Genomic DNA, 57,671 nt, shown 5'->3' with positions numbered 1-57,671 from the left:
TACCATCTGTGATTTGCTGTCCAGCGTCCACGTCTTGGTAAGGTCGGTCTCCATGCGTACAAACTGCGAGTACACATTTTTGAACAACGTCTTACCTTCCTTGTTCCAACTGTTTCCCTGTGCCACCACATCATAGAGTGCCGTGACGTTGCCCGATTCCTCGAGTGTCAGTTCCCAGCGGATGGGGTTCAGTTTGTTGCGTGGTGAGGTGTAGCTATACGTATAGCGCATCTTCGGAATGAAATAGTCTTCCATCGAGATGGCAATATACGGGTTCTTGACAATGATATCCTCAAAGGTGCTGGTGTGCGAGTTCATATACTGATATTTCAGTGTGATAGGCGAGAACTCATGACTACTGCTCTCCGACGATTGCCAGCGATAGGTCCATTCACCCGATGCGATGTGCATCTTGTAGTAATTTGGTCGTCTGACGACGTCCGTCGAAATCTTGGCGATGGTCCATGGCGTAGAATAGAAGCGCGGCTTCAGGTTGTTCCTGTTTCTGGCCTTCTCGCGTCTTCTCCTCATGACGTTACGCTCGCTATAGAAAGGCAGGATGATGCGTGGAAACTCAATGGATGCGTCGGCACCGTATTGATAGGAACTCATGTTCTCCTCCGTATTACTTGTCTGCCATTCATAGCTGCCGTGTATGTTAACGTCTAACTTCTCGCCTCCACGGAAAGCGTTCCTGCGAGTCACACCCATCCTTACCTCAGGTCCCATTCGCCCGATAGTACGGTTAATCACGTTGGTCTCGATATAGAAATCGTAGGGTTTGTCGAATGTACAGTTCAGTAGCAGGTCCAGTGTGTCGCGGTCACGCGGCGTAAACTGGAAGTCTGTACTGCTGAACACCCCCGTGGCGTTAATCTTCTGCATCGACTCCTGATAGTTGTCATAGCTGAAAGCCGTGCGTGGACGCAGTTTCATGTTGCGCAGAATGACGCCTGGTCGGATGGGGGAGTGCTTGCCGTTATAGCGCACCTTCAGGAAGTTTCTGCCCGTACTGTCCGTCAGTTCCTCCCTGAACGACCGTCTCATCTGCATGGTCACGTTGCCGATATACCAGGGACGAAGAGCCTCTTCTGGCAGCGAGTCGGCCAGTTGTAGTCTTAGTTTAGCCCTGTTCTGAACATCAAACGTGTCGGCCAGATACGATGCATAGCCCGATTGGTAATAGAAATAGCCATTGTTGCGGAACAGTTGTGTCAGCCGGCTACGCTCAGCATCCAAGGTGCTCACGTTGAAAGGCACCCCCTCCTTGATGCTAGCCTCCTTCTTGGTCGAGTCGATAAGCGCTTGCATCTGTGCTGGGAAGTTCACGTAGCTCATGGTGTCGATGGTAAACAGCGTATCCAAGTTCACCGTATAGCCAATCTTCATCTTCTTTGGGTTCTTTTGCGGCACCTCTTCGTAGGTCACGCTGCCATGCAGGTAACCGTTCTTCCTGAGTACCGACTGTGCCACTGAGGCACGCAGGGCAGGGTTCACCTGACTCATCAGTACGGGTGCCTTGCCGAACGACTTGTTCAGCCATTTCTTGAACTTGCCACTCGACCCCTGTGCATAGTTCCATATCCACAGACCATAAGGGAATGGCGTGCGATAATAGCTGCTGCCAAACAGCGCACCATTTGGGGCAGTGGCCAAAGCCGCTTCCAACTCCTCTTGTGTGGCAACAAAGTGGTCGTTCTTCTCGTAGTTCTGATAGTCAATCTTTGTCAGTCCGATGAACAGTTTGTCGTCATCGGGCACCAACTTCGTGGTCGAGCAGGCAGCCGTCAGCAGCACACCCGCCATCAGAACGAGATATTTAGCGTATCGTGTCATTACTTACTGTTTTTGTTGAGTCGCGACGCATGTTGAGCGTTCTGTTCATCGGCATCGTGCGCTCCGTGTCGTTTTTCAGTTTAAACACCTGCCACCAATGGTCCAGCTTGCGCTTCCATATAAAGCCGCCGCCATATTCACTGGTATAGCCTTCCAGCCAGTCGTACACGTTCTGGTTGTAGAACAGTTTCACGTATTGGTTCGACGTCGGACTCAGTCGATATTCCATGGCCACATTGTCGAAGAACGACTGCTTTTGGCCTTGCATCTCGTTGCCCGATGACACCTTACCACCAATCTGCACCTTCATGCGGTTGTTCCAGAAACGCTTTGCAAACTTAAACGAGTAGTCAGTGTGCGACTGTCCAGTGGCGTCAGTATTGTTGTCCAGTCCGATGCTCAGGTCCACCGATCTCAGGGCATTACCTGTGATGTTGTTGATCTCACTCTCCAGAAAGGCACTCAAGGCATTATTCATCAGCGACGAGCTGTTGTTACCCTCGGCCATATACATGCCTGTGGTCAGCATCGTCACAGCCAGTTTTCCACGCTGCTCCACAGACATGGCGTTCAACTCGCTATTCACAGTATAGTCCTCAGGTGCCGAGATGATGAACTGTAGTCCCATGTCCTGCAGTGTGCGTGTGATGGCCACACCACAGTCGAACGCCACGCTCCTGGTAGGCTCGCCTTCACGTCCTATAGACGCTGTATGGTGTTCTGTTGCCGTGATGTTCAGCGTGGGGTTCATCACATCGCCCGTAAACTCCACATAACTTCCCTCCTGAATATTAAAAGTCTTCAAAGGAATCACTGGCAGCGAGTATTTCATCTGTCCACTTGTCAGTGTGTAGCGTCCCGTCATGAGGATGCCATCCGTGTTATTGTATTTCATGCGGAGGTCGCCACCGCCAAACAGTTCCACGTAGTTCGACTGATCCACGTTGAGGCCACACTTCACATGTGCTCCCTGGTCAATGCTGATGCGGAGGTCCATGTCCAGACCCTCTGGCTGTGGACGTTGTACCACCGTCTGGGTTGTGTCGTTAAAGTCAGTGAACTTCACCAGCTCGTCCATCTGATTGTCTGTCGACAGAGGCGAATCCAACAACAGGTAAGTCAGGTCTGTATTGCCCAGCACATCCAGTCGGCCACGCATCTTGAGGCGGTCCACAGGTCCTTGCATCGAAGCGAAGAAGTTGACGAACGCCTTACCAAAGGCAATCGAGTTGGCCGTCTGCTTCGAGTTGATCAGTTGGAAATCCTGTGCCCTCATCCTCATGTTCATCGTCATGTTGTCCAGGTCGTGGAAGTCAATCTCACCCATGATGTTCAGTGGGTTGTCGTTGTAGGCATACATGGTGAAGTTCTCCAGTAGCAACTTCGACTGTTGGATACGCACAGGGTCGTTGTCGAAACGCAGACGCACGCCATAAGGCTGACTGAACAGGTAGGCCGACTCTAGATACACCTCGCCGTTCACGTTCGGACTGCTCAGCGAACCCTCGATGCTCATCTCACCCTCGGCCACACCTTCCAAGCCAATCAGTTGGTCAGGAATAAAACCATTTATCAGGTTCAGCGGGGCCTGTGTCAGCGTGAGTGTCGCCGTCAGGTATTCATGGCCGTCCGTCACCTTTTTGTTCTTATAACTACCACTCAGCATGGCAATCTCCTTGCCGTCCTGCATCAGTGTTCCCTCCACAGCATGCGTTTCGTCCTCGCGCTGCAGGTAAACAAACTCCGTACTGATGTTACCCATGCGGCATCCCTCGTACGTCATGTTTCTCACCTCCATGTCGCTGGCCACGGAAATCTGCTTGTTCTCGTTCATCGTCAGGTGATAGTCGCCGTTCAGCAAACCTGTGATATGTGGCACATAAGGAATAGCCGTGGTGAGTTGGTCCAGGTCGAACTTGTTAAGACTGATGGTCAGGTCCTGCAGCATGGCAGAGTTCTGCTCCTCCGAGTACACCCTGACACCCGTACCGTCGTCGGCCAGCAGACTCACATCTGCCTGCAGTTTCAGGTCGTTCCTCAGGAAAAGGAAGTTGTCCTTGTTCAGTGCGAATTCACGATAACCGATGGTGGGGCGTTCTGGCAACAGGTGGAAACGCAGTCCGTCCTGCTCCATCTCAACCTTGGCACCCAGTCGCAGACCCATGCGCTGGTCGCGGTCAAAGAATCGCAGACCCATGCTCATGCCGTGCTCCTGGAAGAGTCCGTCTATCAGGGCCGTAAACACAAACTGCGGATTCCTGCGGTTGTTGGCCACCCGTCCTTGGAACGTCAGTCCGTGGTTGGGCTTGTCTATTAGTGTCACGAAGATCGAGTCGATACGTGTGGAGTCGGCGTTGAGGCCCAAAAGATGTGCCTCGCCGTTGAGACCCTTCTCAGGCGATGTCGTGATATTAATTAAGAGGTCTTTAAAGTCGATATTGGCAGCCGCTTTCAGGAAGTTGGCCATGGGGTTGCCCTGCTGACTGCTCACATAGAGGCGAGCCACAGGCAGCAACTCCTTAAACACATCCGTGTTGATCACGCGTTTATGCATCTGCGTGTTGATACTGTCGCCCAGCGCAGCCAGCTGATCCGCCAGTGGCATATAGCCACCGCTGACATCCATCTTGATAATCAGTGTGCCACTCTGTGCACGGACGTAGGTCGTATCAGGGTTAGCTCGCAACAGCAGTCCCACTTTCTCAGGGTGATAGGTATGTAGCGAGTCGCGCAGATAGATATGTTCCATCAGTCCGCTCAGGTAGTGCGTATCGTCCATGTTACTGCTCATCTCCACGTCGCCAGACAGTCCTATGGTCAGAGGATGCTCAGTAACATCCAGTGCAAAAAGGTCCAGATGTGCCAGTTGTGTCGATATGGTCGACTTCAGCATGTCGCGCTTGCCCTCCTTACCCAGAGTGGCATCCAGGTTGATGGTGCCTTCTATGATCTTGTTGCAAGCCATGATGTCTGCCATGGCATGTCCGTTCTTCAGGTTGGCCTGCAGTCGGATGTCGTCCATGTTCTTCCTGTTATATACCAGGTGACGGATGTTGGCATCAGCATTCAGCCATGCGCCTGGCTTGAAGAAGTCCGTGCCAGTGCCTTTCACAGCGAAGTCGGCATCGAGTATGCCTAGTCCTATGCCAGGCAGGAACTGTCCCAGGTTCAGACTGCTGATGTCGCCCTTGGCATCGTAGGCCATCTGTCGCTGGTCGAAGTTGGCCGTCAGTGTGGCGCGTGCTTGTCCCAGCGTGGCCACAAGGTCGGTTGCGTAGAGAGAGCCGTTGACGCTGGCTGTTCCGTTGATGGCCAGTCCAGAGGGAATCGAGAAGGCGTCCTGAGGCACGTCGAACGTGCGCAGCAGTGGCTTCACGTCGTACGACTTCGCCCTGAGTTGCAGTTGCGCCAGCAGGTGATCCATGTCCATCACGTTCTTCACCATGCCGCTGCCAGCTGCCTCAAAGAGGGTGGGCCATGTCAGCTGGTCGATGTCGAACTGTGCCTGCTGCAGGTTGCCCTGTATCTGTCCTTCCAGTATCAGTGGCCATTCCGGCAGGTGTTGTGTGTCAATGCCGTCATAGAAGAACGCCATATCCTGCTTACCCATCTGTGCGTCCAACTTGATGTCCATGTGTCCAGGGTTCACGTCGTCGGCCACGTTGAAGTCCACGTCGGCCTTACCCGTGATGCTCGTGTATGGCGTGCGCAGTGTGAGCCATGGCATTCGGATGCCCGTGCCGTCAATGGTCACAGGTGCTTTCATCTCTGTCACGTCCAGTCCGCACACCTCGTGCAGGGCGGCATGTGCTATGTTCAACTTCGTGATGGTGTCTGTGTAGAGGATCGAGTCGATGGCCACGTCAATGCTGCTTATATCCATGTGACTGTAGTCCATCAGGTTGGGGTGGAGCATGTTGCGCGTGTATGGCTCGAAGGGCAGGTCGAACATCAGTCGTCCTTGCTGCCATTTGAATGCCCCCACCTCGTAGCGGTTCTTGGCCAGGTTGATGCGGCCGTCCTTGGCCAGCATGCTTGCTGCCTCTACGCCAATGAGCATAGAGTCGCCTGGCATATGTATGTTTACTTTCGAATGTTCAATGTTGATGGCATCAAACTTGATGCGCCAGGGCGTGGGCCCTGTCTCTGTGGTGTCCACCTCGGCCGTATCGCTCAGCAGCACCGTTATGTCGGCATCAGCCAGCGTGGCCTCACTTAGGTTCACATCACCTGTGGCCAGGTTGATGAGGCTGGGGTTCATTTGCAGAAGTCCCATCCAGCCTTTCACCTGCACATCAGGAATCATGCTCAGTGTGTTGATGTGCGCCTGCTGTATCTCCAAAATGTCGACAGCCACGCGCCCTTCAAAGAGTGGCAGCAGCTGTACGTCGACCACGGTGCTGCCAATATTTGCTATTGTGTCGTTTTCCTGTTTCACCAGTACCCCGTCAAGACTCAGGTCTAGTGGAAAACTCAGACTCACACCCTCAATACTGATGTCCATTCCCATCTGCTCAGAGGCAATCTCTGTGGCCTCCTTCACCAGCCAGCGCTGTACGGGGGGCACATAGATGATAAACGGCAGTGCGAGGATGGCTACTACCGTTACGACCAGGAAAGTGGTTAGGCGTTTGAGTCTTTTCTTCACGTTCTAATGATTCTGTGCAATGGCCTGCCACAACGTGTCGTGGGGCAGGGGAGCCTCAATGATTATTGTTTCATGACTCACAGGGTGCTCGAACTCCACACGGTGACTCTGCAGCGAGATGCTGCCGTCAGGGTTCGAGCGCTTGGCGCCATATTTCAGGTCGCCCTTGATGGGGCAGCCCATGGTCGAGAGCTGACAGCGAATCTGATGATGGCGACCTGTCATCAGCTGTACCTCCACCAGTGTGTAGTTGTCCGTCCTGCCAATCACCTTGTATTTCAGAATGGCCTTCTTGGCGTTGGGGCGCTCTCTGTCGTAAGCATAACTCTTGTTCTGCTTCTCGTTGCGCACCAGCCAGTGTTCCAAAGTGCCTTCAGGCTCCTTCGGAAAGTTCTGCACCAGTGCCCAATAGGTCTTGTGCACCTTCCCCTCGGCAAACATCTTGTTCAGTCGGGTCAGGGCCTTCGAAGTGCGTGCAAAGACCACCAGTCCGCTCACGGGTCGATCTAGTCTGTGCACCACGCCGAGAAACACCTCGCCAGGCTTCTGGTATTTCTCCTTGATGTAGTCTTTCACCAAATCAGAGAGGGGGCGATCGCCAGTCTTGTCTCCCTGCACGATCTCCCCACTCTGTTTGTTGACTATAATAATATGGTTGTCCTCGTAAACGACTTCCATACTTCTTACATCTTACTTCTTGTTTCTTACATGTTCATACCACCGTCAACCTGGATAACCTGACCGCTTACATAGCTTGACAGATCAGAAGCCAGGAAGGTAGCTACATTGGCAATATCCTCAACCTGTCCACCACGGCGGAGGGGAATCTTCTGCTTCCACTCGTTGCGAACATCCTCAGGCAGGGCAGCGGTCATGGCTGTCTCGATGAAGCCAGGGGCGATGGCGTTGGCGCGAATGCCCTTGGGACCCATCTCCTGAGCGATTGACTTAGCCAGGGCAATCAAACCAGCCTTTGAGGCAGCGTAGTTAGCCTGACCAGCATTACCATGAACACCAACAACAGAAGCCATGTTGATGATTGAACCACCACGCTGACGCATCATCACGGGCACACAAGCGTGGATGAAGTTGAATGCACTCTTCAGGTTAACGGCAATCACAGCGTCCCACTGCTGCTCAGTCATGCGCAGCATCAGTCCGTCCTTGGTGATACCAGCGTTGTTCACCAGAATATCGATAGAACCAAACTCTTCCTTGACAGCCTTCACAACCTCCTCGGTCTGAGCAAAGTCGGCAGCGTTCGAAGCGTAGCTCTTAGCCTTTACGCCCAGAGCGGCAATCTCTTTCTCTGTCTCCTCGTTTACCTGCAGGTCGGTGAATGCGATGTTACAGCCCTCCTGGGCATACTTCAGTGCGATAGCCTTTCCGATACCGCGTGCAGCACCAGTAATCAGCGCTGTCTTACCTTCTAATAATCCCATTTTTTAATGTTTATTATAATAATGTTATTGCTTAATCTTCTTTCCCAGAGCGCCATACACAAACTTGGCCACCTGAGGCTTCGTGGCCTCTTCGGTCATGCCGTGTGCGATGCGTCCATATATATAAGGTACTTCCAGTCCCTTGATACAATAGTGGGTGATGTCGGCCACCAGGTCCACATTGTCAATGTCGAACTCGCCATCCTCCTTGCCCTCGGCAAACACCTTGCGGAACAGCTCCACCTCGGCATCGTCGAAGTGACGGCGCACCTTCTCCACCATCCAGATGTTGCGGAAGAACTCGGCACGCAGGTTACCGTTGCGCACCACCGTCTCGCGAATCATGCTCAGGTGGGTGTAGATCAGTTCGATGACCTTTTCCTGTGGACTGATTTTGCGGGTGGCCACCTCGTCGAGCTTGTCGCTCAGGCGTTCCAACTCGGTTTCGATGACGGCATAATAGATGTCCTCCTTCGATTTGAAGTAGGTGTACAATGTGCGACGCCCCTTGCCTGAGGCCTGGGCAATGTCGTTCATCGTGGTGTTCTCGAGTCCGTTCTTGGCAAACAACTGACGGGCCACGTCCACAAGCAGTTGTCGCGTCTTAGATATTGACATCTCTCTCTTTCTCCTTTCTGAGTTGTTCTTTTTACCATTGCACACAATGGCTATCTTGTGCAAAAGTACGTCATTTATTTGAAATAGCCAAGCTTTTTGCCTGAAAAAGTGGAAAAATGCAAAAAAGTCGCATCAAAATTTGGATATCTCAGAAAATAGTCGTACCTTTGCACCCGCAAAACAGGAAAGGCCTGTTTAATCATGGTTAATATCGCGGAGTGGAGCAGTTGGTAGCTCGCCAGGCTCATAACCTGGAGGTCGCATGTTCGAGTCCTGCCTCCGCAACTCAGAAGCCCGATTTCTATCGGGCTTTTTTCGTTTTAGCAGCCTTACATAGGCTGCTTTTTTTGTGAGTATACGATAAAAAAGAGACTGTGTCGCGTTTGGCACAGTCTCTTTTCTTTGTTTACATGTGATATTTACTGCCAGGCAGCCATTCTATATCGTTGTTGTGTATCTGTTTGATTTCCATCCAATCCATTGGGATATAAAAACTCTGATTTCTTGCATTCAGGAAGAGAATCTTGAGGCTTTGGTCCCCGTAACCACCCACCTGCAGGCGGAAGAGTCCTGCTCTCATTGCTGCATGACCGGCACCTTCTGTGTTGTTGATGTTAAGTCCCATAATGTTCGTTATGTAACGATCGCTGTCTTCCTTGTCGAATCTATCATAGAAGGTATATTCCAGATAGGGGGCATAATGCGTTTTCACAAAATCCGTCAATGCGTTGCACAGGTCGTTCACCAGTTTCATTTTTTCCTCGCCCTTGACAGGAATCTCATAAAGGGTGCCTTCTTGCAGGGCTGTTTTCTCACCTTTCTTCTGCCAGTCAAAGCAAATGATGTTTCCGTTGAAGCGCTCACCATTTTCATTTAGGTATTTCACAGGAATCTCCTTCACACCCTTGACGCTTGAGATGAGGTTCAGTACCAGTTGTTGTACATCCTCCTTGTGGGCCAATTGTTTGAGGGGCGTCTTTTCTTCTTTGTGATATGTGAACATTTCCCAGACATCTTCATTCTTTTTCTGGAAATTATAAGTTATGAACTCAGGATAATATCTGTAATTAGTACTAAATTCCTTTCCTTTCATATCGTCTGGCAGCGAGTCGGACAGAGCCTTGGTGGCCAGAACAAACTCGATGGTATCTTTACCATTGATATGAGTTTCGTATTCATAATACTTGGCTGCCTTTGGACGGTATTTCTCCTGCAGGTGTTTGATGCCCTTATTAAAGTAGTTCCGGATGGCCATTTCTCGTTCTCTCACGCTATCATTTTCAAAGTTTTTGGTGTGATAACGTCCCCAATAGCGGTAATAACTAGTGGTGGTGGAATCGCTGTTCATTGTGTGTTCAAAGAAACTATCCATGCTGTCAAGCCTTTCAACAAACTCCTCGATGGTCTCTGGCAGGGGCAGTTCCTCTGCTTCTGTTGTGGTATTGTTGTTGTTTTGGCAGGCGCACAAGGTCAGGAGCATTGTGGCCCATATCATGATTTTCTTCATTCTGTTTCTAATGTGTTTAATTGATTTTTGTATTCAGCCATAAGCTGTTCGCCTTTACCTCTCATCTCGCGCTCCAACGATTCGAACGATATCTGTTCGCAGCTTGTCCTCACATAGGCCATCTGTCTCTCCATCTCATATCGTTTCTTGGCTTGTTGGGCTTGAAGCGCTTCGCTTTTTTGAGTCTCAGGCGGGGTGAACAGTAACCACATGAAGCCTGCCACACATGCTGCAGCCACCCAGGGCCATAGTCTGATGGTGCGATGCGGACGAACCTCCTCGCGTGCTTTCGCCATCACGTTCTGTTTCAGTGACTCTGATGCCTTGAACTCGCATTGCGGTTTCAGCATCTGCTCGATATCTTCTATGTAATCTATGTTCATCGTTGTTCTCCTTTCTTGTTTATCATTTGCTGTAGGTGCTGGACGGCGTAACGATAGCGTGACTTTGCTGTAGCTTCGGGGATATCCTGCAATTCTGCTATTTGTTTGAACGTCAGGTCGTCATAACATTTCAGACGTACGATCTCCGATTGTTCCCTGGGCAAGGTTTCCAGCAGTCGGTTCACCCTCATGTATTCCTCGTGAATCTGTCGGTCGCTGTCGTTGATAGCCACCTCTTGAACTTTGTCGAGCATCACTACCTTGGGTGCTTTCTTTCGGAAGTAATCCGTACAGGCATTGCTGATGGCACGGATGATATACTGCTCCATGTTGTCCACCCGTGTTTTTTCTTTCAGTCGGCGGAAGACGCCCAGCAGCACCTCTTGAACCAGATCCTCCGCATCTTCTCTGATGCCGATGCGCATATAGGCAAAACGGAACAGCCAGTCTTGTCGCTCTGTGACAATCCGCTCTAGTTCTGTGACTATGTGTTCCGTTTCTTCGTTCATCGTTTTTTTGAGGTTTTTACTTATAAAGACGCAAAGGTAAGAAAAAAGATTTAAATGAGACCGAAAAAATTTTTCATTTGCCCTATAAGTGCTTGAGGAGAATAGTATGAGAACTTAATTTTTTTTGTCAGAAGAGTGGTTTTTATAATGCTTTTTCGTACCTTTGCACCCAGAGAATTTATGGCAGTATATCAATTAGACGATAACCTTTGGTTCCCAGACCCTCACTTGGGCGAGGAAGACGGACTGGTGGCTGTGGGGGGTGACCTCTCAGTTGACCGTCTGTTGTTGGCCTATAGCAATGGTTTCTTTCCCTGGTATTCGTATCGCGATCAGGAAGAGCCTTTGTGGTTCTGTCCGCTGCAGCGCTTCGTCATCTTTCCTGACGAGGTGCATGTGAGTCACTCCATGCGCCAGTTGATGCGCCAGGATCGTTATCATGTCACCTTTGACAAGGATTTCGATGGCGTTATCCGTGGTTGCGCCACTGCCCAAAACCGTGACGGTGAAGATGGCGCCTGGCTGGGTCCTCACATCATTGAGGCCTATACTGAACTACATCGGCAGGGTTTTGCCTTAAGTGTGGAGGTGTGGGAGAAAACGGCCGACAACGATATGGCGCGACTGGTGGGTGGACTCTATGGTGTGCAACTGGGCAGGGCGTTCTTTGGCGAGAGCATGTTCTCGCTGGTGCCCAGCGCCTCGAAGTTGGCCTTGATCCACATGGCCCAAACCTTTCATCAAGTGGGTGGAACTCTCATTGACTGTCAGCTTGAGACACCCCACTTGCGTTCTATGGGTGGACGCTATATTCCCTACGACGACTATCTGAAGATTATCAGAACAATATAATATATATAATAAGGTATAATAACTAAAAGCCTTAGCAATTTTTTTGCAATTAGGGGTATTTGATTGGATCGCTTGTGGGTCTTATAGACAAACAACGAGACCAAAACAGAGGTATGGACTACAACAAACAAGCGTTTGAACACCTGTTCAAGGACAACTATCCACACATGTATCGCATGGCCTTCTCGCTGGTTGAGAATGCTGACGATGCCAAAGATGCTGTGCACCAGGTGTTTACACTTATCTGGAAAAACAAACCCCAGATAAGCAGTGAGAGCATCCGAGGCTATCTGCTGGCGGCCACCCGCAATCAATGTCTGCATCTGCTGAAGCAGCGACAGTTGCAGCGACGCATGGAACTGGAGATGCAGCACAGGATGGCCCAGAGCGAGGAGGCTGAACATGATGAGCTGATGCAGCAGCTTCAGCAAGTGATCGACAGTAACCTGACGGAGCAGGACAGGCGTGTCTTGCAATTGCATTACGACGACGAGATGACTTACCAGGAGACGGCCACGGTGCTGGGCATCAGTGCGTCGACTGTCAACAAGCACATCACGCAGTCGCTGGCCAAGATTAGACGAACCCTTAAAATTGCTAAGTAACATGAAAACAGAAGATATCGATAAGAAGATTGGAATGCCCGATGTCAACGACGAGTGGGCAAAGTTCGAGAGCGAGGTCATCAACAAGGAGAAGGTCGCTCCCCAGAAAAACCGTCGCACCTTGTATGCCTGGCTGGGTGGCATGGGTATTGCTGCCTCGCTGCTGCTCTTCTTTGTGCTCAGCATGAAGGACGAGTTGGCCGAGGAGCCTCTGCTCACGGCTCAGGCAAAGATTGAGAAAAATGTTGTTGAGAGTACGATGGTAGAAAGTGCCGTTGAGGAACCGACAGCAAAAAGTCCCATCGCTACTGCAATAGCTGAGAAGGCCTACGAACAGAACAGCGATCTTGACAGAGTGACGGGCATCGATGATGGTCGTGATGAGGTGGTTCAACCCCTTGACACAACCCGTCGAATTGAGATGCGCGAGTATGAAGGGCTTGGCTATACAAGTATTGATGAAGCCCTGCAGGGACGCATTGTAGGTCTGGACATCGTTAAGAATGCAGGCAATCTGGGAGCAGGCAATAGGGTGCGCCTTCGTGGAACGGGAGCAACGTCTTCTTCTGATGGTGACGACTCTCCACTCATTGTGTTGAATGGCAAAATACTTCATTTGAAACTTGATGATGAGGTCTGGATGCATGCCACTAAGGATGAATTCCAGAAGATACTCCATTTGGATAATCAGACCGTCGAGTCTATCCGTGTGCTAAAGGATGCTGCAGCTACTGCCGTCTATGGTAGTCAGGGCTGGAATGGTGTGCTTGAGATTACCACAAAACCTATAAAGACCCTTCCCGACAGTCTCATTGCCAAGGTGAAGGCCTACGAAAAAAAGAGCGATCCAAAGATTCTGGTAGGTCGTGATCAATTAGAGCAAACAACGTATGTTGTGCCAACCTCGCGCATTGCCCCAATCATCAAACAAAAGCGTGCGAAGAAGCAGCAGGTGAACAGCATCACGTTTAAGGTGGACGAGAACCTGAAGGCTTTGGAGAAAACGGTGGTGGCACATTATGATGGACGGTTGGCGGCTCAGTATCTGCTTGGTCAGGATGGCGTCAAGGTGGACGACCAGCATGTGGTGGCCATGAGCTTTGCCGATGCCCAGAACTTGCGAATAATAGTGAAGGATGCTTTCTTCCAGTGCATGGTGAAGGCCTATGCCGAGCACAAAAGCGTCACACTGTCGCCCGATATGATGTGGCTGCTGATTAGTCAGGGCTTCGCCCGTTATGTGAATGCCCACAGCGAGGAGCTTCGCTCGCAATTGGTTTATCATGAGGGAAAGCAGGACCTGGCGGTTGAGACGAAGGACGACCTGCTGTCGTCTGAGGCCGACTGGGGCAAACTGATGAACAACTTCTCGAAGGAGATTGAACGCCATACGAAGGGCGAGGTGGCTCAGGTCCTCGCGGCCGACTTCTCAACGACGACGCCTGTGGAGCGTATCGCCTCGCAGATCACGCTGATGGAGAGCATGAAGTCGTACTTCGATTATCTGGCTGTCCGACTGGGTTGTGGCATCCCCAGCGTCACCCTGCAGGGCACGCCCGACGACTGGCGTGCTGTGCTCAGCAAGACGCAGAAATTGGGACAATATGGACTTAGCGAATGGACGCAGAGTCTGGAGCCCATCCTCAACGAGTTTATCAAGACGGCCGAGGGAAAACCTAATCAGAGGTTCTGGCAGGAGATGGTGAAGAAGCAGCGGGTGGACGGGCTTGCAACTGTTCGTCCTTGCTCTGGAGACAGACCCACTATGCTCGATGGCTGGATACTGAAGTTCTTCCCCACGGAGTATGGCAATACGCTCGACATGGTGCCCCACACCAAGAGCATGCCTGCTGAGTTTGTGCGTGTCGACTTTAAGTATCGCATCATCGAACCCCTCAGTGGTGCCATCATGAGTGAGACACCCATGGAACTGATGTCTGGTTTCATCGGTGCTTTGGACGACGAGAAGGCTAACATGCTCATCCCTCAGATAGGCTGGTTGGTGCGTGTAAAGGGGGAAACGACGAAGTAAAGCCCACCATCCAAACATCTTTTTCTTTGGTACAAAACAGCGGTAACGTGACTACCAAACTTTGGTATCCACGCTACCACTGTTTGGTACGCTCACTACCACCCTTTGGTAGCCTGGCTACCAACGCTTGGTAGTGTGGCTACCAAGGCTTGGTACTGACGCTACCAAGCGTTGGTACTGTGCGTACCAAATTTTGGTATTGAGTTGGTACTGTGAGTACCAGAGGGCTTGGTACTGTGAGTACCAACCCCATGGTACCAGGGGTTTCGCGCATTTTGGGGGGTAAAAAGGCAGGTGAAACTTGACTCTGTTTTGTGTTGCTTTTTTTGTGCTTGTCACAAAATTTCTACGCATATTATTTGTCAGTGTCCAGATTTCTAATTATCTTTGCAGCGGTTTATTCAACCAAGAACAATTTGACAACGTTAAAAGTCTTTTATATATGGTTTTTAAATGTAGTTTTCTGTTGGGGTTGTTGTTACTTACCCCGTGTAACAAAATTAGTTCTCAAGTTCTATTGACGAAAGACGCCATAGGATTTGAGGAAGGTGATTTCACTAGAAACAAATTGGATTATTTTAATCCAGGTGATGGTGGTCAAAACTGTTTATGGAATTTCTCTGATTTGGAAATCTCTCGTTCTTCACATTCAGTAATCCAACGAACAGACAGTTTGGAGCGAATGGTGATGATAGATGACAAGCAGATGACCTATTATATGATGAGAGGGGACAGCCTAATGGAGATTGGCAACGAGAATCCTCTAAAGGAGACCTATTACTATAAACCTCTTTGCAGCATGATTTATCCGATGACTTATGAGGATTCTTTCTCAAAGGACTTTGAAGGCTATGGCATCTACTGCGGAAATCATTTCTTCAAGGAAGTGGGCGTTTGTAACGTGATAGTGGATGGTCAAGGTGATATAGTGCTGTCAGAGACAGACACCCTGAAGAATGCCTTGCGTGTGTATAAACTCAAGTCCTATTCCATTGCGATGGATGTGGATCCCTCAAAGATAGATTCTGCACAGTTGAAGCAGGTGATAGAGGAGAAATATGAATGGTATGTAAGAGGGTATAATAAGCCTATATTGGAGTCAGTAACTAGTACCAGTTATGCAAATCTCTCTCCAATAGGAACGACACATTATGCCTACTGTTGTCTTCCAGATAATCAGTCGTTCAATGAGGATAATCTGTCCTCTGAAGATGATAACGGTAATGACGGACAAAACACCTCGAACATTCCTAAAGATATTATTCATTACACGGTGACAGTAGAGGGAGGTGTCGTAAACATAGAATACAGTCTGGATGCCAAAGCGAACGTCACTATGCTGATATCAAACCCGCTGGGTGTGATTTACTCCAACAAGAGGTTTACACAGGATGCCGGCACAGGTTATCATGCTGATTTTAATATCGCAGGTTTACGTCCAGGAGTATATGTGCTTTACATCAATGTAAACGGCAAAGTTTATCATGAGACCATAAGAAAGTAACCAGAATAAAACTAGACAAATATCCAAACAACAATGAAGAAGAGAAATATTATGTTTTCAAATCTTATGAGATTTGCTCTACTCATCCTATGTACCTTAATCAATGTTCCCATGTGGGGCCAAGTTAGGGAAGTCAAGAACGCGCCATCGCCTGAAGTCGCAAATTTAGGTACCTTTGGCAGCATACCTGTAGGTCACTATACGGGAACACCAGAGATAACAGTGCCCTTATATACCATGAAGGTTGGCAAGCTGTCTCTGCCTATCCAGGCATCATATCATCTGGCGAATGTTAAGCCCCACACACCTCCCACTTCTTTAGGAATCGGATGGGCTCTCTCCGCAGGAGGTTATATAGCAAGGAGAGTAATCGGTGTACAGGATGAAAAAGTTTCTGGGTGGGGTGGTAGGACGGTCCAAGCAGGTTTTTATTTTAATCATAATAAGATTAAGGAAATTGAAAATAGTACAGACAAGTCAGGTAAACTCCAAGAATATACACATTTAAGAGAGCTGGAAAAGGAAGGTTGGTATGAGTTGTCTGCAGATGAATTCTCTTTTAGTTTTAATGGCTGTCAGGGAACTTTTTTTATGGACATGGATGGTCAATGGAGAGTTGTATCTGATAACAATATCATTGTAGAGTTTGATGAAAAGAGCGGTTTCATCACAAATGACTCTTTGCCCAAAAGATTTCCCTATCTAAGTGCATCGAAATTTGATATGAATGAGAAGTTCTTTAATAAATTCACATTAATAACCCCAGATGGTACGAGATATGAGTTTGGCGGTGGCAATGCAACGGAATACAGCGCTTTCTATTATAATCAGAATCCACGTCAAGGGGATCTTATTGCGACATGTTGGAGACTTTCCAGGATAACAACTGTTGATAAAAAAGTTATCAACTTCGAATATGCGTCTGATTCCTATATGTGTGATATTCATTATGCCCCGCAGTTGATATCTGAATGGACAAGTAGATTTTATCCTTATCCACCATGCCGACGTACAGAAGAAAACTATGGGAAATACGGATACTCAGGTTTCCTCACGATGCCAGCACGTTTGATAAAAATATCCAGTGATAATGAATCCATATCATTTAACTATAATCGTGATGAAAGTTATGGAGATTTGTTTCTTTCAACTACACAGTGTCTGTATTGGGACAAAGAAAAAGAGGACGACGATTATATTCGTCATCAATATGGAAATTATTTAACTTATGAAGATCTTGATGATAATCGTTTTTTCTTTTATATGGGCATAGAGAAACGCGAGAAAGAGAAGGAAAATAGAGAGGCAATTGCAAAGAAATTGACGCAGGATTATTTATCTGCTATGGAAATTGTTCGTCCAGATGGAAATAATATGAAGGTTAATTTTTACTATATTACGGAATGCAAAAGGAAGCTACTTTCAAATATTCAATTCTCTTCTGAAGGTTTTACTGAATACATCGAGTCCCCAATAGGCGACATTATTGTTCCGGTCAATTCTGAGAGTTCTATAAGACAAATTCCAAATCAGGCCGTCATTAACGGCATAATAACTGATGCACAAGAATCTGTCATTAGTAGCAAAAGGGAATATCAATATAAATTTGAATATAATTTGGGCAACCAACCAGAGGAAAAGTGGCCCAATAGAAGTCCTCTGACTTTTACAGACTCATGGGGCTATTTCTCAAGAAATGGCTATAATTCCAAAGATAAAAGAGAATGGTCTGCAACATATGATTATATAGAAAGTGATTATAAGATAAGAGAACCGTCAGAATTTGACACCGAGATATTTACTCTTAAGAGTATAGGATACCCAACAGGAGGAAAAACGGAACTGCAATATGAATTAAACCATTTTTCTAAAGTGTTTGATATCCGGACGTGTTCTCTGAAGGACTCTCTTGGTACGGCAGGAGGCCTTCGTGTGAGAAGGTTAATGAATTTTGATTCCTCTGATTCTCTTTTATATACAAAAGAATATGTGTACCTGAATGCAAATGGAGAATGCAGCGGTATTTCAAAAGGAAATCCTTGCTACTATGATCGGTTTTATTTTGACTTAGACACTACTGCATTCCTTGATTTTTATTCATTTGATGATATGAATCCGTATCCCTTGAATTTCAATACGCCTGATGTCGGATATTCAACAGTCTTTGAATATCTGAAAGATGGTAACAGTAATCTTTTGACACGTACGAAATATCAGTATACCAATTATGACATAGACGCCAACAATAAAACCCATATGGACTCTCCAGCTGATTATACTGCCTACGTATACGACAACTATGCAAGTGCGTTTTTTACGAGTTTGGCCTTTGAACGAGGAAAACTCGTTTTGAAAGAGGTGATGGACGCTAATGGTGTGGTTCTTGAAAGAAATACGTATGATTATGTTAGAACAGAAGGAGAACCATTTTCTACAGTATCCCAAACTTGGCATTACGATTATTTTGTAGAAGACTTATTTGCTTTTTCATATCTATACAAAACCTATGCAAATAAATACTTGATGTCCGTAAATAAGCGACAGGAGAAAATGAATAATGGTATGTATAATACGGAGACACGTTATGAGTATGCTGACTTCGGTTTGCCGACTAGAAAGACTTTTATTAATAATTTAGGAGAAAAACACATAACAGACTACTGGTATAGTAATGAATCGTACAGGGCGACTTCTTATGTACCGCATCCATGGATGAAGGATAAGAATATAATTCTTCCTGTTGAAATTATTGAGACATTGCCGAACAATAACTTTTATCATATTGAGAATGTCTACGATTCCACCAGTATTGGTGTTCCGTATATTTCTCAGAAAAAAACAAGATGTATCTCACAGGATTCCTATTATGGACAAAATACTCACGTGAATTATACGGTAGAAAAAGCGGATAAATTTGGCAATCCTATTATTTGGGATGAAAATGGTGTAAAAACAATTATGATATGGTCTAATATGGGCCAGAACTTAGTGGCAACCATACAGAATGCAAGCTATAATGAGGTCAAAAATGCTTTGGGAATAGCCCCCGAAAAGCTGTCGGAATCAAAAAATCCTCCGTCTACGCTAGGTTCACTTCGAACGAAACTCAGCAGTGCATTGATATATATCTACGAATATGACAAGCGCATGAACCTTGTTAGAAAGACTGACCCTAATGGATTAGTACATAGGTATCTCTATGACCCATTGAATAGGCTTACAGCCGAATTTAGAGTTGTAAATGGTAAAAATGAACTTGTCCATTCGTATAAATACAATTATTTCACTAATCAATAAAAAAGCAATGAAACAGCATAATATATATTCTTGTTTATTTTTGGCATCAGTCTTTTCTATGTCAATATCCCATATTAATGCTCAAGAAAAATCGAACTATGTTCTCACTCAAACTCAGATTTCTGATTCTAAAAAGACTCAGAACTATCAGTTCTTTGATGACTTGGGAAGAGGACTTATTGAAGCAACAAATGGTGTGAGCAATAATGGAGATTTTACGTATTCATTTCATGAGTATCTTGGAGAAAAGAGTGAGATGAAGAACTGGCTTCCTGTGGTTGGTGGCGTGTCGGTAGAAAAATTGGGTAAGAACAGCATTGTCCAAAGCGCGAGAGAACAATATGCTGATGAAAGTGCTTTTGAGTACCAGAAATTTGATGCTTTAGGGCGACTTCTTATTCAGAATAAAGCAGGTGATAGATGGAAGGAAAAACCTGCAAGAATAGATTATGTTACTAATTCTTCTGCTGACGTGAAGAGGTATTCTGCATATTCGTATGGAAAGTATATTGAGTGTCCAACATATGAAACGACTCTCAGTGATAAAGGATATTATAAGGAAGGAACTCTATATGGTACATGTGAAATCAATGAAGATAATACTAAGGTTACTATTTTCAAGGATGAGCTAGGCCGGAAGATTCTGGAGCGCAGAGACAAGAATAACGATACCTATTTCGTTTATGATGAGTGGGATCAACTTGCATTTGTACTTATGCCAGAATATCAGAATAATAATGATGTGGATAGATACGCTTTTCAATATAGCTACGATATCTTAGGCAATTTGGTGAAAAAGAAAATGCCAGGATGCGAATCTGTTGAATATGTTTATGATGACTATCGCCGACCTTTTCTAATACAGGATGGAGAATTAAGAGAGAAAGGTCGTTATCGCTTTCTGTTGTATGATAAGGTTGGGCGAGTGGTCGTTCAAGGCATCTGTATAGGTGTTCCAGAAACAATAGAAAGTACAGTCTGTTATTCTTGTGGTTCAAAAGGAACCAAATATTCTGATTATGTAACACCAGAAGGTCGGGCTACAGGTTTGTATATTGACGTTCTTGAGAAGATTTTTTATTATGATGATTATAGCTTCTTTAATGGCTCTAGTAAAGTTTCTTCCATATTCCAGGACTTTAATCAACCAAGTCAGACTAATGCTAGGGGGATGCTCACAGGTTCTGTTATCTTGGCATCAAATGGAGAAAGGATAGCCAGTGTATATTCTTATGATATTTTGGGTAATCAGATTGAGGTCCAAGAGAAAGGGCTTGATGGCAGCATTGTTAAAACAGAAAATACCTATACGTATACTAAAAAGCTCGCTACCTCAAAGATAACTATAACTCATCCCAAAGGAGAGTCTGTAGTATATGATATTAAAAACATTTATAATCCCAACAATGACTTACTGTTAGAAGCGTCCTATCAAGCTAAAATTGGGAATATATCTACAGACGAATGCAAGATAATATATACTTATGATCAATTGGGACGAATAGCAAATATCAGTAGGCCAATAAGCAACGGTAAAGGTGACGTTAGTTATGATTACGATATACATGGGTGGCTTACTAACATTACAAGCAATTCGTTTAGCGAACAGCTTCACTACCAAGATGGAGCAGGATCACCCCTATACAGCAGCAATATCAGTAGTATGACCTGGAAAAATGGTTCTTCTGTCGACAAAGGATATATGTATACCTATGATGAATTAGGTCGCATTATCAATTCAGAGTATGGCGAAAATAATTTTTCAAAATCGTTGGGAAATTATGATGAGAGGGTAAGTTATGATAGAAATGGTAATATTATCTCTCTGATCCGTAGTGGTATGACAGGCATAATGAAGACTAGTCAGTATGGTTTAATTGATAATCTGACTATGGAATATAACGGCAATCAATTGCAACATGTAGAGGAAGGCGCGTCTTCTGTTCTTTATTCGAATTTTATTGATGTCAAGAAGAGCTCTAGTGATTTCCGATATAATAGCTGTGGATCGCTAGTTTGTGACGGAACCCGTGGTATTACAAATATTCGTTATGACATTAATAATAACCCCATCAGGATTCAGTTCGACAATGGTAATGTGACGAAATACGTCTATACGGTGACAGGTCAAAAATTGAGGACGATTCACTATACGGCTCCCAAAAACAATCGCGTGGAAATGGGGCGCGATTATGAGGATATAGAGACGACTCATCTGACAAAGGACTCTACAGACTATCTTTGGGGTGGAAAAGTTATCTATGAAAATAGTTTTTTTTCCAAAATACTGTTCGATGGAGGATATATTGATTCCTTCTCGAAAATGGAATCATTGCCTTATCGTCCTTCTGTCTCTATAACAGACGGAGAATATAAGAATCAATTAGAAGACTATATTAGGGCAAAGAAAACAAGAGAGATTGGATTCAAGTTCTATAATAAAGACCATTTAGGAAATAACCGTGAGGTGATTGATAAAGATGGTGTCGTATGTCAAAGAAACGACTTTTATCCCTATGGTACACCATTTTTTTCTCTGTACAGGACAATAAATGAGTGTAATCAGCCGTATAAATATAATGGAAAGGAATTCGATATGATGCACGGCTTGAACACATATGACTATGGCGCAAGGCAATACAGCCCTGTCTTACCCGTATGGGACAGGGTTGACCCGCTGGCAGAGAAATACTACAATGTCAGTCCGTATGCGTATTGTGCAGGGAATCCAGTGAAGTTTGTTGATCCAAATGGAAAAGAGCCAACAGAGGAAGAGGCTGCAAGAATTGCGGCCCATGTATATAATAATGAAGATATCGCCCTTATTGGAGGGTGGCAGGTTTCAACCCTTAAAATAGAAGGTGTTCAAATGATAGATAATAATTCTGGTTTTAAATCGCAACTGTATGAACGGACTCAAGATGGTAAGACAGAATATGTCTATGCAACTGCTGGAACTGACATTACAAGTATGAAGGATTGGAGTAATAATTTTAAACAGATTCTTGGAAAGTCTAGGCAGTATAAAATTTCTATGGGAAATGCAGTGGATATAAAAAAAGCAATAGGGAAACAAGAATTGACCTATGTGGGCCATTCTTTAGGTGGAGGACTTGCTGCAGCAAATGCTTATACGACAGGAGATAAAGCTATGACTTTTAACGCAGCATGGGTGAGTCCACTTACAAAACCATTCAATGAAAGAAAGAATGCTCAGATTAATGCTTACGTACACTATCGGGATGAACTCAATTTGTTTCAAAAAAGCATGCATGTAGGTGCGAATGGAAATAGGATTTATCGGTATAAAAACCGAGATATCCTAGGTCATAGCATAAGAAACTTTTATCGAGATAAAAAGGAAAATATGCAAGACATGATTCGCCAAGCTCAAGATATGTTTAATAGTACTCAATTTTGGTTTTAGGCATGAAATATGTTTTTTTATCATTGATTCTGCTGTTCGCATCTTGTAGGGAAATACCCGTTGATAAAAATGATCTGTTAGGTGACGATTTTCGCCTCTTTCAAGATACGCCTGCATGGGAATTGGCAAAAGCTGTGGAAGATGAGGATACTGACGAGATAAAACGACAGGTTCTATCTTTGAAAGTACCAGTTGACAGTAAAGAAGAAATATTTGGTCAACCCTTATTAATGGTTGCCGTCGAAAACAATCTTATAGAGTCAGTAAGGACTCTACTAGAATTGGGTGCAGATCCCAATGAACCAGAAGATACCTTATATAACATAGGTTCTAATGCTGTTATTGTTGCGTCTAGATTCGATCAGCCATCTTCTCAAATACTAAAGTTGTTATTGGAATTTGGTGGAGATCCAAATTCTGTAGAGCGAGGAATGCAGAAAGATAATCTTGGAAATTGGGAACCAGCTCGACGATTTGCTCTTTCAACTGCGGTCTACTCAGATTTTGAAAAAGTTAAAATCCTAGTAGAGGCAGGAGCAGATGTAAACTTGTATACAGAAACAAATGAGGGTGGAGCATTGTATTCTACATTAGTTAACGATCGCATGGACATTATGTTATACCTGTTAGAACATGGGGCGGACTGTCATCGGAAATACAAAAGATATGATCCGGATTTTCCTCATACAATGTATTATACTGATTTACTTGAGGAGTTGAGACTTTGTATATATCCTCTTGACTCGAAAGAATATAAGGATAAACTAAAAGTGATTCGTTTCCTACAGAAAAAAGGAATGGATTATTGGAAGACTCCTATCTCTGAAACCGCAATAGAACTTATTAAGCAGAAAATTGCGCCAGAGAATGAAAAAGAATTCTTGGAGTATTTAAGGAGATATTAAAAAGTCATAGGGTGAAGTGAAACTCTAAGTTGTGTTCAACTTTCTGGATTCACTTCACGCCTGTCCCCTCAATCATGAAAGAAAAACGAGATATATATTTGCAATTATTAATAAAAATAGGAAAAGAATAAGGATAGAACGATGAAAAGATTGTTTTTTGTGAACCTACTGCTGATGGCGGTGGTGAGTAGTGCGATGGCGCAGCAGGCGGCAGAGCCGAGGAACCCAGTGAGGGGTTATGTGATTACCAATGACAACGATACCCTTTGGGGTACGATAGACTATCTGACTGGTAAGGAGAATGCTGAGGCTTGTCATTTCCAGAAGGATGGCGAGACGACGTATCGCATCTATCGTCCAGGTGAGATTCAGGGCTATCGACTGCACGAAGGTGGGGTGTATTATGTTACTCGTACGTTGCCTATAGACAGCGTGGAAACTTTAATGTTTGCAGAATTTATTTTGCAAGGAGGCATCAGCCTCTATCGTTATGAAGATGATGATAGGAGGTTTTATTATATGATGGATTCCAAAGGAAAAATAGCTGTGATGAGGGCTGTTCTTAAACAAGATGAAATTTTCCAGTATGGACAGGATCTGGCTTTGAAGAGAAGACGAGACAACCTAAAGGATGCTATGGAAATGGTTTCTGATAGTTATGAAGCGGCATTAGATATATGGCGAAAAGAAACGACGGCAAGTAACTTGAAGACAATATTACGTCGATATAATGAGAAATTTTGTAAAGAGGCAGGCGACTGCGTGGAATTTCAGTATAACGGAGATAAGGCTAAACTATATACAGCAAAGCTTATCTTGGAAACAGGCTTTTGTAGAGGCCATATGAAGTATGATAACGGTTTCTCAATTTCTTCGCAGATGTATCATGTCGCTGTTGGATGTGAGTTGGGTTCTTTGCGCAAACACCCCAATCTGTCGCACCAAATCATGGCTGTCGGAGAGTTGTATGACAAACCAGTGGGTGTTTATGGCATCTATACAACAAAGGAATCAAAGTTGTGGTTTGAGATTAACTATGGTCTCATCTATCGTTTCCCTACAATTGTTAAGAATAGACCGTTTGTGTGTGGAGGTATTTCTGTGTCTGCTGTTTCAGGAGTATATGCAGGCGCAGGCTACGAATTTGGTTTAGGTCGCCATCTGCTACGCGTTTCTTTAAAAGGAAGATATCGTGCTCTTAGTTTATTGAAAGAGGTTGCTTTTGAGGACTTTGAAATGGGCTCGATGACTACTGCGTCACTTGATTTTTCTTTTGTGTTGTAAGCATAATAAAACACGTGATACAGAAAATGCGGCAGAAACAAACGTTCCTGCCGCATTTCTTTATTGTATGAAGTATTTAATGTGTTGTATCTGGGCTTGTTAGAATCGGCCTCCGCCTCCGAAGCCTCCGCCTCCGCCAAAGCCACCGCCACCAGAACGGCCACCGCCGAAGCCGCCACGACCACCACGGCCGCCCTCAGGCATCTCACGGCCGCCGCCGAAGTTACCGCCACCGCTGTTGCGTCCACCGAAGAGGTTGAGGCGATAGCTGACGTGGAGCATGGCATACGATGTGATGGCGTTGACCTCACGGTCGTTCCAGCCATTGGCATTGATGGTACGGGTGAAGTTAGACTGCTGGTTCAGGATGTCGTACCACTGCAGCATGACGGTGAGCACCTTGCCACGCAGGAAACTTTGTGACAGCTGGGCGTTCCACAGCATCTCGTTGGTGTTGAGCGTCTCGTCGGCATAGCCTCGCTTGCTCCATACGTGGAAGTCGGTTGAGAGGTTGGTGCCCCAGGGGAACGTGACGCGTGCATTGCCGCCATAACGGTGGTTCCATGTGGTCAGGTTGCGCGATGCCTGCAGACGGTTCTCAGTGTGTGCATAGGTTGTTGACACGTTGAACGAGATGTTGAGCCAACTGTTGCGGAAACTCAGTGAGAGGTCGGGCGACAGGTTGACGCTGTGGGTCACGTTGCGATCGGGCGTCTCCGTGCGGTTCTGATTGACGAAGCCCACCTGATGGCGATAGTCGCCTCGGATGCTGCCGCTGATGTCCCAACGGTTTAGCGTGTCGAGGTTCATGTTGAACGTGATGCCTGCATTGGCGCTCCAGTTGCCGTTGTAGTTGTCAGGACGACTGATGCGACGACCTGTGTTCGCCTCGTAGGTTACGATGTTGCCAATCGAGTTGGTGGTTATCTGATAGCCACCATTAGAACTGAAACTCCAGTGGCGCTGTGGCTTGGGAATCATGAAGCCCAGACTGTCCTCAACCAGCACCTGCTTGCGCTGCTTCTGGAAGTTGAAGCTCAAGTTATAGTTGAACGACGGCTTCAGTCCTGGGTTACCCATGGTGACCGACAGGGGGTTGGTATCGTCGTAGATATCGAGCAACTGGGTGATAGAGGGCTGCGACATGTTGCCACGGAACTGCACCTGCAGATTGGTGTACTGGTCGTAGCGATAGCGCAGGTTGAGGGTGGGCGATACGTTGACTACCGTGCGCACAGTATCGACAGGCGTGCCCAGATACTGCTGGATGAAGTGCGAGCGCTGAGGCTGCAGGTTGACACCCACGTTCAGGTTATATTTCTCGCGATTCATGCGTAACTGGATGTCGGCATTGTGGCTATATTCCGTACGCTCAGAATAGCGGCTGAGGTTCGTAGAGAGGAAATCCTCGTAGTTGTCTGGCAGGAATCCGAAGTCGCGATAGTCCTGCAGGGCGTTCTGGAACTCCAGCTCACTCATGCCCAGAAGGTCGTAGGTGCTGGGGTCGTTCTTCTGATAACTATAGTTGAAACGATAGTTGGCCTGCAGGAAGATGCCCTCCTGGCCCACCATGCGTCGCATGCCACGATTGCCAAAGGGGCCACGCTGGCGCTGGGTGCTGTCCACTGGCTCCACCTTTCGTGGGAAGATGTAAATAGGTTCTGTATAGGTGGTTCCCAGTGAGAAACTGTAGTTCTTGGTGTCTGACGTGGTGTAGCGGTTGGTCTGATACGTTGAGTCCTGACCCATGGCGTTCTTCTGAAGATAGAGATGTACGCCTGAGAGGTTGGCATTGCGGTTGTCGCCATCGCTATAGTTCACGTTGCCGCTGAGGGCAATGTTACGTCCGTTGCTGTTCATGCGTCGATAGAGCTGGACTTGAGCACTCAGGTTGCGGTTGTTGCCCCAGCTCAGCGACTTGTTCTGTCGGCTGTTGACCACCAGACTGTCGTTATTCAGGTCACTGAGTCCCTCGTTGCTCAGTGGGTCGAGCACATATTCATAGGGGTTGGCATTGAACGAAGCTGAGTTGGACCCGTTCTGATTGTCGTTACTCGAGATGCTGACATTGGGACGGAACGACAGGGTGGTGAGCGTGTCGATGGACCATTGCAGGTTCATGTTGCCAGTCCACGAGTTGTTGCGCGAATAGCTCTGGCTGACGCTGTTTGAGAAGGCGCCGCCACGCGTGTTGACAAAGCTCTCGGATGCCGAACGGTTCCAGTTGTCGGCATTGCTGTGGTTCCAGGTCACACGTCCACTCATTCTCACTTGCTCGCCATTAGGTTTGCGCTGGTCCTCATAGCTGACGTCCAAGGCTCCCGTCTTGTTGTGGCGCTGGCCGTTGTTGTTGCCTCGGCCTCGTCCGCCACGACCTGTGAAACTGCGGTCGTTGACGTTGTTGGCGTTGCCCATGAACGTATAGCGCATGGCGCCAAATGGCTTCATGGCTGTCAGTCGGATGCCATAGCGGTTGTCTGTGCCATAGCCCAGGTCTGGATTGGCCTGTATGCCGTTGCGTGCGCTGCGCTTGGTGGTGAACTCAAGCACGAAGTCGTCGTTACCATCGTCAACGCCTGTCATTCTGCTCAGGTCACTCTTCTCGTCGTAGGCCTTCACCTTGTCGATGACGTATGACGGCAGGTTCTTCATCACAGCGTCGTTGTTGCCAGTCATGAAGTCACGGCCGTCGAGTTTGAAGCGTTTCACCTCCTTGCCGTTGACGCTGATCTTGCCGTCGTCGTCGACCTTGGCGCCTGGCAAAGCCTCGACCAGTGCTTCGATGACAGAGCCTTCGGGCACACGGAAAGCATCGGCATTATAGACCACGGTGTCGTCCTTAATCACCATCTTGGGGATGTTGGCCACGACTACTGCCTCTTTTATCTGTACGCTGTTGGGATCCAGCGAGATGGTGCCCAACGACATCTGACTGCTAGTCTTGTTGATGTTGCGTTTATAGTCCTTGTAGCCCAGGAAGGTGGCCTTCAGGAAATAATTGCCCGACTTGACATCAGTAATAGTAAAAACACCACGTTCGCCGGAGAGCGCACCTCCAACGAATGTGGTGTCTGATGTATGATTTCTTCTGGTGCTGATCTTGTAGAGTTGCAAGGTGGCTTTCTCCAAAGGCTCACCTGTGTCCTTGTCGATGACACGGCCAGTTATTACGTCACGCTGAGCGTGGGCTTGGGAAATGCTCAAGAATAGAGCTGGTAGTAGAATGATGTATCGAAGGTCCATCGTTTAGTTATGATATTAATGAATGGTAATCTTTATATTGGATGGACGCTCTTGAAGATGGTTTAATGGGTTGGCGAATATTTTCTAAAAAAGTTGGTTAGAGGTTGGCTATATGCTTCTTGAGTTCGTTCTCCCAGATGGCATAGCCGGCCTCTGTGATGTGAAGACCATCGGCACTGAGTTCCTCGCGAAGAACGTTGGTGCCTGGCTTGACCATCTTGCTGAAGAGATCGATGAACACGATGTCGTGCGATTCGCAATAGGCACGGATATACATGTTGGTGAGGGGAATGTCGTTGGTCCGGCCTGCAAGCGTGCGCCAACGGCCGTTCTTTTCGTTGATGGGCAGAAGGCTCTCGACAAAGAGCTTGGTTTGTGGGGTCTGCTCGCGAATGGCCTCGATGAGGCTGATGACCTGCTGGGCCACGTTGATGACGGGAGCGTTGTTTACCATGTTGTTGATGCCCGCCATGAGGAAAATGGCACGCGGCTGATGGGGCGTGATCTGGCAAAGGCGCTCAGTCATGCCTACAGTGTTGTCGCCAATGATGCCACGGTTAATCACATGACTGTTGCCCAAGCGCTGGCTCCAGTCCTTGCCGTTCTCCGTCAGACTGTTGCCCAGCATGACGATGCTTTGGCTGGTGATGCCGCCCTCGCGCTCGAACTGCGCCACGCGCTTGTTGTAGTGGGCAAACGAACGGTGGCTCACGTGCTGGGCCTGCATCGTTGAGGTCAGCGTGCAGAGACCAATGATGATGATCTGTCGGATGTTCTTCATAATCATACCACAAAGATATACAGAAAAAAGCAAACACAAAAGTTTTTGAGGATAAAATGCAAAAAAAAATCCAACTGCAAGGCCGCGGCCTGTGCTGTTGGATTCTTTTTCGGATTTTTTTTCTAAGTATCATGCTTGATGATTACTTCATACGTCTAAGTACTTTTCTGTAGTATCTTTCGGTAGCGCGTAGACTGTAGTTCGGTCCACCGTTCCATAAACGAATTGCTTTCTCAACGTCGTTAGATGGATTGTACTTTGACTGAATAAGAAGGAACATCTCCTTTGACTTGGCCACATCAAATCTGTCTGCCAGGGAGTAGCGTTTTTTGCTGCCACGTTTTTCCAGAATGACATTGCATTCGCGTACAGCAATAGGGGTTATCTGCATTGCACCTACAGACTGGCCTCCCACGGCTTTTGGATTTCCTTCGCTCTCAACCAAAATGATGGCATCTATCACAGACGTCCAATCAAATGGCTCTGAGTTCGTCGCTTTGTTGGTAGCCCCAGCGCTGAGGGGCAGCAAAGATAGAATCGACAAGCTCAGACATACTAGCTTCACTAATCTTTTCATGGTCTTTTCTTGTGTTGGAGGACTTTGCCAGGGCCCTCGATTAAACATGTAGTCCGTGTCTCGTCGCGAGACATAAAAGGGGACTTTATTTCTTTCTACATTTGCAAAAGTAGAAAAAATTTCGATATATCAATGCTAACGAAGTTTAATATTAACTTTATTTAAGTTAAAATTTTGTTTTTCGCCTATAATGGATGATATAGATCTAGTGAATAAATGCTGTTCTTAATCGATGTCTACTACGGTGATTCCTGCACCTCCAAACTGCACGTGCTCGTCTCGAAAATGACTCACGTTGGGGATGGTGTTCAGGTATTGACGGATGAGCTGACGCAGTATGCCAGTACCTGTGCCGTGAAGGATGCGAACCCTCGACATGCCCATCAGAATGGCGTCGTCGATGAAGTGCATCACAGCGTCCACTGCCTCGTCGCCTCGCATGCCGCGTACGTCGATGTCCTGGTGGAAGTTCTGCTTGCGGTCTTCCATCGTGGCACGTGTCATCTTCGAGGTCTGAACGGCCAGGTGGGCGTACTTCGTGGCCATGTTGGTGTCTTCTTTCTTGGTCTTGCTGGCATCGGCGCGTTCCAGTTGCTCCATCTTCATCTTGGTGCGTACATCGCCAAAGATGACAGTGACCTGCTTGCCCTGAATGGCTTCGATGGTGCCTGTGGTGTTGAGGCCTTTGATGCGCACAGTGTCGCCCTTCTGTAGGGGGCGATTGCTATCAGTGGTGGTGCCACGCTCAGCGCCAAAGGTCTGCAGGCGTTTGTCCTCGGCTTCCTTCTTCTGGGCTTTCTCGGCCTTGCGCTGGGCTTTGCGGGTCTTACGCTCCTCCATCTGGCGCAGTTTCTTGGCGAAATCTTCCTCGCTCATCAGTCCGCGGGTGTCATCGCTCTGTACCTGTGAGCGGAACTCCTGCAACTCCTCGCGAATCTCACGGGTGCGTTCCTTCTCGGCCTGGGCCTCCTTAATCTCGCGAATGGCGTTCTCTATCTTACGGTTGGCCTCGGCCAGCAGTTCTTCGGCCTGTTTCTGGGCACGCTTCAGAATCTGCTTGCGCTCACGCTCAATCTCCTCGAGGTTGGTCTCGTAGCGCTGAATGTGTCCTTCCAGATTCTTTTCGTGCTGATGGATGGTCTGGCGTTTGCCTTCCCAATAGCGCTTGTCGCGCACAATGTCCTGCAGGTACTTGTCGCTCTGGATATAATCCTGTCCAACGATGTCGGATGCATCCTTGATGACTTCCTCTGGCAGACCTGTCTTACGTGCAATCTCGATGGCAAACGAAGAGCCGGGCTGACCAATGGATAACTGGAAGAGTGCCTGCATCTGGTGACGGTCGTAGAGCATGGCGCCATTGACCACGCCCTCGTGGTCGTCAGCGAAGTGCTTCAGGTTCTGATAGTGGGTGGTGATGACGCCAAAGGTTTTCTTCTGCCAGAACTGCTTCAGTACAGCCTCGGCAATGGCGCCGCCAATCATAGGCTCTGTGCCGCCACCAAACTCATCAATAAGCAGGATGGTGTGGGCATCGCAGTTCTTAATCATCTGTTTCATGTTCATCAGGTGAGAGGAGTAGGTAGAGAGGTCGTCCTCAATGCTCTGCTCGTCGCCGATATCTATCATGATGTTGCGGAAGATGCCGCAGGTGGAACGGTCGCCCATGGGTACACTCAGTCCGCACTGAAGCATATATTGCAGCAGACCAACGGTCTTGAGGCAGACGGACTTACCACCAGCATTAGGACCGCTGATGATTAAGAGTCGTTTGTCCTGTTCCAATATGATATCTAATGGTACCACCTTCTTGCCTTGCTTTTCCAAAGAGAGGGCCAGCAGTGGGTGGGCGGCTTTGATCCAGTCGATATGGGGTTTGTTCTCCACAGTTGGTTCGAAACCCTTGGTGAGTTCTGCTAAGGTGGTCTTTGCTTGTATCAGGTCGATAAGGGCGAGGAAACGGTAGGAATCGAGAATCTCCTTGACGTGTGGGCGTACCTCATCAGTAAAGACGGTGAGGATACGAATCACCTCGCGACGCTCCTCGGCTTCCAACTCGCGCACGCGGTTGTTGGCCTCGACAACCTCGGCTGGTTCTATGAAAACGGTTTTACCTGTAGCACTCTCGTCGTGCACAATGCCGTTAATCTTTCGTTTCAGTCCTGGCGCAACGGGAATCATCAGTCGACCGTCGCGCATGGTGGGTGCTGCATCCTTGTCAACAAGTCCTTCGCGCTGGGCAGAATGTAATATAGTATATAATGTACGCGAGATGCTGCCCTCCATCTTTTGCAGGTCGTGACGAATGCTGGCCAGTGTCATGGAGGCACTGTCCTTGATGCGACCATACTTGTCGAGAATGGAGTCAATGCGACGGATCATGGCTGGGAAGGTCATGATGTCGGTGGTGAGGCGCTGCAGGGCAGGGTAGGCATACGAAGGCTCCAACCCTTCGCGCCCAGCATTCTGGTCTCGATTCAGATAAATAACGATATTACTAATAGTTTCCAGCGAACGACGAAGGTCGAAGACCTCATTCTCCTCCAGGTGTGTGTTGGCCAGGCGGATACGGGCTACTGACTCGCGTACATCGAAGAAGTATTGCATGGGAAAATCGTCCGTGGTCTCTTTTAAACGACGGAACTCCCTTACCTGTTGCAGCCATTCGTTCACCTCGTTGGCATTGTCAGAGAACGTCATCTCGTCCACCATCTCGCGACCCAGGGAACTCAGACAACGTTCTTTCAGCAGTGTGCGAATTTCGCTGAAACCTATCTTATTTTCATAGTTATTTGGATAAATCATGGTGCAAAATTAATCAATTTATGCTTATTCTACAAAAAAGTATGTGAAAAATTTGCAGAATTAAAAAAATAGCAGTACCTTTGCACCCGATTTAATGAGGATCACCCTTGGAGAGATGGTAGAGTGGTCGATTACAGCGGTCTTGAAAACCGCCGTGCTGAGAGGCACCGGGGGTTCGAATCCCTCTCTCTCCGCGAAGAGCATAATTGATGACTTTTAGGGTAGTCAATAAAAGTTCAACCCAAACAGGTCATTAAGTTGCCAAAAAACAGAAAAGCGTTGTAAGTCTTTGATTTACAACGCTTTTATTTTGCCGTAAAAGTATCCTTCTCTACTTTTGAATGATGGAGTGACCATCATCTGACTACCTGATATAGGGTCAAATAGTCATCTGTTAGTCAGTCTTGTGTTACACGTAGTGTTACACTTTTGGTGCTACAGAAAAATGTAACACAAGACTACAAAATGACTACGATATTGACTTCGCTAAATCTTTGAGCGTTAAATATTTATGTTTAACTTTGCAGCTTGTTTCGAGCACGCAAAAGTGGTTTGATTCTGAGTGTGTTCTGTAACACAAGACATCCATTGGGGCAAGAATAGCTGCATAAAAAGATTTATCGTATGAAGGTGAAATTGAAAATCTCGTTCTATCTGCGAGCGAACTACTTTAACAGACTGGGAGAATCACCCATTAACATAAGGGTATTCTTGAATGGTGAGAAAAGATATTTCGGTTCTACAGGATTCTTCGTAAACCGGGATATGTGGGACAATAATGCCGACCGTGTTATGGGGCGTACTCCAAGTGCACGAACCATCAACATGGCTCTTAATGAGATAGAGCTTAAAATCCGCGACATAGTCAGGTCTCGTGAAGGAGATAGCGGCTTTACTGTTGAGAAGCTTTATAGCCTCTATGCTGGCAAGGACAAGACAATAACTAACTTTGTCGAGTTCTTTGAGGATTTCATTGAGAGCGTCGAGCAACAGATTGGTCATGGAAAATCTGCCGCCACTGCACAGAAATACAAAACCACGAAGAAGCATTTCCTAAGTTTCTTGAAGAGCAAGCATGGCTGGACTTCAGTTTCTCCTTTTGATGTTACTCCTGCCTTAATCTCAGATTTTGGCATCTATCTTCGAACCATTGGTGGTATGCAGGAGAACACAGCGACCAAAACCCTGAAGACATTGAAAACCGTTACGATTCAAGCTCAGAAGGTTGGTTTTCTGGATCACGACCCGTTTATCAATTTAAGATTCCATCTCAAACCAGTTGACAGAGGATTTCTTACTGAAGAAGAGATAGAAGTCCTGATGTCAAAACAGTTCGCTGTTAAGCGTCTTGAGCATGTTCGTGACATATTTGTGTTCTCATGCTTCACAGGCCTTGCATATATAGATGTTTCCAATCTTACGGAAGAGAACATTGTTACCCTCGGTGGAACGGATTGGATTATGACCAAAAGACAAAAAACAAGCATTACGGAGAATGTGCCGATACTCGATGTTGCAAGGGAGATTATAAACAAATACCATTCATCAGCTGACAGGAACGGTCGTCTGTTGCCAATACTCTCAAATCAGAAGATGAATGCGTATCTGAAGGAAATAGCCGATTTGTGCGGCATAAAGAAACGTCTCTCCTATCACATGGCCAGACATACTTATGCCACCCTGCTACTTTCCAAAGGCGTACCAATGGAAACAGTTTCAAAACTTCTTGGGCACACCAACATCAAAACCACGCAAATATATGCTCGAATCACAAATAAGAAGATTGAACAGGATGTTATGCGTGTTGCAGACCAGCTGAATGCATTTAGCAATTTTGGCAAGGTATAGCTGTTCTATTGCCAGAACTTCTCCATTATACTTGTTACTCCCATCAGACATGATAAAAAGTCTGGTGGGATTTTTCTGTCCAAAAGAAAAAAGACAAATTCCAGTCCATATATTTGTTTGGTTTGTTCTGTTTATATAGTACAGAGGATTGGAGTAAACAAACGAACATATTTTTGTCCAAAATCATTTGTGTATATAATCACAATGGACAAAACTAAACCAAACCATCGAACAATTTTTTTCTTTTCGCAAGCAGTAGTTTTGCTATTGTGTCTGTACTTCGTTTAAGGATAATGTATGCCGTTTCTACTTTCGAGAGTTGATGAAATTAGGTTGCAAAGGTAATTATCGTGCCTACATATACCCAAGGTGATCCGTTGGTATGTCTCAAAATCTCCACACCGAACGGGTTGTATTTGGAGCCATAACCTTGTGCTTATGGTCACGACACCTTGTGAAGCAACATAATTTCTAATCACTCCCGAAAGTAGAGAAATCTACAGTAGGGAAATAAAAACTTCAAGATTATGGCAAATATCGCAACAACCAACTACAAGGTGACACAGACAGGCTCATGCAAGGCATTGAAAGACCTGTGGAGCACACTCCAAAAGATGGAGGTGAACAGTAAGAACATCTGGCTCTACCAGTTGGCAGAGCACTATGGCATCGACTATGAGAAGAAGGGTATCAGCGTCAGGGGGCACATCTATTGGGCAGAATTTGAGGCAGAAGAAGCCAATGACTACTATCTGCTATCTTTTGACACAGAAAGCGCATGGGATGCTTGCTCGGAGTTATTCGAGGAAATAAACCATGTGCTTGGCGACCAACTTTCTATATCGTACAGAGTTTGCGAATGTGGATGTGAGGTCTATTATGTGCATGATGAAGGCGACTTCTTCCCTGAAGAGGTAGCAGTCAGTTCCAGCGGAGAGCCATTCGAGGATGCTTGTGATGACATCTACACCACCCTCAAAGATGCTATCAATGATTGGTGTGAGAAGATGAACATCGAGCAGGGTGAACGAACTGACGAGGAAATGATGAACTTCATCAATGAATATGAGTATGACGATGATGACACCTACTTCTACATACGTCAATTTACCTTTGAATAACAAACCAGCGGTGGTATGCGGTCAAAGCCGATAGCATACCATCGCACAACACCAAAAACACTATGTATAACGATGATAACAATTCAGAAATGATAGGAGCGTTTTGCGAACTTATGTTCCCTAAGAAAGGACGTTGTAATGGCATCATTGTTGAGGATTACGACACGGAATGGCTTGTTCAGTTGACTAACGGAAGAGAAATTGCAGTTTGTAAGGACGAAGTTTTCATAATATAAGATTTGGAGAGTCTATTTGTCGCATCTGACATTTGGACTCTCTTTTTTTTTTGGACGGCAAAAGCTGTTGTAGTTCCACATGTGGTTTGGAGAGCAATTCTGCAAATGATGATTCGATGATGATTTCAATCACCATCAAATCATCATAAAAGTGACTAATTTAAGCCAGCTTTTCTACCAAAGAATCTGTTCAAGTTACCCTTATAAGCATATTTTGGGAATTTGATGATTTCGTGATGATTTCAATCACCATCAAATCATTAGTTCTAATATCTGGCTTGGCGTACAAATCTACCACATTCTTTCGTTGATGTAGTAGATTTGTACAAGAACCTTTATATGTTGAGTGTTTTCGGTGCAATGCTATCAATACTCGGATTTAGATAACACCCATAATACTGAATAAACCTCTTATAATCCGATTGGGAAGAAAACCGTCATTTTCATATTATATTCGTACTCTTGGAAAGGAAAGGCTTACTTGACCTTCTTCTTTGAGTTTATTCTTTTCCTCTTTCCATTCCTGCAGGAGTTCTCATGCAAACTGTCTTACAGATCGCCTTGCTGAACATCCTAACCGCTTTTCCCCTGTCTTCTGTTGTAACCTTCCACAGCATTGCCTCTTTAGCATGTCAATGCGCATCCTCGTTGACTATACTACCAGATGAATATGAATGAACGCTGTTTCTTCGCTTTGTCCTTCTCCGTCCGATAACCATGACGTACAACATGGAGCGTTGGACTGCCTTGCATCCTCCTTGCGTATCTGTCACTGAATTGTTCTTATTCCGACTTCTTCATTTATGCCTTTTCCGGGCGAAGCGAATCACACTTACTTTTTCCGTCGCAAAGTTAGTGCAAGCCGTATTCTGCAAGTACCAGCTGCCTTATTCCTCGGATTTTTTCAAAAACTTTTTGCCGTCTGCCGTGCATCCAATAAAAACTTTTCCTAAGCCCAAGGGTGAAATAATTCGGTAATTCCTTGCATTCCCATACTTCCCTTGCCAACTCTTAAAGCAACGTAAAAAATAAATGTTTCACTTCTAAAAATTCAAAAAAATGAAAAAGATCGAGAACAATTTCGCAGTAACAGGTTTCGTAGGTAAGGATGCAGAAATCCGTCAGTTCACAACCGCTTCAGTAGCACGTTTCTCATTGGCCATCGGCCGTAGCGAGAAGAACGGCGAAGAGAACAACCGCGTATCGGCTTTCATCAATGTGGAAGCATGGCGTAAGAACGAGAACGCCGATTCATTCGACAAGCTCACCAAGGGTTCAATGCTCACCGTGGAGGGTTACTTCAAACCCGAAGAGTGGAGCGATCAGGAAGGTGTCAAGCACAACCGAGTTCTGCTGGTAGCCACCAAGTTCTATGAGACTCCAGACAAGGAGGAAGCTCCAAAGGAGGAGGAAAAGAAATCCAAGAAGAAGGCCAAGTAAGCCTTCTTCTTCCTCTCTGAGGAATAATCCCAAAGAAAGGGAAAAGAATAACCACAATTCAAAGATATAGGAACTATGTATTATCAAACTTGTTGCGTTCAGACCACGATTGACGAGTGGCAACAACTGATGAAGGGGGCGAGAAAAGCAAGTTACAAACGGCTTGTTCAAAGAATTAAGCATGAACTTCCTGACCTCTACGACGCATTGGCTTTGAACTTCTATAATCCTTATTGGGAACAATGCCAGCAGACTAAGACCCACTATATTTTGGTAAGTTCCGCAATAGAATACTTCATCCACAAATAAAAGGTAACGACGTGACTAACCATCCGTCACTAAACTTCCATATTATATGATTTACACTCACACAATCGGTCGTATCGGCAAGGACTGTAAGACCATCACAGGCGCACACGGAACTTTTATCGCAGTTGACATGGCTGTCGATGACTACTCCAAAGGTCAGAACATCACCACATGGGTAAGAGTACGCAGCAGCAGGGAGAACCATATCCGTTTGGCTGAATACCTCACCAAAGGAAGGCTTATTCTCGTGGAGGGAACAATCTCTACATCACAATGGCAAGACCGCCAAGGCGAAAACCACACTCAAATCTCTATCAATGCGGACAGCATCGCTTTCGTGAACGTAGGGAAGAGAGAGGAGCAGGATGCAGACCCGAAGAAGGCTGCCAAGAAAGGAGCTAAGGCTAAGAACACGCCCCAGCCACCGCAGGACGCGCCAGAACCAGACGAGAAAGATATGCCGTTCTAACTCTTAATCTATAGATGTTATGAGATACGCAAGATTATTAAAACCCTACAAAGGGTATCGTGACATCCAAGTGGATGAAGACAGCATCAATGGAGGCTATCATGGCTATCAGTACAGGTGCATCGTCGTTGGCAGCGGAGCGGAAATCTATTGTAGCGAGGATGAATTTGAACTTGAGGAATAGAAATAGGGCATTTGTGATGGATATATTGTATATGCAATATACCATAATTGGGGTAAAAAAAGAACTCCTGCGCCTGTCATTAAGACTTGCGCAGGAGTTTGACCTGTTGAATATGCGAATGGCTTCTATGCTTCTTCCTTCACATTTTCCTCTTCTTTATGTGTATATCCTAAAGAATTGGAGCGGTCAGGGTGGGCTTTAATCCATTCGTGAAGCTTCTTGTTGTCTTCTTGTTCATTTTCTTCGATGTCGAGTCTCATACGAAACTGTAACCATAGGCCATAAATGATGAAGACGACCAAGGCAATGAATGCAACTGCTTGAATTATACTCATAACCCATCAGATGTTATTCCAGCCAATCGTCATAGTCTGGTATCTCATTGGGCGGAGTTGGCTCTGGATCTGTATAACTACCACTACCAGCCAGCAACTGCATCCGATGCGTCAACAGTATAGCACTACAAGTAGGCTTCACATATTTTTCTTTTTCCATTGTATGTACTATTTACTTTATAATTACTTTTCTTCCATTATTAATATATAAGCCGCTCTTGCTTGGCTTTTCGCTAAGACGAACACCGTCTATTGTGTACCATCCGTCAAATGTAACGTCACCTGTCTTGGTGTCAATCTCACCGATGCTGGTCACCTCGCCATTGGCTCCTACAAGTTTGACAGTGATGCGCTGTGGCAGTTCTACTTCGTTAGAGGCAGAGCGAGTCATTCTTTTGGCAGAGGCAGAATTAGGTTCCTGCTCTGAGTCCTCAGGCTTAACCCACTCTAAATAGCATGACGTAGGACGAATTTTTGCGCCGCTCTTCACTCTCACGAAGTCACCGGCCACGACGAGTTGTTCGTCCATCTCCTTGGTCGCTCCTGCGAAGCCGTACACCTTGCCGATTTCTTCGGAGTTCTCGCTGTCGCTCCAGTAGCGAGGCTGGTAGGTGCCTTTGAAATTCCATTTGTTCCACGAATATGTGCCATCGCTGCCGTCGTACTCGGTCTGCTTGTTACCGCGTTCGTAACCCTCAGTGAAGATATCGAAGCCTTGGTAGTAGTCATCCCCATTAGTGAAGTAGAGGTATTTAGCGTCCTCGCCAGGCATGAAGAGATACGGCGTGTTGGCCTTCATCGTGGTCTCAGTCGTTTCGTTAGAGCCTTCCACGCCCACTTCCTTCATCACGGCAATCCACATGTTAAATGGCACTTCCTCAATGCCTGCGAACTCGTAGAACTTTCCCTCCGAAATGTTGTCATATTCACCCCGCCTGATATCGTTCTTCGTGAAGTCGAACGGCAGCATGATGGTCACGGCCTTGTCTCTGGTGAACGGACGGTTGTAACGCAGGTAATTTGTCCTCTGTTTTGTCTTGACATCCTTGATGCCGAGCGGCATGTCATCGTACTCGATGATGTAGCTCTTCTCCCCGCTGTAGCTGTACGTCTCCACCAGGTCACCGTATGTCGGCGTATAGTACTTTCCGTCGAAGACCATGGTGTGACCATAGACCTTTAGGAAGCCGTGGTCGGTTGTCTGGTCGCCGAAGTGGGCGAAATTGTCGGGAGCGTCGGCCGATTCCACAGCGGGCGAGCCTTGCTTCAGACCGCGTGTGCCGACGTAGAAGCAGTTGGTCAATTTACCCTCGCCGTAGCCGTTGCTGCGGTGGAAGAAGGTGCTGTTCTTGTCGTTGTCATATCCCCAGTAGAGTTCGCACTTGTTGCCATTGTTGTCGTACTGGCCGTGCAGGAAGAGGCAGTCGGTGAGGTCAACATACGCATACTGCGACATGGCACCGACGAATCCGCCGCAGCCATAAGTCTGGTTCCAGGTGTTCGAGTTGTAGATGAGTCCGTCATAGACACAGCCCGTGATGTTGCAGTCCACGAGGTAGTTCGTATACTGTACGTAGCCCACGATACCACCGTGCCCTGCTTCACCGTTGATCGTACTGCTGATTCGGGTGCTCACATGGCAGTTCTCAATGGTGAGGTTGCCGCTGGCAGAGCCTACCAGACCGCCCATGTTGTGCCAAATACCGCCTTCTATCAGTCCCGTTGCGTGCAGGTTACGGATGGTGGCACCGTTAGTGATGTGGAATGGGGCGCAATTAGGCCTATCAGCGGTGTAGTTAAAGGTCAGCGTATGGCCGTCGCCGTCGAACATGCCTTTGAACGGATGGTCTGTGCTTCCTGCCATCGTTGTCACGGTGATGTTGTCACCCAGCATCACGGTCTTGCCACTGAAACCGTTCAAGTCGCCATCCACTTCCAAGCGCTGACAGAAGTAGTTCCAGCCCTCGGCAGTCTTGATGGTGTAGGTGTCGCCGCTCTGCGTGATGTTGTTTTCATTCAGCGGATACGTGAACGTAGCGCTGAGGTTCACGTCCTCGGCGGGCATGTTGAACGTGTAGGTGTTGCCGCTTTGGGTGTAGGTGATGTTATTGCCCGATGTCGCGCCAGTCAGGGTCAACCCATCGAGGCTTTCGTCCATCTGTTGCGTGTAAGTGATGGTCATCGCTTCGCCCTCCAAAGCCGAAATCTTGCTTGGTTTGAACTGTGAGTAGATGTTGTTGACCTTATATCCTGCCAAAATATTGAAGTCCTTGGTCAGCATGTAGTTTGTGCCATTGATGGTGACGGTAGCTGTGACAGTGTATGAGCCCACTTCGTACTCACCATTAGTGCGCACTTCGTTAGTGGCCCTGTTCTTATAACTGAATGTGGCGGCAATGTCGGTAATGCCCGCAGCGTTGAAGGCCGTCTGGTCAAGCGAAGCGTAATGGCTGATTCCGTCATAAGAAACGTCATTGGCTACGAGCTGCATTGTGACTTGTCGATTGGTGAGGCCACAGGTGTGATAATTGCTACTCTCCGTGCATGTAGCGGTTACAGCGTCATTGCTGGAGTTGACGGCAAAGGTGAACGTATGACCAGGGTCAGAGGTATCCTCCACCTCAACTTCATAAGTCACCGTAATGGTTCCGTCTTTAAAATTGAAATTTCCACTTGTTCCAGCAGTACCGGAAAACATGATTTTCAAAGGAGTTGTCACGTTTACATCTATTCTGCCCTCAAAGGTTGCCTCACTGGAGGCTGCAGTCGTATTGATGGATGCATAATCATAGTCGTTGTTATCCCCTTGAAGATGTAGCAACTTATTGGCGTTGTGTGGTGTACTCATGTCGATGCCCACATACATCTGATGCCCAGTTGGAGCGAATCGGAAATTGTTAAGTTCTACCTTGGTTACGGTTCCAGACAAATTTGTAAACTCAAGGAATCCTTCATTTCCAATTATATCGGTACGGAAGTATGTACTTTTTGAACCTGAACTCAAATATATCGGATTGTTTGACGGGTCGTTGTTCTTGTACTCTAGCGTCATACCTCCACTGATTAGCACATGAGTGCCTTGCAGCGTCGTCTTACCCGATGAGCCACCGTCCAAGTACCATGTCGCAGTTCTTGTCTCCGTAGCCGCCCATGCCGTCTGTGCCATCGTGAGCAAAGCGGCAACAATAAGGATGAGATTAATAGTTCGTTTCATTGTAATATTATATCTGAATCTGTTGTTGATAATAAATAAGCAGTTTTCGGTGCAAAACAAACGGTTGTGTTGTTATTAATACTGGTGAAATAATCATACCCGACAAAATAATGGTAATAATTACCTAGCGAGTTTGTAACACAGGTAGTACTATTTACCTTGTGAATACTGTTTGGAATTGTTACGTTGTCTGCATTGTCTGTAGTTGCTGTTACATAAACAACATCGTTGTTTTCTCCCTCTAAACATACTACTGTATTTGCAGGAACCACATTGACAGAAAAATTGCGATACGCAGTTGTTCCACTTACTCCTGTGCAATAAAAAGGTCGTACGTTATTGCTACTACTTACTTTAAAATTGACATCTGCCCAGATCATCTTATTATAATCTGAGAGAACAATTTTGGATTTCAATTGCTCATACAAATAATAAGGGAAAAACCTATCTTCTGGGTCATCAATATAATTGCTCAAATATTGAAGTGGCACAATAATTTCGTCCACATAGTTGCAGCCACCTACAATATCGTCGATTTCTCCGAAGTCGATTTCACTAATATCGTTTGTAAACTCCAATGTAGTCAGGAAGCAACAATAGTGGAAAGCATAATCCTGGATAAATCTCAGATGGTTTGGCAGACGGATGTATTTGGCATGGCAGTCATAAAATGCGCCAGTGTTGATGTTGACTACATATTTGTACTGATTATTTTCATAGATATAATCAGGAATGTAAACCGTGTCTCCCTCTTCAGAAGGGAAAAACGTAAGTGATAGACCGATGACACCTGATGATGGATCGTAAAATGGAGAAAAGTTAAAAACACCAGGATCATCAACGATGGTCGCTTTAGTACTCAACGGAATGCCGAGCAGTACCGTGAGTAAAAGAGAACAAACAAATTTTCTCATAATCTCTTCTTGGTTAAATGTTTATTATTAATAATGTTATTTTTGATGCAAAATTATCGAGAATTCGCCAAAAAGGGTGTCACTGTTTGTTCAACTTTGTCATCAATGAATCTAACTTTGACATCAATAAATCTAAAATAGCACTAATGAATACAGTTCATACCTTGTAACACTTCCTTTAAATAGGCGTTTGCTCGTTAATTTTGTAGCAAAATTAAGAATTAATTAAGGAGTCAAAATACTAATCCATTATACTGCAAAAGCATCCACCAAATGACGCTTGTTGTTCTGTGTTATTGTCGTTCGGTGGATAAAACGGTTGTTCAGTGAATAGCCTCCAAGTGGGTTGGCGTGTTTTTGTAAATTTACAAATAAAAAACTAATATGGACAACGAGGTAGAAGAATTAGTTGTGCTCAATAAAGAGCACGTTTTTATTTTAGATCCACAATCGTTCTACAGAAAGGTTTGCATTCATGATATCATATATCTTGAAGCACAGCAGAATTATTGTGATATCAATATGGATAATAGAGAAAAGAAAGTTGTTTCAGTCCCATTATGTGAGGTCTTGGATAAGTTGGATTCATCTTTGTTCGTGCGCATTCATCGTTCTTATGCTATAAATGTTGAACATGTAAGTGCGTTTTCTGCCAATTATATACAATTGGATAATGGTAAGATGTTGACTATTGGCAGAAATTATAGTGGAATCATAGAAAGTAAATTTATACTTATTGGTTCCAGAGATCGTGTAAAAAATAGTAGAAATAAAGATGACAAATAACGCTTTTGTTATTCGTCACTGGTGGCTTCATCAGGAAACAGTCGTTTTCTGACACGATAATATGACTGACGTGAGTCAAAGCCAGATTTGCAGATTGCCTCTTCTTTTGTGACTTCAGGATGTTGTTTCATGTAGCAATCAACATGACGAATACGCAAAAGATTGACATAATTGAAGAAGCCACCAAATTGGTCTCGAAGTACAGATGATACATAGCTGTGACTGTAGCCACATGCTTCTGTCACATCGTCAAGTGAAAGGTGAGGGTTGAGGAACTGCTGGCGTTCCTCAATCATTACCTTGATGCTTGTTGCTATCTTTTCTTTGGCTTGTGCCGACATTATCTTTTGCCTCGTGCTTTTTTGAGGCTTATGAGACGCTTGTACATTATTCTGACAGATATTCAAGGCATCATCTTCCTTTTGGTCTGTCATAAGCTCAGAGTACCTTGAAAAATTATCTTGCAAAATTGGGGGGGGGTAATTAAGTTGCTGAAAATCAGCAACTATCATTTCTTTTTTGTCATTTTTAATCATTTGCTCCACTAAAATACCTTTGCGCTTTGAAGGAAGCGAAGAAATGAGAAATACGACATTAAACACAGACAGTATAATCTGTATGGATGCAAGCCATGTGTGATTATTGAACAGTACCATTGGCCATATCAGGATGGCATGGAAAATAGGAATAAACAATACCTGACGTGCATAGGACAAAGGGAAATCATCAAGGTTAGAGAAACTATCAGTATCATAGTTGCGTACCCAACGCAATACTTGATACATAGATAGTCCGCAATAAGCAGTCATCAAGAGTCCTATTGCTATAATAATGTTTGTGAGTATGTTTGCAAATTCCTCTGTAAGATTGAATTCTGGCCAAATGGCTATACCCAATAATAAAATAATGGGTGAAAATACCAATATAGAGGAAATGATGCCAGACAATCGCCATCGCTCCCACTGACGTACTTTGCCAAAGTAGTTGAAAAGGAGTATGGCGCAGTAGTAGAAGTGTGTAAGCGGGTAATAGCCCTTCACTAACAGCCATGATTCTCGGCTGTTAGGGAATAATATATAGGGTAGCAGTATGATAGGGACTGCATAGAAAAGGGTAGCCATCTTACGGTCTGGATGGTAGTAGCTTTTCTGTTCCTTAGCTTCTGGACAGACGTGAAACCACCGTACAGCAGCGAACATAAGACAGGTCACTACGTACACCGTACAAGCAATGCTATATATAAGTTCTGTATGCGAAAACATTCTTTCGTACCTATTTATATATTAAACAGGTGCAAAGGTACTGCTTTTTGTTAAATAATCAAAAAAATCTGTGCTTTGGAGCGCATCTTTTATGATTATTTAGGGGAATTGTAATGCATTTAAGAAAAACAATGCTGTTTAGTGGATGAAACGGTTGTTTACGTATTTAGTACTCAGTCATTTCTACTATTTTCTTAATTTTGTATCGTTCAACGTTGACATGGTGGATACCGAAAAACCAATTTTAAACAGAGTAGGACTAATCTAATATAATTATGGCAAACAAAGAAACTGATTGCTTGGACAACAAACATTTTGTTAGTCCAATGGAGGTAGGAAAACACGCAATCACGTGTGCAAGCGATTCGCGTCCTGCTGGCTATTGTCATGATAACAGTATCGGTATAGACAATCCGAATTGGATGTCTAAACTTGATGACAATCTTCACATGAATCAATTGTCTCTTCCTGGTACACACGACACGATGGCATTTTATGGTGGCGACATTGCACAGTGTCAGTCTGTAAGTTTAAGGGGACAGTTAAATTCTGGCATCCGTGTGTTGGATATTCGCTGTCGTCATATTGCGGATATTTTTGCAATTCATCATGGTGTTGTTTTTCAGAAGGTTTATTTTGGTGAGGTGCTTGACATTGTTACTGCATTCTTGCGTGATAACCCTAGTGAAACTATTTACATGAGAATACAAGAAGAGTACAAGTCAGAAAATGTAACTCGTACTTTTGAGGAGACATTTAAGTGCGCTTATTGGGATCCTCGTCCTAATTTGTTCTGGAAACCTATTAACGATAATCCAACGTTGAAAGAAACAAGAGGAAAAGTTGTCGTTCTTCAGAATTTCACAGCTACTGGTAGTTATGGAATCAAATGGGATTCTTGCCACTTCAACATACAGGATAAATATGAGTTAAAAACTAACTGGGATTTGTATGACAAATGGACATATGTTAAGGATCTCATGTATGCGGCAAACAATTCTGACCCGTCAGGTCGAAAGACCTTCATTAATTTCCTTTCAGGTTCAACAGGTTCTTTCCCTTATTTTGTAGCTAGTGGACAATCAAGTCCAGGAACCAATGATCCGCGACTTCTTACTGGCCGTACCACCCCAGGATGGAAAGACAGCTGGCCTGACTTCCCAAGAGTTGGCTGCTTCATTGGTATTTGCTCTATAGCATTCGAGGGTACTAATATTCTTTCTGCGGAAAGAATTGGTAAAGGTAAAGAATTTGACAAATATGTTGGAATGGTAATTTCTGACTTCCCAGGAAAAGACTTAATCAATGCAATTATTAGCCTTAACGGATAATTTGCATTAATTCATCAAAAGGAGGTGTTTCACTTATGAAGTGACTCACCTCCTTTATTTGCAAATCAGCATTAAAATATATCTATCCGCATATAAATATTCATTTTTTACTTTATTTCAAAAGTTTTATATATATGAATATTGTACTCTTTGTTCGGATAAAGTGAATAGTAAGCAGAGTCTTCCCCAATTACAACAGTCTGATTTGAAATTGTTGCAGCAGCTTCAGATAATGAAGAACCTGATAACTGACATAAAGACGTATGACTATTCTTGCCGTTTACGCCCTTTACTGCTGCACTCTGATCCAATTCATATTCTCCATCACAATTGAATACGAAGCCACCATCCTTTACAACTACAGACTCTGGGTGTATTGTCATACCACATGAAGGTATGATTTGTATATCTACAGGATATACATCTGCATTTTTCAAACGCTGGCGCTTGTGATCAAGGCATATTTCTACACCAAAATGGATTCCACCGTATGTAAAAACAGATGAATTCAAATTATGACTTTCAGTTATTTCAGCATACTTTGTGGTCGTCTGTAAAAACATTGGATATGGTCCAATTTCGCTGCGTTGCGTAGAACGTCTATGTGTGTTGAGAATGAAGTCTTCTTTTGACTTGTACTGCTTGAGAACTGTGTGACAAAATGACTCAGAAACAACATAGCACTTGTTTGATATGACTTGTTTGGCCTGCATATCACTATAATCCAGCACTTTGATAAGTATATCATCAAAGGCATCATCCGTTTCGGTATCTTGGAGTTTTATTTTTCCGTCAGCGCGCTTTAATAAGTTATGGAGAGACTGTCTTGCCATTTTGTCAGAATGCAAGCGATAGTAAATGTCCAAAAGATTATCGCCTGTATAGTAGAAGTCTGAGTTGAATGTTGGTGGTTGGTCAGCTGACAATATAGAACCAATAAACAAAAGAATGTCTTGTCTTTCTGACAATTGTAAAATCTGCTGTATGTATGGTAGAAGGTGAGAATAAGAGTAGGCTCCTCTTGGACCTCTCATAAGAAATTCTGGAAAGACAATGATTTTTAATGTCGATGTGTCATTGTCAAAATTAGGATCTGACATTGTTTTGCTCAATGCATCTTTGATGAAACTGATTCGAACTTGAATGTCTGATTTTTCATTGATGATACCTGCATAATAGCCGTCATCACTGGTTTCATCGATAGATGTAAGGCCAGAAGGAGTCGTGGATATAGCGATTCCTATAAATTGAACCTTGCTGAAGGTTGTCGTTCCTACTCCTGTCTTGTCGGTGGTAGCGGAACATTTGTTAATAGCATCTTCCATAAATAATTGTGTTAATTAATACTTTGATTATGATATGTTTTTGGTGCAAAATTATGAAGTTTTGAACACAAAAGATGTCACTATCCATCCATTTTTGACATCAATGAATCTAACTTTGACATCAATAAATCAAACTTACCTATTATAATGCTTCGCCCCGCACCATGAAGCCACCCCCAGTCCCATTAACAGAGTCTTTATTTTCAGTCAGCAGAGCGTGACATGAAAGAAAAGACACAGTTACAGGGATAGGCAATCACGAAAAGGAGTCCAGTCATCTTCAAACAGGGTCGGTGAGATCGCAGGGCGAAAACTCACTGACTCTGTTTTTGCTAACAGTACACCACTTCGTCGGGAAGATTGCTTTTCTGGAATTTGGCTTCACCCCATCCCAAATTGTTATATTCTTACGGCTATCCCTTTTCTAACCTGATGTACATGATTCTTATAATCTACGCCCTCACCATTGTCTAAACAGCATCCTCAGTTTGTCATAGAGGGAAAACTCTTGTGGTCAAGCGAGTTGATCATAAGAGTTTCCTCACTCTGCCAAAGGTATGTCAAGGAGACTCTATCAATCATTGACAGAAGGTATTTGGCAAAACTAAACACTTTGCCAGATACTTTCAGTCTTTTATGCTTGATGGAGACTCCTCTTTCTGACATACTGGCTGATGATTCCTGTTTGGACAATCCCGCCCCACCTTTATATGTTGTTATACAAGACATTTTCTGTCATATCCTTCAAAGCCCGTGAAAAGGAATTCTTCTGCAAAGGTAGTTTCGCCATTCAAACCGTCAAGAATAGCAGGGCTTCGCTTTCAAAAATCTTCCTTTTCGCTGAAAAGAGTATTCTTGAAACTATTTTTGCCTTATTGCCTTGCTGTCACCTTGAAAAGCAGAAAAATTCCCAATCACAGGCTGAAAGGCTTGAATGAAAGGGAAAATAAAAATTTCAGAGTATGGCAACAACAAATTTCAACAACCGACTGATAACGCCAGAGCTGACCGAGGCACTGAGCAGTTATCCCCTGTATTCTCAGGACGCGAAGAAGAAGGATGCTATGTGCATCGCAGTGTTTTACCTTGGCAATATCCGCTGGTACATCATGGAAGGTCAGCAGGAAGGCAATGACTTCACACTCTATGGTATTGTAGCAGGTCTGCAAGAAACCGAGTACGGCTACCAGTCTGCTACCGAAATGGCAAGTATCACCTATGACGCAAGTGAGTACGGACTTGGCACATTGAGAATAGAGCAGGACAAGGATTTCAAGCCTTGCAAACTTGCAGACATCAAGGACGAGGAACTGCAACTTTTCCTTTCACGGCTCTATGATAAAGACTAATGTATAACCCCTAAATATAAGATTATGAAGATTATCGTAATGGACAGCGCGAATGTCCGCATCGAGGTTTTGAACGTTCCCGACCACATGATTGAAGAGGACATCGAGCAGTTCATGGCAGAGCATGACTATTCGCTCAACAACATTTCTTGGATGGCTGCACCCATCGACTTCGTGCCGGTGCTGTTCCATGAATATGGTATCTGCCATTCGGATGGCGAAGAGTTGCACTTTGTCCGTCAAGGAAAACTCAAAGACTTTTCCATCTATGACAGTGTGCAGGAGGTGAAGCACCGTGAGCAGGAGGAACTTGCCGAAAAACTCAGACTTCGTGGCGAAAAGGTGGATGATGGCTATGAGTGGCACTTTGAGGGTGAATGTCCCATCGTAGCAGCTTATGACTATGACGAGCCATGTGATGTGGTTATCCTTTCGGTCAGAGTGGACAAGGACGGATATTTCACCATCATTGGCGATGAGAAGAATGACCGAGGTAACGAGCACGAGATTGATGTTGACGAAATCTTTGCAGGTCATTTGGACTTCTTAATTCCAGAGATAGGAAAGTAAATCACTTTGGGGATAGGTGGCAACTCCGCTGCCTATTCCCAATAATAACCAACCATTATGAAACAGATTTTTGTAGTTTACGAAACTGACCCCTGGCATAGTACCAGCCATCGAGAATGTGCAGGAGTTTTCACCAGCAAATGGGCAGCCGTGAATGCCATTGTGAAGAACCACCGCATAGAGCTGGATGAGTTCTTCAGCGAGGAAGAGATTGAAAAGACCTCAAAACGAGTGTTGGAAGCCGAAGTTAGACGCAGACTCCGCAAAGAACTGGAGTTTGCCTATCAGACACAAGGCTATGAAACCAACTATGACATTGAGGTATGGAATATCAATGAATGGTATCTTACTAATTATTGAGCGATATGACCAACAAGCAGAGAAAAACCATGATTGAGCAATGGGTCACCCAGATGAACCCTAAAGCCATCCTCCGTGCTGCCGATGCCCGTTGTGGGGCAAGGTATGCTGTCTATGTAGTTCCCTCTCCTGGAGAGTTCGGGACAAGATGCACTGACTATCTGCCTTTGGAGCAGCTGGAGCAATACCTTTTGGGAGTGTTCTATGCCAATGAGTTCAACGAACGGATAGAAAGAAAAGCATGATGCCTTCTCTGGCGGCTTCGCCCTTCGAGTTCACGGATCCGAAGGGCGAAACAGACCTTTATAATCTCCTTGACAGGTCAATACCCTTGTACTATACATGAACCGAAGTTCATCAGATGGTTTCACCTATCTCCATGTCGGACAAGTGACAGCGGAAAGTTTTTTCTGCGAAGTTATTGCGTCCACGTCAAATAGCAATTCGTGCTTCGTGAACAATCTTCCTTTTCGCTGAAAAGTGTATTCTTCACGGCAGACTTGCCTCATTGCCGCTCCCGCACTTCTGGGTGCAGAAAAAATCTTCCCTGGTCACAGTCCGAAAGGATTTAATGAAAGGGAAATAAAAAACGAAACGGCAATGAACATGGTCAAGGTTTTCATCAAGGGTCAAGAGGACAAGGAACTCAGTAGTTTCCTCCGTTACTATCCAACTCGCATCAAGAATGTGGGCATAGATGCTTTGTTCGACAGGCAGACCATCTTTGATTTCAAGGACGGATGCAACCAGCCGCAAGTGGCTCAGTTCGTGGCAAAGGAACTTGTAAAGAAGTTCGGGCGCAAGATTGGAAAGGTGGTTTTCTCATGCGTCCCTGCCAGCAGCCAAGAGCGCAACGAGGAACGGAACAAGGCTTTTTCCGCACTCGTATGTCAGTTGTCGGGTGCCATCGATGGCTTTTCTCATGTCAAGGTGTCTGGAGAGCGGTCTGCCGTTCATGGAACCAAGATAAAGAAAGAGGTCAGAGCCAAGCGACTTGAAGAAAGCAACACCATAGAGGTTGATGCAAGTTTCTTTCGCAACAAGATAGTGTGTGTATGGGATGATGTGGTTACTACGGGAACATCTTTCTGTGCCTATGCAGCGCAGTTGGAGAGAGTCGGAGCACATGTGACCAATGGCATCTTCCTCGGAAAGACTTCATATAGATATGTACCAACTTATTGATGATTATATGGAACAAAGAAAATTTAGCAGGGCGGCAACAGCCGCCTTTACGGGGCATCGCTTTGTCGATGCTGCACAGAGGGAACACGTCAAAAAGCGGCTTTCAAATGCTGTGCTTGATGCTTATGGGCATGGCATCCGAAATTTCATATCCGGCTTTGCCATTGGGTTTGATATGATGGCGGCAGAAGCGATTGTTTCACTGAAACGTAGCTATCCCGACATCACATTGATAGCTGCAATTCCCTTTAAGGGTCAAGCCAGTCGTTTCAGTTTTTATGACCGAAAGCGATATGACAGGTTGCTGGAGGTTGCTGACGAAGTGATTGTGCTCAGTGAGAGTTATTATCCAAGGTGTTTCTTGGACAGGGATGAGTTCATGGTGAACAACTCCTCTAAGCTTATAGGATATTATGATGGTCGAGAGAAAGGTGGAACGTTCTACACCATTCGTAAGGCAAAGGCTCAGAACATCCCTATAGTGAATGTGTTTTGAAATCTAAATGCCCCTTTTCGTTAAGCCATATGACCGGAGCCAAACTTATTTGAGCTTTGGTATGGCGAGAAAAGGTCGAATAAAATTCAATGATTTATGAGTGATATTGAAAGCATTATTATCATCGTCATAGTCTTCCGTGTCCTTTTTGTCGTGCTCAGAGCATGGTGGAGCGGAGATAGTCGGAACGACTATAGACGTGACAGATAGCGTCAGCAGACGATACGCTATATTTCCTTGATGTCATCAGGCCACCAGAACTGTTGCAGTTCGTGGATGATGTCGTCCCAATCCTTCATTGTGAACATACCTTCGCCCATCATCATAATAGTCATGGTGATGCCGTTGTATGTGCGATATACATTTGTGTCCCTAAAGCCGTTGCGGAGATAGAATTGCTGGCGACGTTTCCGCAGGTTGCTGTTTTTGCAGACTTGTGTCGGACTCTCCATGTCCAGGACACAAGTCTGTCCTTTATAGTGCTCTATCAGCTGAGTAAGTATCTGCTGGACATAGCCTTTTCCTTGTTATCTTTTAGATTTGTGTCAAATGCGTATTCATTGGCTGAAACCTCTTTGACAGTCTTTGCCAATGAACCAATAGCATATTTGGAACGAGTTTATGAAACATCCTTTGCAGGTTCAAACTCCAACAACCACTATAACGTTTTGTGAAAAAACGCCGTTGGACATTCCCTAATAATAAAGGTAAAGTTTGTATTATAAAATTAACGTAGTGCTTATATTACTTCTTCGTTTCCTCCAATATCCTGCGGAACACCCAGTCGTGGTTGTAGAGGAAGTCCTCGGTGTGCTGGCCTTTGTTGTAGTAGGCTTGGATGCGCAAGTCCTCGATGGTTGGCCAGACTTCTATCTCCACTTGGTCTTTGTAGTAGGTCTCGGGATTGGCGGCATCGGCGTCGGTAATCTCCAGCGTGACGGGATAGCGGTAGGAGATGCGCGAGTGGCGTAGGATGTCGCCCCACGGGGTGCCGCCGATGCCGACGAAATAGCCGGAGGGCTGGCCTACGGTGACGAGGCGGTCGGAGCGCTGGCAGACGGAGATGAAGGCGGAGGTGGAGGAGAAGATGCTTTCGTTGGTCATGACGTAGATTTTGCCGCCATAGCCGATGGTGCGGTCGCTGGGCTGCAAGGTTGTCTCGCTGTCCTCGTCGAGAAAGGCGGTGAGGCGGTCGCCATAGACCTTGATTTCGCGGGGGTCGGTGTAGTCGTCGCCGAGTACGCTGATGTCTTTTACGGCCTGTCGGATGCTCCAGTGCAGGGGGCGGTCGATGATGGCCGAGAGGACGCACCGCCATGTCATGTCGTTGCCGCCGCCATTGTCGCGCACGTCGATGATGACGCGGTTGAGGGGCTTGCCCTTATGGCTGGCTATCTCATTCTCCAGCCATTCGGCTTGACCGATGTTCATTCGGGGGATGCGGATGTAGAGGGTAGAATCGCGCTGGAAGTAGTCGGCCTTGAAATTAAAGTCGTCGAAAATGTCGCGGGTGAAGATGTAGCCGACCTGCGTCATGTCGATGGTCTTCGGCTTGCCGTCGATGATGACCGTCCATGTGAACTTGTCGGTCTTGTAGATAATGCGCGGGTCGAAGAGGCTGCTTGCCCAGGCCTTCTTGTGCTTGAAGTCCCAGCGGGTGGCGTCGCTCACGAGGCGGTTGTACTTGGCCACATACTTATCGACAGGGATGCCGTTCACATGTGTCAGTTCGGAGAAGAACGGGATGACCTCCGTGTCCTTGTTCTGGAAGCCGCGCGTCAAGTATTTGCCGTCAATGTAATAGACTTTATTAGCCTTGGAACCGCCATAGCGGAAGTACTTCTGGTAAGCCTCTTTCGTGTGGGCCATGGCTACGGAGTCACGGGTCTGGTTGGGGCTGATGTGCTGGTCATTGCAGGCGGCGAGGGCGCGGAAGATGACGTCGTAGAAGCCGCCGTCGCAGGTCACGGTGTCGATGTCGTGCCGTATGCGCCGCAGCTCCTTGGGGATGTCGATGCCCGTCACTCGCTTGCGCACGGCGAAGTGCGGCACCTTCGTGGTCAGCGTCGTGTACAGCTGGTCGTAGTCCTCCAGCATCTGCTGCTTGGTGAGGGATTGTGCATTGGTAGTAGAGGTTGTTAGAATAACAATAAAGGGTAAAATAATTAACTTCATATTTGTTTCGGGGTAATTTTATGCAAAGGTATGGTTTTTATTTGAAATAATCGTGTTTAAGTACGAAGAATTTATAAATTATTTGTTTTTTCAATAATCTTGATATTTAAGATTATGTGTAGCATTCTGTAAATGCACTGTTAAATCGAACATAACCATATACAGATAGCCACAAGAAAATTCGTGCTACACTAAGGTTTGTGTTAAATGGGTACGAGATGAAGATATAAAATATTCTTCATACCCATACGACGTTTTCTATGCCAGCACCAAGCTCGAAATGATATTTGGCAATGCCTAAATCCATCTGGGTATAACCAATTATGGAGAATCCTTTCTTGGCATGTACCTTATGGCGATTGTTGCTCATGCCAGCATATTCAAACGAATACTTTTGCTGGTTCACGGCAGTTGGGGCAAGCAAAGCGGCTTCAACTCCCTTCTTGAACCATGACGGAGTGATGTCACTGGCATTGCTCACTTGCTCGACTGTCTTGATCTTATGACCGACACCCTGTGTCTCGCCGTAACCGATGGCGATGTAACAGGCAATCTTCTCACCGTCGGCAAGAACATACGTTCCTGGCACCTTCGAGTAGGAGAGACCTACCCAACAAGTGTTCAATCCAAGTGTTTGAGCCAACAACACCAGATGCTCGCCATAGTAGCCTATGCGTTCATCAAGATCTTCGGCTTTCTTTCCTGCCATGACAATATAGTTGTTGGCATTACGGAACTTCCCATATTTGGCCATAGTTCCTTGGAATGCCTTTGGCTCGTTAAGGATCAACTGCATATGCAGCTTGCCTTCACGATTCAGAACGGCAATCTGCTCTTCCAATGCCTTTACTACATCATCTGCCAAAGGCTCGTTTTTGTATGCCCTTACACTATGCCGGGCTTCAATAGCTTCTTGTAGTGTCATTGTTTATCTTCTTTGATAATCGGGTTCTTCCTTTCGTTCCATTTCTTGATTGGGCCAGAATGAGGGCCTCGATTTAGTGTTATGCCATATTTGCGCAGAATCCTGAATATGGAACTTCTGCTCTTGAAACCGCTGACAGCCCAAATATCGTCAATAGCATGGCCTCCATTGTACATGTTTACAATCGTAGCCTCTCGTTCCTGACGGGATTTAGTTGATTTTGTCTTGGTTTTGGCAGTACGCAAACGCATGATATGGGTAGATGCCTTACGAAGTGTGGCAACTTCTGCAGGGAGGGAACCAATCATGTCGAGGAAGTCTGATGTCTTCAATGCAGGGAATACTTCATCCTTTGAGTCAACCTTATCGTGAATGGAGATAATGCGTATCACCTTGATACGGCATAGTTCGAGGAAGTAAGAAAGTTCTCTGGTACCACGCAACGCATTGCTGAATTTGCTCAATACCAGTTCATCACCTCGTTCAAGACTCATAAGAAGGGCTTTCCACTCTGGACGCAACTTCTCATCCTCGGCATTCTCTTCGACAATTTTCACGCAACCGAATTTCTCCATCCAAGCCTTATCAGACTCGACGGATTCGTATGCCTCTGCCAGAAAGATATAACCTACCTTTGCCATATTTGTTTTCAGTTTGTTAGTGGGTGAAACTTGCGTTTTTACCTGTTTTATGATGCAAAGATACACTTTTATTTCCAATAATAATCATACTCAAATGATATTTGTGCATTTTTAATACTTGATACTCGACTGTCTATTTGCTTTCGAGTATGATTATTTCAAACTTCAAGTATCATTTATAACAATACTTAAAGTTACAATCATACTGCTCGCTATTTCGATTATTATACTTACCTTTGCAGCGGATTTCAAACAATTATCAGTATATGTATAGCACTAAACCAAATTGTTACATGAATACTTTAAAGCTTTACTCAATGTTGAAAGTCAACCAAAAGAAAGCAAAGGAAACAAAGTGTAATCATACTCGCATTATATTGGCTATTTCTGCCACTATAATTGCCATCCTTTGTATGGCATCATGTGCCACTGACAAGTCGAAGTATCATTTCGATTCAAGTAAAGATGCTCTTACCAGTTATCATGTTTACTTGTCTGAACTACAGAAAAAGGAATCTCTGTCTTCAGATGATTTTGTTGCCACTATCAGCAACTGGTGTGAGTTGCGCGATAGTGTTTATACTTACATCAGTAAGGATTCAGCATTCTATGCACACACTTATCTGTCTTCAGAGTTCTATAGTTTACATGACTCTATCAGAACTGAGATGTTCAGACTTGCCGTTGGACAAGACAGAACACTCAAAGACGTTCTCAGAGTCAAGAAGTCCACCTCACAATATAATAATGAGGAGGACATCAAAACCACTTTTAACTCAGCCAAAGCGTTTTATGCCTCTCTTGACAGCCTTGAAGTTTTCAAAGCAGACAAAGGACAGACGCTTGTCTTATACAGAAAATTCTTTTCCGGCATAAACGATATCGAGTTTAAGATGCTCAACGATCTGAAATCAGTCATCCGTACTGAAGACAGATTATTCCGTACCTTCCTTACCCATATCAATGAATATAGTGATATATCTCTTGCTGATATTACCAAAGGTACAGAACAATTATGTAAGTCTGTCTATGGATATGCGACTGATGGAGAACTTGATGCCAAGGATGTTATGGTATATATGTCTATGCGCACGAACCGACGTTTGGTGCAGAACACCCAATCTTGTATTGAAAGCATCAAGCGCAGAGACAAGCTTACCGACAAGCAGCAGGAAGCTTATTACTGGATGCTCATTCAGCCTTACATAGCCATAGATTCCTTTGGAATGGCTATGCTCACCCTGGAACAGGAGAGGACGCTGCTCTCATACGCTGACGAGATTCAACGTATGGAACAGACTCACAAGCTCGGCAAGAATCACAGGAAACTTTCAGAAATGAGCAACCTCATTCTCAAACTTTACATTTCAGGACTCTAATCAAGACATCACTATGATACAAGAAGAAATCGAACAATTCAAGATGCTTGCGCCAGCCATTTTGCCAGAACTCTTCGATAGCGTAAGCATCGCAGAAACAGACATCGACGAAGAGAGTGCCACAATTTCCTACGCTTTGTCTCACCAGTACGACCTAGAAGATGTAATGGACAAATTCGAGGATCAGATGGAACTTACCATCCTCTATCATTTCATCCCGTCTGCTCATACTGATTTCGGACACCAGTGCTGTGCTTACTCAGATACACAGTTCGGCCACATGTTCAAGATACATGCCAGTACGAATGCTTCTGGTAAGGTCGAGACTCTGACAGTCACAGTGTACGATTCCTTGGATGCCATGTGTACAGACCTCATGGAAGACCTTGACCGCCATGAGAATCGAGGAAAGTTCGTTCACAAGGTTCCGAAAGAAGACCTGTTGGTAGAGTTCTGCTAATGTATGGAGCTTGCTTTAATCAAACGAATAGCAGACATCATCAATGAACGAAGGACATGGATAAACGCAGAACTCAGTCCGAAACAGACTCCATATCTCATACCGCACGACGGCACTATTTCTGTATGCTACAGTTGCTCCATGAACCTTCAGGTCATAGAAGCACGAAATGGCTACAAAAAAAATCAGAAATGGATAATACCAGAAGTCGTGCTGGAGAAATCTGCCAGAAAGATAAAGGCCCAAGATGCAGCCTTTTGGGAACGGCTAACCACTGGGCAAATGAACTATCAGGATGTGGAACGTCTCATTCTCGATGCCACTTACGGCAAAGTAAAACTCACACTCGATGAATACGGAATTTAATGTTTAACTCTAAAAACGTGTAAGTATGATATTCTCAATGATCCATCTGGTGCTTATCTCCGTGATAATCCTTGCACCTTGGTTCCTTTACAAGAACCCGTCGCGTCGGATGATACAGTTCTATCAGCGGATGTCCTACAGTACCCATTGCCGACTGTTCTATGGCAAGATTCTGCTGCTGACACTCATCCTTTTCCACTTCGTCTGTTACTGGATGAAGCCAGGAGAATATGGAGTGATGCTGTCCACTGTTATGGTGTTTTATCTTTTCTCGGCAAAACGTACTCTCTCACTGATCAATGGCATACGAAACAGCCGTGGGGTCATGGTGTTTGTCTTCACAATAGCACTGGCACTATTGTTCACACCTCACATGTACAGTCTCGGTGTGACTTTGGGCTACATTCTTCTGGCAGTAGGCTTCTATCCTTCAAGTCTGCTGGAGGGTGAGAAGCCATCCCATAAGGAGTTTGCCACCTATCAGGAATTTCAGGATGACATTATTCGGAACTACTACTTATAGCACCACTCTAAGTGGACACTCGGTGATTTAATCAACGTCTGCTACAGTCAGACAAGTATTCACAACAAAAGGATTGTAAATGGATAACAAGAATGTAACTTTGTATGGAATGGAGAATGACATGGCTCTTCTCCAATTCCTTCGCTCGAAGAATACAGAACGATTCACCAAGCTCGATGCCTTCTGCTATCTGATTGGCAAAATGTCTGAACA

Annotated in this window: 49 protein-coding genes, 2 tRNA genes and 1 pseudogene (2 of these 52 cut by a window edge); 30 read left to right on the top strand and 22 right to left on the bottom strand. The window is 45.4% G+C overall.

All coding sequences use genetic code 11. From position 1 onward, the window contains the following. The 5 genes in view from M1D30_RS10360 to M1D30_RS10340 are tightly spaced (at most 26 nt apart) and all read right to left on the bottom strand, a layout consistent with a single transcriptional unit that may run on beyond the window. Positions 1 to 1,836, bottom strand: the 5' portion of a protein-coding gene (locus tag M1D30_RS10360) for a BamA/TamA family outer membrane protein (RefSeq protein WP_248503727.1). The gene continues 561 nt to the left of window position 1, outside the view; the window shows 1,836 of its 2,397 coding nt (coding positions 1–1,836); the start codon lies at positions 1,834 to 1,836; its stop codon lies beyond the left edge, outside the window. Next, a complete protein-coding gene (locus tag M1D30_RS10355; RefSeq protein ID WP_248503726.1) occupies positions 1,820 to 6,484 on the bottom strand; it encodes a translocation/assembly module TamB domain-containing protein in 4,665 nt (1,554 codons plus the stop codon). The genes M1D30_RS10360 and M1D30_RS10355 overlap by 17 nt, the downstream gene beginning before the upstream one ends. A gap of 3 nt (positions 6,485 to 6,487) precedes the next feature. Beyond that, positions 6,488 to 7,162, bottom strand: a complete 675-nt coding sequence (locus tag M1D30_RS10350) for an RluA family pseudouridine synthase (protein WP_248503724.1) — start codon at positions 7,160 to 7,162, stop codon at positions 6,488 to 6,490. A 26-nt stretch (positions 7,163 to 7,188) separates the two neighbouring features. Next, positions 7,189 to 7,926: a 3-oxoacyl-[acyl-carrier-protein] reductase gene (gene fabG / locus M1D30_RS10345; protein WP_248503723.1), complete on the bottom strand. Its 738-nt coding sequence runs from the start codon at positions 7,924 to 7,926 to the stop codon at positions 7,189 to 7,191. A 24-nt stretch (positions 7,927 to 7,950) separates the two neighbouring features. Then, positions 7,951 to 8,544, bottom strand: a complete 594-nt coding sequence (locus M1D30_RS10340; protein ID WP_248503721.1) for a TetR/AcrR family transcriptional regulator — start codon at positions 8,542 to 8,544, stop codon at positions 7,951 to 7,953. Between the two features lie 212 nt (positions 8,545 to 8,756). Here M1D30_RS10340 and M1D30_RS10335 point away from each other — a divergent pair. Beyond that, positions 8,757 to 8,829, top strand: a tRNA-Met gene (locus M1D30_RS10335). Between the two features lie 121 nt (positions 8,830 to 8,950). Here the strand turns inward: M1D30_RS10335 and M1D30_RS10330 are convergent. The 3 genes from M1D30_RS10330 to M1D30_RS10320 are packed head-to-tail and all read right to left on the bottom strand — an operon-like array spanning position 8,951 to position 10,943. Beyond that, the gene (locus M1D30_RS10330) at positions 8,951 to 10,051 is read right to left on the bottom strand and encodes a hypothetical protein (protein WP_248503720.1); all 1,101 of its coding nucleotides are present in this window, start codon (positions 10,049 to 10,051) and stop codon (positions 8,951 to 8,953) included. Next, a complete protein-coding gene (locus M1D30_RS10325; RefSeq protein ID WP_248503718.1) occupies positions 10,048 to 10,434 on the bottom strand; it encodes a hypothetical protein in 387 nt (128 codons plus the stop codon). Before M1D30_RS10325 ends, M1D30_RS10330 begins: the two co-directional genes overlap by 4 nt. Beyond that, positions 10,431 to 10,943, bottom strand: coding sequence for an RNA polymerase sigma factor (locus tag M1D30_RS10320; RefSeq protein ID WP_248503717.1), 513 nt, complete (start codon positions 10,941 to 10,943; stop codon positions 10,431 to 10,433). Before M1D30_RS10320 ends, M1D30_RS10325 begins: the two co-directional genes overlap by 4 nt. A gap of 180 nt (positions 10,944 to 11,123) precedes the next feature. On the opposite strand from M1D30_RS10320, the gene aat reads away from it, so the two are divergent. The 9 genes and pseudogenes from aat to M1D30_RS10280 all read left to right on the top strand — a co-directional run bounded on the left by aat (position 11,124) and on the right by M1D30_RS10280 (position 24,849). Then, a complete protein-coding gene (aat, locus tag M1D30_RS10315; protein WP_248503715.1) occupies positions 11,124 to 11,795 on the top strand; it encodes a leucyl/phenylalanyl-tRNA--protein transferase in 672 nt (223 codons plus the stop codon). 113 nt (positions 11,796 to 11,908) lie between these two features. Then, positions 11,909 to 12,400: an RNA polymerase sigma factor gene (locus tag M1D30_RS10310; protein WP_248503709.1), complete on the top strand. Its 492-nt coding sequence runs from the start codon at positions 11,909 to 11,911 to the stop codon at positions 12,398 to 12,400. 424 nt (positions 12,401 to 12,824) lie between these two features. Further along, a pseudogene (locus tag M1D30_RS13825) lies at positions 12,825 to 13,184 on the top strand (TonB-dependent receptor plug domain-containing protein); the annotation flags it as partial. Positions 13,185 to 13,493: 309 nt separating this feature from the next. Further along, entirely contained in the window at positions 13,494 to 14,432 is a 939-nt protein-coding gene (locus M1D30_RS13820) for a DUF4419 domain-containing protein (protein WP_371874189.1), read from the top strand. 682 nt (positions 14,433 to 15,114) lie between these two features. Then, positions 15,115 to 15,936 carry a hypothetical protein gene (locus M1D30_RS10300; protein ID WP_248503706.1) on the top strand — a complete coding sequence of 274 codons (822 nt, stop codon included), beginning with the start codon at positions 15,115 to 15,117 and terminating at the stop codon, positions 15,934 to 15,936. A gap of 33 nt (positions 15,937 to 15,969) precedes the next feature. Continuing rightward, positions 15,970 to 19,233 (top strand): RHS repeat domain-containing protein, encoded by a 3,264-nt coding sequence (locus M1D30_RS10295; protein ID WP_248503704.1) that lies wholly within the window; start codon positions 15,970 to 15,972, stop codon positions 19,231 to 19,233. A 7-nt stretch (positions 19,234 to 19,240) separates the two neighbouring features. Next, the gene (locus tag M1D30_RS10290; RefSeq protein WP_248503702.1) at positions 19,241 to 22,660 is read left to right on the top strand and encodes an RHS repeat domain-containing protein; all 3,420 of its coding nucleotides are present in this window, start codon (positions 19,241 to 19,243) and stop codon (positions 22,658 to 22,660) included. A 2-nt stretch (positions 22,661 to 22,662) separates the two neighbouring features. Further along, complete coding sequence (locus M1D30_RS10285) at positions 22,663 to 23,565, top strand: ankyrin repeat domain-containing protein (RefSeq protein ID WP_248503701.1); 903 nt, start codon at positions 22,663 to 22,665, stop codon at positions 23,563 to 23,565. A gap of 141 nt (positions 23,566 to 23,706) precedes the next feature. Continuing rightward, the gene (locus tag M1D30_RS10280; protein ID WP_248503699.1) at positions 23,707 to 24,849 is read left to right on the top strand and encodes a hypothetical protein; all 1,143 of its coding nucleotides are present in this window, start codon (positions 23,707 to 23,709) and stop codon (positions 24,847 to 24,849) included. A gap of 99 nt (positions 24,850 to 24,948) precedes the next feature. Here the strand turns inward: M1D30_RS10280 and M1D30_RS10275 are convergent, their stop codons facing one another. The 4 genes from M1D30_RS10275 to M1D30_RS10260 all read right to left on the bottom strand — a co-directional run bounded on the left by M1D30_RS10275 (position 24,949) and on the right by M1D30_RS10260 (position 32,255). Then, the gene (locus M1D30_RS10275; RefSeq protein WP_248503697.1) at positions 24,949 to 28,092 is read right to left on the bottom strand and encodes an outer membrane beta-barrel protein; all 3,144 of its coding nucleotides are present in this window, start codon (positions 28,090 to 28,092) and stop codon (positions 24,949 to 24,951) included. A gap of 97 nt (positions 28,093 to 28,189) precedes the next feature. Then, the gene (locus M1D30_RS10270) at positions 28,190 to 28,873 is read right to left on the bottom strand and encodes a GDSL-type esterase/lipase family protein (RefSeq protein WP_248503695.1); all 684 of its coding nucleotides are present in this window, start codon (positions 28,871 to 28,873) and stop codon (positions 28,190 to 28,192) included. Positions 28,874 to 29,015: 142 nt separating this feature from the next. After that, positions 29,016 to 29,450, bottom strand: a complete 435-nt coding sequence (locus tag M1D30_RS10265; protein ID WP_248503692.1) for a transglycosylase SLT domain-containing protein — start codon at positions 29,448 to 29,450, stop codon at positions 29,016 to 29,018. Between the two features lie 225 nt (positions 29,451 to 29,675). Beyond that, a complete protein-coding gene (locus M1D30_RS10260; protein ID WP_248503690.1) occupies positions 29,676 to 32,255 on the bottom strand; it encodes an endonuclease MutS2 in 2,580 nt (859 codons plus the stop codon). 109 nt (positions 32,256 to 32,364) lie between these two features. On the opposite strand from M1D30_RS10260, the gene M1D30_RS10255 reads away from it, so the two are divergent. The 7 genes from M1D30_RS10255 (at position 32,365) to M1D30_RS10225 (ending at position 37,862) form a co-directional block, all read left to right on the top strand. After that, positions 32,365 to 32,449 (top strand) — tRNA-Ser (locus M1D30_RS10255). Between the two features lie 430 nt (positions 32,450 to 32,879). Next, positions 32,880 to 34,103 carry a site-specific integrase gene (locus tag M1D30_RS10250; protein ID WP_248503688.1) on the top strand — a complete coding sequence of 408 codons (1,224 nt, stop codon included), beginning with the start codon at positions 32,880 to 32,882 and terminating at the stop codon, positions 34,101 to 34,103. A 527-nt stretch (positions 34,104 to 34,630) separates the two neighbouring features. Beyond that, positions 34,631 to 35,224 (top strand): hypothetical protein, encoded by a 594-nt coding sequence (locus M1D30_RS10245; protein ID WP_248503685.1) that lies wholly within the window; start codon positions 34,631 to 34,633, stop codon positions 35,222 to 35,224. 1,295 nt (positions 35,225 to 36,519) lie between these two features. Further along, positions 36,520 to 36,900: a single-stranded DNA-binding protein gene (locus M1D30_RS10240; protein ID WP_027452766.1), complete on the top strand. Its 381-nt coding sequence runs from the start codon at positions 36,520 to 36,522 to the stop codon at positions 36,898 to 36,900. A gap of 75 nt (positions 36,901 to 36,975) precedes the next feature. Then, on the top strand, positions 36,976 to 37,209 hold the full coding sequence (locus M1D30_RS10235) for a hypothetical protein (protein WP_248503683.1): 234 nt from the start codon (positions 36,976 to 36,978) through the stop codon (positions 37,207 to 37,209). Positions 37,210 to 37,255: 46 nt separating this feature from the next. After that, complete coding sequence (locus tag M1D30_RS10230; RefSeq protein ID WP_248503681.1) at positions 37,256 to 37,678, top strand: single-stranded DNA-binding protein; 423 nt, start codon at positions 37,256 to 37,258, stop codon at positions 37,676 to 37,678. Positions 37,679 to 37,697: 19 nt separating this feature from the next. Beyond that, entirely contained in the window at positions 37,698 to 37,862 is a 165-nt protein-coding gene (locus M1D30_RS10225) for a hypothetical protein (protein ID WP_248503679.1), read from the top strand. A 125-nt stretch (positions 37,863 to 37,987) separates the two neighbouring features. Here M1D30_RS10225 and M1D30_RS10220 read toward each other — a convergent pair whose 3' ends face one another. From M1D30_RS10220 to M1D30_RS10210, 4 genes are read right to left on the bottom strand one after another with little or no spacing between them, the layout of a single operon-like run. Then, complete coding sequence (locus tag M1D30_RS10220; protein ID WP_248503678.1) at positions 37,988 to 38,197, bottom strand: hypothetical protein; 210 nt, start codon at positions 38,195 to 38,197, stop codon at positions 37,988 to 37,990. Positions 38,198 to 38,210: 13 nt separating this feature from the next. After that, on the bottom strand, positions 38,211 to 38,339 hold the full coding sequence (locus tag M1D30_RS13750; protein ID WP_256466169.1) for a hypothetical protein: 129 nt from the start codon (positions 38,337 to 38,339) through the stop codon (positions 38,211 to 38,213). A gap of 30 nt (positions 38,340 to 38,369) precedes the next feature. Then, a complete protein-coding gene (locus tag M1D30_RS10215) occupies positions 38,370 to 41,411 on the bottom strand; it encodes a hypothetical protein (protein ID WP_248503676.1) in 3,042 nt (1,013 codons plus the stop codon). Then, positions 41,408 to 42,325, bottom strand: coding sequence for a leucine-rich repeat protein (locus M1D30_RS10210; RefSeq protein WP_248503674.1), 918 nt, complete (start codon positions 42,323 to 42,325; stop codon positions 41,408 to 41,410). The genes M1D30_RS10215 and M1D30_RS10210 overlap by 4 nt, the downstream gene beginning before the upstream one ends. Positions 42,326 to 42,709: 384 nt before the next feature. Here M1D30_RS10210 and M1D30_RS10205 point away from each other — a divergent pair, with 384 nt between their 5' ends. After that, complete coding sequence (locus M1D30_RS10205) at positions 42,710 to 43,111, top strand: LytTR family DNA-binding domain-containing protein (RefSeq protein WP_248503672.1); 402 nt, start codon at positions 42,710 to 42,712, stop codon at positions 43,109 to 43,111. An 8-nt stretch (positions 43,112 to 43,119) separates the two neighbouring features. Here M1D30_RS10205 and M1D30_RS10200 read toward each other — a convergent pair whose 3' ends face one another. After that, positions 43,120 to 44,232 carry a hypothetical protein gene (locus tag M1D30_RS10200; protein ID WP_248503670.1) on the bottom strand — a complete coding sequence of 371 codons (1,113 nt, stop codon included), beginning with the start codon at positions 44,230 to 44,232 and terminating at the stop codon, positions 43,120 to 43,122. 416 nt (positions 44,233 to 44,648) lie between these two features. Between M1D30_RS10200 and M1D30_RS10195 the strand changes: the two genes are divergently transcribed. Further along, a complete protein-coding gene (locus M1D30_RS10195) occupies positions 44,649 to 45,704 on the top strand; it encodes a phosphatidylinositol-specific phospholipase C (RefSeq protein WP_248503668.1) in 1,056 nt (351 codons plus the stop codon). A gap of 107 nt (positions 45,705 to 45,811) precedes the next feature. On the opposite strand, the gene M1D30_RS10190 is transcribed toward M1D30_RS10195, so the two are convergent. After that, positions 45,812 to 47,029 carry a hypothetical protein gene (locus M1D30_RS10190; protein WP_248503666.1) on the bottom strand — a complete coding sequence of 406 codons (1,218 nt, stop codon included), beginning with the start codon at positions 47,027 to 47,029 and terminating at the stop codon, positions 45,812 to 45,814. A gap of 962 nt (positions 47,030 to 47,991) precedes the next feature. Between M1D30_RS10190 and M1D30_RS10185 the strand changes: the two genes are divergently transcribed. From M1D30_RS10185 to M1D30_RS10160, 6 genes are all read left to right on the top strand, one after another. Beyond that, positions 47,992 to 48,378, top strand: coding sequence for a hypothetical protein (locus tag M1D30_RS10185; protein ID WP_044109262.1), 387 nt, complete (start codon positions 47,992 to 47,994; stop codon positions 48,376 to 48,378). 24 nt (positions 48,379 to 48,402) lie between these two features. After that, on the top strand, positions 48,403 to 48,948 hold the full coding sequence (locus tag M1D30_RS10180; protein WP_248503664.1) for a hypothetical protein: 546 nt from the start codon (positions 48,403 to 48,405) through the stop codon (positions 48,946 to 48,948). A gap of 57 nt (positions 48,949 to 49,005) precedes the next feature. Further along, positions 49,006 to 49,308: a hypothetical protein gene (locus M1D30_RS10175; protein ID WP_248503662.1), complete on the top strand. Its 303-nt coding sequence runs from the start codon at positions 49,006 to 49,008 to the stop codon at positions 49,306 to 49,308. Positions 49,309 to 49,313: 5 nt separating this feature from the next. Beyond that, positions 49,314 to 49,553 (top strand): hypothetical protein, encoded by a 240-nt coding sequence (locus M1D30_RS10170; RefSeq protein ID WP_248503660.1) that lies wholly within the window; start codon positions 49,314 to 49,316, stop codon positions 49,551 to 49,553. Positions 49,554 to 49,908: 355 nt separating this feature from the next. Beyond that, positions 49,909 to 50,493, top strand: coding sequence for a ribonucleotide-diphosphate reductase subunit alpha (locus M1D30_RS10165; protein WP_248503658.1), 585 nt, complete (start codon positions 49,909 to 49,911; stop codon positions 50,491 to 50,493). Next, entirely contained in the window at positions 50,477 to 50,989 is a 513-nt protein-coding gene (locus tag M1D30_RS10160) for an SLOG family protein (RefSeq protein ID WP_248503656.1), read from the top strand. The genes M1D30_RS10165 and M1D30_RS10160 overlap by 17 nt, the downstream gene beginning before the upstream one ends. Before the next feature lie 227 nt (positions 50,990 to 51,216). Here M1D30_RS10160 and M1D30_RS10155 read toward each other — a convergent pair whose 3' ends face one another. The 4 genes from M1D30_RS10155 to M1D30_RS10140 all read right to left on the bottom strand — a co-directional run bounded on the left by M1D30_RS10155 (position 51,217) and on the right by M1D30_RS10140 (position 54,730). Beyond that, positions 51,217 to 51,441 (bottom strand): hypothetical protein, encoded by a 225-nt coding sequence (locus M1D30_RS10155; RefSeq protein ID WP_248503654.1) that lies wholly within the window; start codon positions 51,439 to 51,441, stop codon positions 51,217 to 51,219. A gap of 292 nt (positions 51,442 to 51,733) precedes the next feature. Next, positions 51,734 to 53,164 carry a S41 family peptidase gene (locus tag M1D30_RS10150; protein WP_248503652.1) on the bottom strand — a complete coding sequence of 477 codons (1,431 nt, stop codon included), beginning with the start codon at positions 53,162 to 53,164 and terminating at the stop codon, positions 51,734 to 51,736. Between the two features lie 238 nt (positions 53,165 to 53,402). Further along, positions 53,403 to 54,089: a nitroreductase family protein gene (locus tag M1D30_RS10145; RefSeq protein ID WP_248503650.1), complete on the bottom strand. Its 687-nt coding sequence runs from the start codon at positions 54,087 to 54,089 to the stop codon at positions 53,403 to 53,405. Next, the gene (locus tag M1D30_RS10140) at positions 54,086 to 54,730 is read right to left on the bottom strand and encodes a recombinase family protein (RefSeq protein ID WP_248503648.1); all 645 of its coding nucleotides are present in this window, start codon (positions 54,728 to 54,730) and stop codon (positions 54,086 to 54,088) included. The genes M1D30_RS10145 and M1D30_RS10140 overlap by 4 nt, the downstream gene beginning before the upstream one ends. A gap of 317 nt (positions 54,731 to 55,047) precedes the next feature. On the opposite strand from M1D30_RS10140, the gene M1D30_RS10135 reads away from it, so the two are divergent. From M1D30_RS10135 to M1D30_RS10115, 5 genes are all read left to right on the top strand, one after another. After that, positions 55,048 to 56,109 (top strand): hypothetical protein, encoded by a 1,062-nt coding sequence (locus tag M1D30_RS10135; protein WP_248503646.1) that lies wholly within the window; start codon positions 55,048 to 55,050, stop codon positions 56,107 to 56,109. Positions 56,110 to 56,122: 13 nt separating this feature from the next. Continuing rightward, positions 56,123 to 56,569, top strand: a complete 447-nt coding sequence (locus M1D30_RS10130) for a hypothetical protein (protein ID WP_027455107.1) — start codon at positions 56,123 to 56,125, stop codon at positions 56,567 to 56,569. Between the two features lie 3 nt (positions 56,570 to 56,572). After that, on the top strand, positions 56,573 to 56,935 hold the full coding sequence (locus M1D30_RS10125) for a hypothetical protein (protein WP_248503645.1): 363 nt from the start codon (positions 56,573 to 56,575) through the stop codon (positions 56,933 to 56,935). 25 nt (positions 56,936 to 56,960) lie between these two features. Next, positions 56,961 to 57,458 carry a hypothetical protein gene (locus tag M1D30_RS10120; RefSeq protein ID WP_248503644.1) on the top strand — a complete coding sequence of 166 codons (498 nt, stop codon included), beginning with the start codon at positions 56,961 to 56,963 and terminating at the stop codon, positions 57,456 to 57,458. Positions 57,459 to 57,537: 79 nt separating this feature from the next. Beyond that, positions 57,538 to 57,671 carry the start of a hypothetical protein gene (locus M1D30_RS10115; RefSeq protein WP_248503642.1) on the top strand. Its footprint extends 754 nt past the window's final position, so only the first 134 of its 888 coding nucleotides appear in the window; its start codon is at positions 57,538 to 57,540; the stop codon falls past the right edge of the window.

Origin of the sequence: Prevotella sp. E15-22, from assembly GCF_023204875.1 — a bacterium.
Taxonomy (GTDB): domain Bacteria; phylum Bacteroidota; class Bacteroidia; order Bacteroidales; family Bacteroidaceae; genus Prevotella.
The sequence above is the reverse complement of the archived record's forward strand: the minus strand, read 5'-3'. Positions and strand labels throughout refer to the sequence as shown.

Excerpts from the sequence above, each read along its gene's own strand:
- M1D30_RS10350 (WP_248503724.1), bottom strand. The coding sequence starts at position 7,162 with ATGGAAGTCGTTTACGAGGACAACCATATTATTATAGTCAACAAACAG.
- fabG (WP_248503723.1), bottom strand. The coding sequence starts at position 7,926 with ATGGGATTATTAGAAGGTAAGACAGCGCTGATTACTGGTGCTGCACGC.
- M1D30_RS10340 (WP_248503721.1), bottom strand. The coding sequence starts at position 8,544 with ATGTCAATATCTAAGACGCGACAACTGCTTGTGGACGTGGCCCGTCAG.
- M1D30_RS10330 (WP_248503720.1), bottom strand. The coding sequence starts at position 10,051 with ATGAAGAAAATCATGATATGGGCCACAATGCTCCTGACCTTGTGCGCC.
- M1D30_RS10325 (WP_248503718.1), bottom strand. The coding sequence starts at position 10,434 with ATGAACATAGATTACATAGAAGATATCGAGCAGATGCTGAAACCGCAA.
- M1D30_RS10320 (WP_248503717.1), bottom strand. The coding sequence starts at position 10,943 with ATGAACGAAGAAACGGAACACATAGTCACAGAACTAGAGCGGATTGTC.
- aat (WP_248503715.1), top strand. The coding sequence starts at position 11,124 with ATGGCAGTATATCAATTAGACGATAACCTTTGGTTCCCAGACCCTCAC.
- M1D30_RS10310 (WP_248503709.1), top strand. The coding sequence starts at position 11,909 with ATGGACTACAACAAACAAGCGTTTGAACACCTGTTCAAGGACAACTAT.
- M1D30_RS13820 (WP_371874189.1), top strand. The coding sequence starts at position 13,494 with ATGAGCTTTGCCGATGCCCAGAACTTGCGAATAATAGTGAAGGATGCT.
- M1D30_RS10300 (WP_248503706.1), top strand. The coding sequence starts at position 15,115 with ATGGTGATGATAGATGACAAGCAGATGACCTATTATATGATGAGAGGG.
- M1D30_RS10295 (WP_248503704.1), top strand. The coding sequence starts at position 15,970 with ATGAAGAAGAGAAATATTATGTTTTCAAATCTTATGAGATTTGCTCTA.
- M1D30_RS10290 (WP_248503702.1), top strand. The coding sequence starts at position 19,241 with ATGAAACAGCATAATATATATTCTTGTTTATTTTTGGCATCAGTCTTT.
- M1D30_RS10285 (WP_248503701.1), top strand. The coding sequence starts at position 22,663 with ATGAAATATGTTTTTTTATCATTGATTCTGCTGTTCGCATCTTGTAGG.
- M1D30_RS10280 (WP_248503699.1), top strand. The coding sequence starts at position 23,707 with ATGAAAAGATTGTTTTTTGTGAACCTACTGCTGATGGCGGTGGTGAGT.
- M1D30_RS10275 (WP_248503697.1), bottom strand. The coding sequence starts at position 28,092 with ATGGACCTTCGATACATCATTCTACTACCAGCTCTATTCTTGAGCATT.
- M1D30_RS10270 (WP_248503695.1), bottom strand. The coding sequence starts at position 28,873 with ATGAAGAACATCCGACAGATCATCATCATTGGTCTCTGCACGCTGACC.
- M1D30_RS10265 (WP_248503692.1), bottom strand. The coding sequence starts at position 29,450 with ATGAAAAGATTAGTGAAGCTAGTATGTCTGAGCTTGTCGATTCTATCT.
- M1D30_RS10260 (WP_248503690.1), bottom strand. The coding sequence starts at position 32,255 with ATGATTTATCCAAATAACTATGAAAATAAGATAGGTTTCAGCGAAATT.
- M1D30_RS10250 (WP_248503688.1), top strand. The coding sequence starts at position 32,880 with ATGAAGGTGAAATTGAAAATCTCGTTCTATCTGCGAGCGAACTACTTT.
- M1D30_RS10245 (WP_248503685.1), top strand. The coding sequence starts at position 34,631 with ATGGCAAATATCGCAACAACCAACTACAAGGTGACACAGACAGGCTCA.
- M1D30_RS10240 (WP_027452766.1), top strand. The coding sequence starts at position 36,520 with ATGAAAAAGATCGAGAACAATTTCGCAGTAACAGGTTTCGTAGGTAAG.
- M1D30_RS10235 (WP_248503683.1), top strand. The coding sequence starts at position 36,976 with ATGTATTATCAAACTTGTTGCGTTCAGACCACGATTGACGAGTGGCAA.
- M1D30_RS10230 (WP_248503681.1), top strand. The coding sequence starts at position 37,256 with ATGATTTACACTCACACAATCGGTCGTATCGGCAAGGACTGTAAGACC.
- M1D30_RS10225 (WP_248503679.1), top strand. The coding sequence starts at position 37,698 with ATGAGATACGCAAGATTATTAAAACCCTACAAAGGGTATCGTGACATC.
- M1D30_RS10220 (WP_248503678.1), bottom strand. The coding sequence starts at position 38,197 with ATGAGTATAATTCAAGCAGTTGCATTCATTGCCTTGGTCGTCTTCATC.
- M1D30_RS10215 (WP_248503676.1), bottom strand. The coding sequence starts at position 41,411 with ATGAAACGAACTATTAATCTCATCCTTATTGTTGCCGCTTTGCTCACG.
- M1D30_RS10210 (WP_248503674.1), bottom strand. The coding sequence starts at position 42,325 with ATGAGAAAATTTGTTTGTTCTCTTTTACTCACGGTACTGCTCGGCATT.
- M1D30_RS10205 (WP_248503672.1), top strand. The coding sequence starts at position 42,710 with ATGGACAACGAGGTAGAAGAATTAGTTGTGCTCAATAAAGAGCACGTT.
- M1D30_RS10200 (WP_248503670.1), bottom strand. The coding sequence starts at position 44,232 with ATGGCTACCCTTTTCTATGCAGTCCCTATCATACTGCTACCCTATATA.
- M1D30_RS10195 (WP_248503668.1), top strand. The coding sequence starts at position 44,649 with ATGGCAAACAAAGAAACTGATTGCTTGGACAACAAACATTTTGTTAGT.
- M1D30_RS10190 (WP_248503666.1), bottom strand. The coding sequence starts at position 47,029 with ATGGAAGATGCTATTAACAAATGTTCCGCTACCACCGACAAGACAGGA.
- M1D30_RS10185 (WP_044109262.1), top strand. The coding sequence starts at position 47,992 with ATGGCAACAACAAATTTCAACAACCGACTGATAACGCCAGAGCTGACC.
- M1D30_RS10180 (WP_248503664.1), top strand. The coding sequence starts at position 48,403 with ATGAAGATTATCGTAATGGACAGCGCGAATGTCCGCATCGAGGTTTTG.
- M1D30_RS10175 (WP_248503662.1), top strand. The coding sequence starts at position 49,006 with ATGAAACAGATTTTTGTAGTTTACGAAACTGACCCCTGGCATAGTACC.
- M1D30_RS10170 (WP_248503660.1), top strand. The coding sequence starts at position 49,314 with ATGACCAACAAGCAGAGAAAAACCATGATTGAGCAATGGGTCACCCAG.
- M1D30_RS10165 (WP_248503658.1), top strand. The coding sequence starts at position 49,909 with ATGAACATGGTCAAGGTTTTCATCAAGGGTCAAGAGGACAAGGAACTC.
- M1D30_RS10160 (WP_248503656.1), top strand. The coding sequence starts at position 50,477 with ATGTACCAACTTATTGATGATTATATGGAACAAAGAAAATTTAGCAGG.
- M1D30_RS10155 (WP_248503654.1), bottom strand. The coding sequence starts at position 51,441 with ATGGAGAGTCCGACACAAGTCTGCAAAAACAGCAACCTGCGGAAACGT.
- M1D30_RS10150 (WP_248503652.1), bottom strand. The coding sequence starts at position 53,164 with ATGAAGTTAATTATTTTACCCTTTATTGTTATTCTAACAACCTCTACT.
- M1D30_RS10145 (WP_248503650.1), bottom strand. The coding sequence starts at position 54,089 with ATGACACTACAAGAAGCTATTGAAGCCCGGCATAGTGTAAGGGCATAC.
- M1D30_RS10140 (WP_248503648.1), bottom strand. The coding sequence starts at position 54,730 with ATGGCAAAGGTAGGTTATATCTTTCTGGCAGAGGCATACGAATCCGTC.
- M1D30_RS10135 (WP_248503646.1), top strand. The coding sequence starts at position 55,048 with ATGTTGAAAGTCAACCAAAAGAAAGCAAAGGAAACAAAGTGTAATCAT.
- M1D30_RS10130 (WP_027455107.1), top strand. The coding sequence starts at position 56,123 with ATGATACAAGAAGAAATCGAACAATTCAAGATGCTTGCGCCAGCCATT.
- M1D30_RS10125 (WP_248503645.1), top strand. The coding sequence starts at position 56,573 with ATGGAGCTTGCTTTAATCAAACGAATAGCAGACATCATCAATGAACGA.
- M1D30_RS10120 (WP_248503644.1), top strand. The coding sequence starts at position 56,961 with ATGATATTCTCAATGATCCATCTGGTGCTTATCTCCGTGATAATCCTT.